Here is a 44,148-nt window from a genome sequence, read left to right on the forward strand (position 1 = left end):
CAGAACGGCCGCAGCCCGCTCGCCGCCATCCCGGCGGCAAAGGTCACCCCGTGCTGCTCGGCAATACCGACGTCAAAGAAACGCGGTGCTATTCAAAAAACGTTCAGAACTCAATGTCAGAACTTCGTGATTAGATTGTGGTGAAAGGATCATAGACTTTCTAAAGGCCAGATTACCGCCGCTTGGCTTCTTTCAAGAATGTCTTTCTACTTCGGTACAATAGGCCTTCTGCAAAAACCTACGCTCTCAGGCGTCTCTCTTCTCCAGCTTGGAGGGACGACGAGTTAGTTTTGAATTTGCGCACCTCGTCTGCAAGAGACGACGCTTCTTGGCGCAAGGCCATGCTAGACGCGGTAGTTTCTTCCAGGCGCGCCACGTTTTGTTGGGTGGCCTGGTCGAGATGACTGACCGAAGAAGATATCTCCGATATCACCGTGAACTGATCCCTAGTCGCATCTGCAATGGAGTTGACACTCTTGGTAACAATCTGCACTGCCTCAAGAATCTGCTCGAGGGCAGTGTTGCTTTTGTTGACGTGTTCGACCCCGGATTTGACCTGAGATCCGCTATTCGAGATTAATGTACTTATCTCTCGCGCAGCCTCAGATGACCGCTGGGCCAATGCTCGCACTTCTGAAGCGACAACTGCAAAGCCTCGCCCCGCATCGCCAGCTCGCGCGGCCTCTACGCCAGCATTCAGCGCCAAGAGATTGGTCTGGAACGCGATGCCGTCTATGACCTCAGTGATTTTGCCGATCTCATCAGATGATTTTTCGATTCGCTGCATGGCGCCGACCGTGGTCTGAGTTATCTCTGCGCAGGATTGTACCTGCTGTTCGGTGGTGTGGATCTGAGCACTGACATCTTTGGCATTGGCCGAAGTCGATTGGACCGAGGTTGTCAGTTGTTCGATGGCTGCGGCAGTTTCTTCGAGTGACGTTGCGGATTGTTCGGCCTTACGGGAAATATCATCGGCGGCGGCTGCAACTTCGTTTGACGATCCGTCAATCGTGCGACCACTTTCAGCAATCTGCTCGATTGTGCGCGTCAGTTCGGTCGATGTCCGGTTCAGCGTCATGCCAATCCGTTTGAAAATGCCTTCGTGATGCTCGGGCATGCGCTGGGTCAGGTCGCCTTCGGCCAGTGCCTCGAGGACGGTACTGACGTCGGCAAGGCTGGCTTCAGTTGCGATGCCGATACGGTTCATCCCCTCGCACAGGTTGGCCAGCATGCCGTCTTGCTGACTGGTCTTTAGGCGCCGGGTGAAATCGCCCCGCGCGAACGCAGCCACCACGTCCGCGACCTCGGCCGTGATCCGCTGTTCGTTCGCGCGCTCTTCTTCCAGTCGCTTGTGATCGGCTTCCGCCTGCTGCTTTTCAGCCTCGGCGCGCTTTGCTTCGGCCTTCATTGCATTTTCGCGGGTTTCTTCCTCCGCGCGCTCAGCCTCTTCGGCCTTTCGAGCGAGTTCTTCTCGTTGGATCGCGTTCTGTTTGAAAATCTCAAGCGCCGCAGAGATCGATGATACCTCGCTGATCCGCGACGTCGGCGAGGTAATATCGAGATGGCCGTCAGCTAGACGGTCAACGGCTCCTGTCAGAACCTGCAGCGGTCTCGAGATCGCTATCGCCAGACGCAGGCCCACTACAACAAACAGCGTGATAAGAAAGGCCAGCGCCACTCCGGCACCGATTAGGACGTATTTTGCATTCCGAGCGGCATCGGCTTGGAGCTCTAAGATGCGATCCGCAATCCGAGTGTCGATGTCTTCGAACAGCGGTTCTGCCTCGGCGAAACGGTCAGAGAGGGCGCCACGCAGCGCGGCGGCCTCGACGTGAACTTCGACGAATTTGGCGAAGGCAGATTGATAGCGGTTCAACAATGCCGTGATTTCGCCGCGCTGCCGAAAGTCTAGAAAGACGGCGGGTGCCATTTCCAGAAACTCGCTGACGCGTGCGTTCAGCCGATCAAGGTAGGACGGATCGCCGCGCAGGATGAAATCTTTTTCATGGCGTCGCATCATAAGCATTTTGACCTGTAGAGGCGCGCTGTCGACTGTTTCCAGCGATTCTTCAACGTCGTGGACAGCGGCCCGCAGTTCACCTTGAAGTCCCGATTTCGGGTCGAGGCCAAGCGTGATCATCGCCGCCTGCAATCGTTCAAAGGTTGTTTCGTATTCGGCGATGCCCCGCATCATTTCGGTAAACCGCGCGTCTGCTTGGTCCACGCCCAAATCAGCCGCAGCGGCGGCCGCCGCCTGAATCTCTGTCCCGATACGTGCCATGATCTCGGCATGTTGTTCGACGTACCTAGCTTCGGAACGTAGCAAAAAGTCCTTTTCGGCTCGGCGTGCCTGGAGCAGGTCCCTCCTTACATGGGACATCACGAGGGCCAGGTCGTTGGCCTCTGCGCGTTCCTTGGCAGCGCGGGCATTCATGACGTACATGACTGCGCCTACCGCGAGCATCAGGGCCATCGTGGCCACGGCAATGCCTACGATAGCGCTGATCGCAGTACTGACCTTAAATTTCTTCATGCCGAATCCGTTCTAAGAGCCTTTGGCGGACCCTGCCCGCAAAGGCCTTCGAATTCGTGAATGGACATGGCAGTCGACTGACCGCACTAAAGCGCTTATATATCGCTGACCGATACACCGGGATGCCCTTGACCGCCTCAGTTTGGCTAAGTCACAGACCTTCAAATGTTTTTTCAGGCTGAACCGACTTGCCCAATTCGAAACATACAGGCCAATCCGATGTGCATCCACAGTATGAACACGCCCGTATCAAGGCTTGGTACATCAATTTGAGAAAAACCTTTATCAGATCTGAACCGACCCGATGCTTGAGCCACCACAGACATAGAGCGTCTGGCCGGTGACAAACCCGTTAGCGGGGTCACAGAAGAAGAGGAAAGCCCGGGTCACGTCGTCGGTTTGACCAAGCCGTCCGACAGGAATGCGCCGTGCGAGATCGTCCTCGCGTTCGCTGCCCTTCGGAATGATCCCCCAGAAATTGTCCGTCTGGATGGGGCCGGGCGCCACAACATTGACCGTGATTCCGTGGGGAGCGAGTTCCAGCGCCCACGTGCGGGCCATCCCGATCATACCGGCCTTGCTGGCGCCGTAAGCGGTGCGGGTTGCGGCACCAAGGGCCGCGCGGGACGAATTGAACATGACCCGACCGAAAGCGCGCTTTTTCATCGCGGGAAGCGCGGATTGGAGCAGGGTCAGCGCCGAACCGAGATGCAGTTGCGCCAACCCGGTGATGTCCGATGGCTTGGCATCTTCGATAAGATTGGGCCAGATGACCCCGGCGTTATGGACGAGGTGGGTCACCTCAAAGCGTGCGCCGATGTCATCGGCCACCGCTCGCACAGCATCGGGATCCAGCAGATCGCAGTCGAGATGTTCGAGCTTCTCGTGCGAAAAATCCGGCGCATGGCGGGCTAGAGTGATAACCCGGTAATCTTGCTCGAGAAGGCGCAGCGCCAGATCGGCGCCGATGCCCTTGTTGCCGCCGGTAATGACGGCCGTGTAATCGGTCATGATGCCCCCTTTGGAACGAGTGCGAGTACTCGCAGCGGACTGCCGGTGCCGTTGCGGATCTTGAGCGGCGGGCAGATCAGCATCGCGCCGGTGGCGGGCAGCTGGTCGAGCCCGGTCAAGCATTGAAGCCCGTACCGCCCATTGCCATGAAGAATGTAGTGCGCCGGGTAGGGCGGCGCGTAATGCATCCCCTGTCCCGCATCGGTGCCGACGGTTTCAGTCCCGAAACCGCGAATGCCGCGCTCTTCGACTAGAAGACGGATCGCCTCGGGCGTGGGGCCGGGCGAATGCGGACCGTCCTCGCGCATATTGAGGTAGTCGGCTCCCCGGCGCTTGGACCAGTCGGTGCGCATCAAAACCCATGTGTTTTCTGGAATGCGTCCGTTGGTGGCTTCCCATTCGGCGATGATCTCCGGGGTCAGTTCAAAATCATCATCCTGCGCCGCCCCTTCTGAGCAATCGATAACGCAGACAGGACCGATGAAGGCCTCTGCCGGGATTTCGTCGACCGCGCCATTGGCCACGTTGCGGCCCGAAACCCAGTGAACCGGCGCGTCGAAATGGGTGCCGGTATGTTCGGACATGGAGATGTTGTGCCACTTCCAAGCCGGTCCGCGATGGTCGTAAGCCGAGACTTCCTCCATCCGAAAGCGGGCGCATTGTCCGAATTCGGGCGGCAGGATGATAACCGGGAAATCCGGGTCAAGCGTGTGGGTCAGGTCTACCACTTCGATCTCGCCGCGGGTCAGGGCAGTGGCCATCTGGGTCAAAGCGTTCATCCCACATCTCCTGCCAGTTCGCGTTCCAGAACCCGTGGGTCCTGCCGCCATCGTTCTGCGTAGTCCTTTGCGACATCCCCGCACAAGACGTCTTCGACCCCGTCGCGCAACCCCTGTACGACGGACCGAGCAATGGCGCCGGGCAAGAGCTTGGGCGGCGGAACGTCCTGATACCAATCGTCATCGGTCGGACCGCAAAAGACGGTCATGACCTTTACGCCGCCGGGACGCAACTCGGCCCGTAGCGACTGCGCCAAGGACAGGGCGGCGGCCTGCGACGCGTTGAAACTTCCATAGGCCGGGTCGTTGGCGATGGCGTTTATCGACAGGATATTGACCCAGGCTGCGGCGTTGTTGATGCCGTCGGCACCTCGCGCTTTCATACCTGGTCCGAAAGCCTGTGCCAGTCGCATCAGGCCCAGATAGTTCACCTCCATCTCGTCACGAGCAAAGGCCGTGTCGCCACGGGCCAGCACGCCGCCAGGACGCATGAAACGGGCGTTGTTGATCAGGATGTCGACCTTGCCACCGATCTCTCCGGCCAGTTCGACTACCGAACTTGTGTCGGTCAGATCGAGCGGCATCAGGTTGACGCCGTCCATCTTTTCAAGCGCGCTCCGTTCCGGATAGGGGCGCCACGTCTCGCCTTCCCCAACGAAAACCGTCATGGCACCGGCGTCCAGCAGAGCCTTGGCTAGTGCCGGGGCTCCGGGCTGTCGGCCATCTGTAATCAGAACGCGTCGGTGTTTGGGGTCGGCCCCCAATTCGCGAAGTTCGGGATCGTCTGCCATGTTGGGCGTCGTCTCCTTGGGGATGGCGATCAGCACGCCTTGACCCGCCCGGTCGAGACGGGAGAGCAGGCGCACCTCGCTGCCTTTTACGCAATCGCCATGGACATGGCAGAAGATCGAAGGACCGGCACTCAGGCGCACGGTACCACAACGCCAAGGTGCCTGACGCCGGAAATATAGGTTGGGCGAGGTATGCACGATGGTGTCAGCGATTAGCTCTCCGACCGGATCGGTATCCTTCCACAACAGCTCGAGGCCGAGACAGGAAACGCAGGCATCGCGCGGCGGATATTGAACCGTGCCGCACTCGGCGCAGTGTTGCAGTTTGAATCGGCCTTCTGCGGCTGCAGCAGTCAACCCCATGGCCGCGCGGCTGCGAAAGGAGGGTGGCAGGACCGGGACGGTCTGAACCTTTTGCGGGTTCTTCTTTGGCGGACGGGCGAGTGGATCGGTCATGCGCTTTCTCCGGTCAGGATGGCGGCACCGGAACACAAGCCTCGGTCATAGTTAATCATACCAAAGCCCGAAACCAGTGCGTTTTTCGCATCGGCGACCTGCGTCGGCCCGGCGGTTCGGGTGACCTGTCGCAGCGCTTCGACCATGCCGAGAAATCCGCCTGCCGCCCCGGCCTGACCGGCCGAAAGCTGTCCGCCCGAGGTATTATGCGGCAGGTCTCCGGTCACCGTGAGGTCACGGTCGCGCAGAAAAGCAGGTGCTTCGCCCTTACTGCAGAAACCCAGATCTTCGAACTGCATCACCGAGATCACGGGATAGTCGTCATAGGTCTGCACGAGGTCCATGTCGGCGGGTTTCATTCCGGCCATGGACCAGAGGTCCTCGACATCAAGCGCCCAGCCGCCGCGCAACTGGATCGGATCATCGGGAAAGGCGTTGTGGCGCTCGATTGTTCCGGCGATCCGCGCAAAGGGCAGGCCGCGTTTCACCGCCTCTTCCTCTGACATGACAAGGAAGGCTTCGGCCCCGGCGCAGGGCATCACGCAATCGAAAAGCGCGATCGGGTCCGAGATCGGTCGTGCCTCAAGGTAATCTTCGAGGCTGAGGGGCCTTTTCATCAGCGCGTTGGGATTGCGCAAGGCGTTTTCGCGCTGCGCGACGGCGATACGGCCAAAGTCTTCTCGGGTCGCACCATATTCCTGCATGTAACGGTCCGTGAGCAAGGCGAACATCGAATTTGGGCCGCCGTAGCCATACGGATAGGCCGCATCCATCGCAAAGCGCGAAAAACTCGACAGCAGCTTGCGGAAGCTGTCGATATGGTTGGTGTCTCCGGCAACACAGGCGACGATCTCGGCATCCCCTGCCTGAACCGCCCGCGCCGCCCGGCGCAGCGCCACGACCCCGCTGGCCCCGCCCATTGGAATGGAATCCAGCCACCTCAGCGTCACGCCAAGATGCTGGGACAGTCCGACAGGGCTGTCAGGGAAAAGCGTAAATGAGGCGACGGACAGGCCATCGATGCCTTCTTTCCGAAGCCCTGCAGCGTCGAGCGTTCCCTTCAGGGCACGCGCCAGCCAGTAATGGGCTGTCTGGGTCGAATACCGCTCATATGGCGTTGAAAATGGCGCAGTGACAACGACGCCGTCATAGGATTGGCGACGGCTCATGCGATCTGCCTTTTCTTTGATTTGCGCAGGTCGATGGTCGTCGCATCCGCAAGAAGGTCAGTGGCCAGCAATTTCAAGGCCGCACGCTGAATCTTGTTGGTCGCGGTCAGCGGCAGGTCGGTGACAAAGGCAATGTAGCCCGGCACCTTGTAATAGGCCATCTGTCCAAGTGCCCAGTCGGTGATCTGCCGAGCAAGCTCCGGTGACGGATCGGCATTGACCTGCAGACAGGCGAAGACTTCATCACCCCGGATGTCATCCGGCACGGCGGCCACGGCGGCGGCGGTGATCGCGGGATGGCGCATCAGCACGGATTCAACCTCTACTGCCGCGATGTTTTCACCGGACCGACGGATCACGTTTTTCTTCCGGTCGACAAAGAACATATCGCCAGTGTCGAGTTGCCGGACAATGTCGCCCGTGTGAAACCAGCCGCCTTCCCAGACCTTCTCCGTCTCCTTTGGATTCTTCCAGTATTCCTTGAAAAACCCATGCCGGGGGTCCGGCCCGCTATGTCTTACCAGCAGTTCACCGGGCATGTCGTCCGTACAGTCGCTTCCGTCGTCGGCGACGATCCTGACCTCCAGTTCCGGTCCCGGACGGCCAATGCATGCTTCTCCGACACGCCGAGGTTCGTGGTTGGCGGCAATCACCGCGCCAGCGCCGGTTTCTGTCATCGCCCAAGCTTCCATAATCGGAAAACCGAACCTTTCCTCGAATGCAGCATGCAGGCGAGGATCGACGCCGGCGCCAAAACCAAAGCGGACGGAATGGGCACGATCCTTAGGATCTTCGGGAAGCCCCATCAGCATCGAGGGCATCACGCCCAGATAGTGCAGACAGGTCGCACCGCTGTCGCGAACCGAGGCCCACCAACTGCGCGGATGGAACCGGTCGAGCGCGGTAAGGCACCCGCCGACTGTCAGCATCGCCATGAAGGAATAGGCCATGGCGTTCATGTGAAAGATCGGCAGCGGCGTCAGCATACGCTCGCCATCTTCGGTCAGGGTGCAGACGCCCCCAGCCTTGGCATACCAGTCCCCGGCCTCGGTGAAATACGTGTTGGCCAGAACGCAGCCCTTGGGCCGCCCGGTGGTGCCCGACGTGTAAAGCATGGCGGTTTCGCGATGCTGCGGATCACAGGACGTGTCGAACACTGGGGCGCCGAAGGGCGAAGGGATCGGCTGATCCGGTGCCACCACGGGGATGGGTCGGCCAACCGCCTCACCAGCTTCGCGAAGTTCCGCAATACGCGAGGGAATGGCGACTGCGAGAGCGGGTTCGGCATTCTCGATCATGTATTCCAGTTCGGCCGCGCGCAAGTCCGGATTGACCGGAACGACAGACAGGCCAAGGGCATTAAGCGCCAGCCAGTACAGGAAAAAGTCCGGACGGTTCTCAAGCAGCAACATGACCCGCTGCCCGGTCTCAAAACCCGCTTTCGCGAATTCCGACGACAGATGTTCTATCCGTTCTTGCGCGGCGGCATAGGTGACTTCGCCCTCCGGGATCGCGTAAATTGCAGCCGTTTCAGGCAGCACGTTTAGCAGAGAGCGTTCCGGCCAACGCGTGGCGGAGGCAGAGAACAGGTCATGGACCGTGGCGGGCATTTCACTCATGGCAGCAACTGGATATTGCCGAATGCGGCGTCGCAGTTAAGGATATCGACTCTTTTCCGTGCGATCTTCAACGCGTCGTCCTTTAGAACCAGCTCGTGCTGCGCGGTCAGCGCCAGCAGGAATTGATCGTCCAGGCGTGTCTCGACGTAGTGCATCTGTGTCGTCACCAGAAACGCGCCCGCGTCGTTGTCGATCTTGTCGACATAAGGACGCTGGATCACATGATGACAGCGGCTCTTGGGCTTTTGCGAAAAGGTCCGCGCCCCGGTCAGCCTTTCGACCCGCAGACGCAGCATGAACTGGTCTTCATACATCAGCGAGGTTTCGTTGATCTCATCCTTCTGTTTCCAGTCAAGCGGCATCCAGTAAATGCCGTCCTCGGTCCAGAGGTTGAGCCAGTCGTCGTACCTGCCCTCGTCCAGCATCCTGACCTCGTCATAGACGAAGTCGATCAGGTCGTCCTTGGTGATGGTCATTCTGCAGCCTCCAGCGCGTCTTCGCTTGGCAGCGACATGGTCATGAACTTGGTCCAGGCGTGGAACTGGTTGCGCATCTGGCGTTCGGTAGTCCCGTTTTCCTCGGCCTGAGTGTCGAGATCCTCATCTTCCTTGTAGAGGCGCTGGATATTCACCCATTGCAGCCCATCAGACATCAGACCTTCCTGCGCACGCTCGTACATTTCAAGATCGTCATGTCCGACGATCGAGGTAGGCGCGTTGATCATCCGGTTGTACATCGCCGTACGCGCTACCAATTCGTCCGGTGCATCGACAAGTCGATAGATCCAGCTTTCCACCAGTGTCTTATCGGGGCCAAGAGGGATGAAATTGCGCAGCTGCTGGATTGGGCCCTTGATCATGATATTCGGGAAATAGACCGTATTGTGCCGGTTCTCTCCAAGGATCTGCTTGGCCTTTTCTTCGCCGTAGGCTTCGGACATCTTTTCGAAATATCCGGGAATTTCCGAATAATCCGAATGGATCGAATGGCTCACGCCGGTGTGGCCATGGCCGTTGGGCCATGTGCGGATGCCCATGTCTTCGAAGAATTCGTAAGGCGACATGAAGGGCGCGATGATCTGCATCGCGGGCGGTTTGGGTGCCCCCTCCGGCTGTTCCATTTCTTCCCAGATCTTCACAGCGGTCCCGGCCGAACTTTCGTGCGCCACCATCGGATGGCAGGTGTCGGTCTGGTTCTCGACCAGCATCTTCCAGTTGCAGCGGTGCATGTAACGCAGTGGCTGTCCGGCAACGACCAGCTTCCCGGCGGGGGAACGGTCGATCATGTTGTCGAACGAGGATAGCGACTCGCCAAAGTACTCTTCGAACCCGATTCCTTCTTCTGCCAGCCGGGCAAAGATGAAACCACGGTAGTTCATCACCGCCCCGACCGACTTCATGCCCTTGCCATTTTCCGTCTGGTCCAGACCGGTCCCCTCGTACCCTTTCTTGAGCGGGATCGCGAGAAGACAGCCATCGGTCTTGAAGGACCACGCGTGGTAGGGGCAGCGAAAGAATTTGCCCGTGTTACCGGTGCGATCAATAGCGATCTTGGTGCCCTTGTGCGGGCAGCGGTTGTGCAGAACCTTGACCTCGCCACCGCTGTGACGCACCTGGATCACGGGCTGATCGCCAATCTGGGTGGTATAGTAGTCTCCTTTGTTCGGGGTCTGGCTGTCATGGCCGACGAACACCCAACTGTTGGCAAAGAGATGTTTCATCTCAAGCCGATAGACTTCATCCGAGGTGTAGACGTCGCGATGCACCTGAAACGGTGTCACCAGCGCCTCGATATCCTGTTTTGTGCGATAGGTCGTCATGACTTCCTCCGTCAGATGTCGAGTTTCAGGCGGGCAGACTTGGCGCGGCTGACGCAAATCTGCATGACCTTGCCACTGTCGCGTTCGGCTTGCGACAGGACCACGTCGCGGTGATCGGGCGTGCCCTCAAGCACATCTGTCTGGCAGATACCGCAATCGCCGCGCTGACAATCATAGATCAGATCTTCGCCCGCTTCTTCGAGCACGTCGATGATCGTCTTGCCCGGCGGGATCGTGTAGACCGCGCCGGTCGACGCGACTTCTACCTCAAACGCAGAATCGTCGTCCTGATCGGCGGCCGCGTCGAACAGTTCGAAATGAACGCGTTCGCTTGGATATCCTGCTGACTCTGCTTGTGATTTGACCGCTTCAATCATCGGTTTTGGGCCGCAGACATAGATATGAGACTGTGGGTCAGCGTCGCTCAGAGCCTTCGCGATATCGAGTGGCCCACCCGCATGATCGTCTCGGTGCACGGATAGGCGGTCGCCGTGGTCCTGCGTCAGCCGGTCGATGAATGCGGCGGCGCTGTCGTCGCGAATCGCATAATGCAGACGGTAGTCGCGGCCCTCTGCCTTTAGCGCGGTGGCCATTGAGATCATCGGCGTGATGCCGATTCCACCGGCGATCAGAACCGAAGGTACGCCGTCTGTGGCAAGCGGGAAATCGTTCTTGGCGGGCTCGACAGTGACAGTGTCACCTTCTGCCAGCCCGTGCATGAACCGGGATCCGCCGCGGCTTTCATCTTCAAGCCTGATTCCAAAGACATAGGCCTTGGGTTCATTGGCTGCGCCGTCAAAGTCGATCAGACTATAGGGCCGTGTTGCACCATCGGGCAGGTGAACCTCGGCATGTGCTCCTGCCTCGTAAGGCGGAAGTGTACCGCCATCGGGCGCTACAAGAGTGACAACGCGGATTAGCTCTGCCGCCTTCCGCACTTCCTTGACTGTCAACGTGATGGCCGACATGGCCTCCCCTTTTTATGCAAATGCAGGCATCTCTGGCTTGCCTAAGCATGAGCGAGCGATGTTTTAAGTGTCAAGGTTTAAGTATGAAAAGATGAAAACTCATATTTTTATTGCCAGACTCGTGAACGCTTGATTACGCTCTGACCATAACAACCAACCGGGAGACGACCATGAATAAGATCATGAAGACCATTTCGGCCGCCGCGATCGCGGTTGCTTCGACTGGTCTTCCTGCCGCCGCGCAGGAAACCACGCTTCGCTTGTCCAACTGGCTGCCGCCGTCGCATCCGATCGTGAAAGATATCGTGATGCCCTGGGCCGCGAATGTCGAAGAAGCCACCGAAGGCCGCGTAACCGTGCAGATCCTCGATGCGCCACTCGGGCCGCCGCCCGCGCATTTCGATCTTGCTGCCACTGGCGCTGCCGATGTTACTTTTGGCGTCCACGGTTACACGCCGGGCCGCTTTTCGCTGACACAGATCGCGGAGCTGCCCCTGAACACGCCTAATTCCGAGGCACTTTCCGTCGCCTACTGGCGCGTGCACGAAGCGATGATGGCAGAAAAAGCCGAGCATCAGGGTGTTAAGGTTCTGGCCGTCTGGGGCCACGGCCCGGGTCACATGTTCACGACCGGCGCGGATGTAAGCCCGATGTCGGCAGTCGAAGGTCTCAAGATCCGGGTTGCCGGAGCCCTGACCAGCCAGCTGGCCGAGGAAATGTCGATGGTTCCGCTTCAGGCGCCGTCGCCAAAGACCTACGAGCTTCTGTCGGGTGGTGTCGCGGATGCGATCTATTTCCCTTATGAATCGGTGCCGTTCTTCAAGCTCGACTCGCTGCTGACCAAGGCGCTACGCGTTGATGGCGGCCTCTATAACGTGTCATTTTTCATGGTCATGAACCAGGCCAAATTCGACAGCATGTCCGATGCCGACAAGGCTGCCATCGACGAAGTCTCGGGCGAGGCTCTCGTCCGGATGGCAGGCAAGGCTTGGGATGCTGCTGACGAGGCTGGTCTTTCCGCGCTCGAGGGGACCGTCGACTTCCACGATGCAACCGAAGAAGAGATGGTGGCAGTCGAGGAAATGTCGCAGCCGCTCTACGACACGGTTCGCAAGGCCTTCGACGAAAAGGGCGTCGATTTCGACGCGGCGCTAGAAATGCTGCGCAATGAAACCCAGGCGGTTCTGTCCGAATGACGGACACCCGCCAAACCGGGGCAGGGCGTCGCGCAAGCGCCCTGCGCCAGACGTTCCGGCGCATCACGGCGGTTCTGACCGGGCTGCTGCTTCTGGCGCTGACCGGCGTGACTCTGGTCGATGTGCTGGGGCGCTACTTTTTCAACAGTCCGCTTCCCGGCGCCTCGGAAATGACCGAATTGCTGGTGATGGCAATCGTCTTTGCCGGCCTGCCGGCGATCTGTCTTGATGACGGCCACATAACGGTCGATCTGTTCACGTCGCGCCTCAAGGGGCCACTGGCCGAGGTGCAGACTTTCATGGCGCGGATCATTGTCGCGGTGGTGCTCGCGGTTGTCGCCTGGCAGCTGTGGGAGCACGGGATACGGCTGAGCGCTTATGGCGAAACGACTGTTTACCTGCGGGTGCCTCTGATGCCGGTCGCCCTCGCGGCCAGCATTTTGTGTGCCGCATCTTCCATCATCGTGCTGGGGCTCGCGGTCATGCGGCTACCCAAGGGAAAATCCGAGGAGATCTGAAAGTTGGACTGGCCCATTGGCATTGCCATTCTCATGGCGTCAATCTTCACGGGCGTACCGATCGCCTTTGCCCTGACAGCCGTCGGCGTGATCGGCGTCATTTCGATCATCGGTTTCGATCCGGCTATGGCGATGCTGGGCCAGATCTATTTCGACAGCGGCCGCAGCTATACCCTTTCGGTGGTGCCGCTGTTCTTGCTGATGGGCAATTTCATCGTCCAGTCCGGCATCGCGAGCGAGATGTATGATGCCGCCAACGCATGGCTGCGCCACCGCAAGGGCGGGCTGGCAATGGCGACTGTCGTGGCCTGCGGCGGGTTTTCCTCGGTCTGTGGTTCTTCGCTGGCGACAACGGCGACGATGGGCCGGATCAGCCTGCCTGCGATGCGCCGATATGGTTACTCCGACCGTCTTTCCGCTGCTTCTGTCGCGGCGGGGGGCACGCTCGGCATCCTGATTCCGCCCTCGGTGATCCTCGTGATCTACGGCATTCTCACGCAGCAGGATATCGGCAAGCTGTTCCTCGCCGGTCTGATCCCCGGTCTCATCGGTGTGCTGTTCTATATGTTGGCCGTACGCCTTTCCCTCTGGCTCCATCCCGAAGACCTCGTCACGCTGGACAAGCTGCCGCTGCGCGACCGTCTGCGCGCGACCAAGGGTGTCTCCGGCGCGCTCATCCTGTTCGTTTTCGTGCTCGGCGGCATCTACATTGGGTTCTTCACCGCCACCGAGGCCGCAGGCATGGGCGCAGGTGGAGCGATCCTGATCACCGCTCTGCGCGGCAAGCTGACTCTTCGGGAAACACTGGAAACCCTGTTCGACACCGCCAAAACCACTGCGGTGATGTTCTTCATCCTCTTCGGCGCGCTTTACTTCCTGAACTATGTGAACCTCTCCGGACTGACCACAGACCTTCGTAGCTGGATCACCGCCTTGGGGGCCGGTCGGTTGCAGGTGATCCTGATGATTATCGTGCTTTTTTTGGTCCTCGGCTGCCTGCTGGAAAGCCTGTCGATGATCCTGCTAACGGTGCCGGTTCTATTTCCGATCGTTTCGGGGCTTGGCTTTGACCCGATCTGGTTTGGTGTCTTTGTCGTGGTCGCGACCGAACTCAGCTACATCACCCCGCCCATCGGGATGAACGTCTTCGTCATGCGGATCGTGGCGCCCGACATCCCTCTCGAGCGGGTCTTTGCGGGTGTCCTGCCTTTCGTCTTCGTCGACATCCTGCGCCTGTTCCTGTTGATCGCCGTGCCGTGGCTGGTGCTGGTCGTTCCCAATTCGATGTGAGGGCGGATGACAGCTAAAGCCGTAGAGGAACTTGAGGCACCGGCGACATCTGACGCGCAGCCTTTTCTGCCCGATTATCTTCTGTTTCTGACCGCCTCCGTCTCGGCGGCGATGAGCGAAGAGTTTCATGAACACGTACGCACCCGCGGGCTGCGGGTGCCGGAATGGCGGGTGCTGGCCTGCTTACATGATGATGATGGTCAGATGATCACCCGGCTGGCCCGTTTCGCAATGATCGAGCAGTCCCGCCTGACGCGGATCATCGACAATATGGACGAGCGCGGCCTGCTCGAACGCCGAAGCGACAAGGCCGACCGGCGCCGCGTCCGGATCTTTCTGACCCGTGCGGGGGCAGGATTGGCCGCCGAACTGGTGTCAGAGGCGCGCGCGCACGAAAAACGCCTGATCCAACGGCTTCCTGACGGTCTGGGTCAGGATTTGAAAGCCACTGTAAAACGGCTTCACGGAGTTCTCTGGGACGGAGAGCAGGACTGACACCACTCTTCAGAGATCGTGTTTTCGGATATTGCCGAGGATGCGATGCAATGTTCCCACAAAGGCGGCAAGCTCCTGCGCATCGATGCCGGTGAACATCTTCTCGTAATGGTCGTGCATGACCGGCCAGGCGCGATCAAATTCCTCCCGACCAAGGTCAGTCAGATAAACCTTGCGCACGCGCCCGTCGCCATCCGTTTCCTGGCGGCGGACAAACCCCGATTTCTCAAGCGCTTCAAGCGTGCGCGACATGGTGGATTGTTCTGTCACCGTGTAGACCGACAATTCGTTGATGGTCAGGCCCGGCACCACAGCCACGACCGCAAGGGTGCGCGCCTTGACGGTCGTCAGGTTTTGCGGCTTCAGGTCGGTCAGTACCTCGGCGTTATAGCGCCCCATGATGCGGTTCATCAGGTAGGGGGCGAAATTCCAAAGCCCGATTTCTCCCAGTGTCTGGGGTGGCCGTTCGGCGGTTTCGGGCGTCTGTTGTGTCTCCATAGGGAGCTCCGATTCTGTAAGCCTGAATGTTCACTGACGCAATTATGCGCCGGTTTCCACTCTCCTCTGTGGCTCCGGGTGGCCCGGAAGGTCGCGAACGACGCCCGGAGATGCCCGGACCCGCTACATTCTCCCGCATTATGCACATTTTCATTGAAGCTTAAAATAAATTACTTGCATTCGCAGATAGAGGCTGCTCGGATGGCTTCAAATATAATGCTTTTGGGTCCTTAAAGTATGCATCTGCATTTTATGGGGCGAAGGGGGACGGTTTGAAGATCACGGTAATGGGCGGCGGTAACGGCAGTTACGCAGCGGTAGCAGATGCAGTAGAGGCCGGGCACGACGTCCGGTGGTGGCGGCGTGACAAGGAAAAGTTCGCACCACTGGGTACGCCCCCAAAGCTGACCGTGACCGATCATGCAGGCTGCCGCGAAATCGCCGTCGAAACCAGCGACGATCTGGGTTGGGCGATGGAAGGGGCCGAGGTCATCCTCGCGCCGACCCCCGCCTTCGCACAGGAAGACATGTCAAAGGCGCTGGCCCCGCATCTGGTGGACGGGCAGGTGATCTTTCTTGCGCCCGGATCCTTCGGGTCGTGGATCATGTTGGAAAGCGTACGCAAGGCCGGTTGCACCGCCGACGTCGCTTTCTGTGAAACCGGCACCCTGCCGTGGCTCTGCCGTAAAAAGGGTGAGGCAGAGGTCCGCATCACGACCCGCGCCTCGCGCCTGCCGACGGGTGTTCTTCCCGCGCGCCTAACGGACATGGCGCTTGGCAAGTTGTCAGAGGTCTTTCCGGATGCGATCGAGCGCTGCGAAGACGCGCTTTCGGGGGCATTGATGAACGCAGGCCCGATCATCCACCCGCCGCTGATCCTTATGAATGCTGGGCCGATCCAGCATTTCGATGGCTGGGATATCCATAACGAAGGCACGCAACCCGCGATCCGCGCGGTGCATGACAAGCTTGATGCCGAGCGCATGGCGATCCGGGAGAAACTGGGATACGACGCGCCGCACTTTCCGCTTGCCGATCACTACAACACGTCCAACTGGATGTACGGCAACCTTGCCCATGATAAGCTGGTGGATAGCGGTGACTGGCACGAAGCGCTCGATCTCTATGACCACCGCTACATGACCGAGGATATCGCCGTCGGTCTGGCGTTGCTGGTTTCCGTCGGTCAATGGGCCGGCGTACCGACGCCGGTGGCAAGCGGCCTTCTGGCCATTGCCGGGGCAGTGACGGGCCGCGATCTACGCGGCGAAGGGCGTACCTTCGAAAACCTCGGTTTGGCCGAGCGTTCGGTCGTGGACGTTCAGCAGGATCTGAAGGAAGGTTTGGCATGAGCGATGCGGCCACAGCCTGCATCGGCGCCGGTCGCATGGGCCGTGGCATCGCGCAATGCATGGCCTATGCCGGGCATGACATCGCCCTGATCGACGCAAAACCTCGCACTGACGAAGGCTTTGATCGCTTTCGCAAGGAAACCCTCGCCGAGGTCGAGGCCGGGTTGACCATGGTCGCCGATATCGGCGGCTTTGATGTCGCGGTTCTGCCGGACCTGATGAAACGGGTGTCGGTCTATCCGGTGGCCGAAGCGGAACAGGGACTAACCGGGGCGCATATCGTTTTCGAAGCGGTGCCCGAGGTGCTTGACGCCAAGAAGCACGCGTTTGGTCTGTTTAACGACCATGCCGATAGTGACGCGATCCTCGCTTCCACCACCTCGACCATGCTGTCGACCGAACTGGCGCAGTATTGCTCAGACCCCGCGAGGTTTTCGAACGCTCACTGGCTGAACCCCGCGCTTCTGGTGCCGCTGGTGGAACTCAGCCCGACAGATCAGACCAGCGACGCGGTTCTCGCCGACCTGACCGGTTTTCTCGAAGGCATCGGCAAGGTGCCGGTGGCCTGCAAGGCCTCGCCCGGATACATCGTCCCGCGCATTCAGGCGCTCGCGATGAACGAAGCGGCGCGTCTTGTAGAAGAAGGTGTCGCGTCAGCCGAGGATGTGGACCGGGCCGTGAAATACGGCTTTGGACTGCGGTTTGCCGTGCTGGGCCTTCTCGAATTCATCGACTGGGGCGGCGGCGATATCCTCTATCACGCGAGCAACTACATGGCCGAGGCGACCGGCGAAGACAGGTTCGCCCCGCCACAGATCGTCAACGACAAGATGAAAAGCGGTGAAACCGGGCTACGCGCCGGGCGTGGCTTTTTCGATTACGCTGGCCGGGATGTTCCGGCCTACCAGAAAGACCGAATGGGCGCATTTCTGAACGCCTTGAAACAAGCCGGGCTACACCGGCCACCCAGCGCCTGAACGGCGCAGTCAACCAACAATCCGATAATAGGGAGACTACAATGAGCAAATTCAGCCGACACTTCAAAACAGGCGCGCTAAGCCTCGCCTGCGTCATGGGCCTGACCGGCCCCGTTCTGGCCGAGGATGTCATTCGCGCCGTCACCGCCTTTCCAAAGCAGCTTGCCTTCAGCCAATCCTTCCTCGGATTCGTCGATCTGGTAAACGAGCGCGGCGAAGGCGTGGTGCGGATCGACTATATCGGTGGACCCGAAGCGGTGCCCCAGAACCAGCAGATGGAAGCGGCTCGTCGCGGCGTCGTGGACATGCACTATGGTCCCGCCTCCTTCCATCTTGGCACCATGCCCGAGGCGGACGCATGGGTCGGCTCGACCGTATCGGCGATGACCGCGCGCGAAAACGGCGGGTTCGACCTGATGGCCGATGCCTTTGCCGAGAAACTGGGCGTGACCCTTCTGGCGCAGATCGACAGCGGCATTCAGTTCCACATCTACACGGTAGATGAACCTACCATCGGTGAAGACGGCCTGCCCGATCTCGACGGTGCCAAGCTGCGCAGCCAGCCCATCTACAAGTCTTTCTTTGAAAGCCTTGGGGCGGTTCCTGTGTCGGTTCCCGTACCGGATGTCTACACCGGGCTCGAGCGGAGCACATTCGACGGGGCCGGCTGGCCGATCGTCGCCATTCAGGACCTGTCTTGGGACAAGTTCTTAAAATACCGGATCGATCCCGGCTTTTTCAACACCGACCTTGCCATCGTCATGAACCCGGATAAGTGGGAAGGGCTGAGCCAGGAGTCCAAGGACCTCATCACCCAGGTCGCGATCGAGTACGAACAGATCTCCTACGACAAGTTCCAGGAAGTCATCACGTCGACAGACGAAAAGGTTCAGGCCGAAGGCATGACTGTTATCTCCCTTGAGGATGAAGCACGCGACCAGTTCCTCGATGCGGCATATGACAGCGCATGGGCGCGCATGGAAGCGGCTGGCGCCGAGGACTATCAGGCCCTTCGCGACGCCTATTACGACCGCTAAGACATTGACGACGGCGGCGGCAGTGTGCCGCCGCCGCACATCGGCCCGGTCTGCCGGGCCCGGATGCGGGGCAGAACCATGCGTATGATTTCAAAGGTCTATGACGGCCTGATACACGGTCTGGCGGCGATTGCGGCAGCCTCTTTCGCCTTGATGGTGGCGGGCATCGTCATCGACGTCGGGTTGCGGAATCTGGGCTTCCGGCCCTTCCAGCCGACAAGTGCCCTGATCGAATATGGCCTGATGCTGGCAACCATGGCCGGGGCACCCTGGCTTGTCCGCTCGCAGGGACACGTCGCGGTGCGGGCCCTGATCTCGCGTCTTCCGAATTCCGCCGAAAGGGGCGTCGACCGAACCGCGTTGATCTTCTGCGCCGCTGTTCTTGGGCTTCTGGCCTGGCGCGCTGGCGTGGTGGCCGGTGAGATGATCGAAACCAACGCCGTCGATATCCGCTCCGTCGCCCTGCCCAAATGGATTCTGCCGTCGATGCTGATGGCCGGATTTGCGCTGATGGCGATCGAATTTATTAGAATTTTTGTGAAGGGTGGCACATACCATGCCCAGAACGCGAGCCACTGACATGACAAAGACAAGGCTCGCCATATGATCCCCTGGTATTTCGCAACCGCCATCATGATCGGCGGCGTCCTTTTCCTGATGGCGCTCGGCCTGCCGGTCGCCCTTGCCTTTCTGTCGATCAATATCGTCGGAGCCTGGCTGTTCCTTGGCGGCATGGCAGGCATTGACCAGATGATCTTGAACGCCACGGATTCCGTGACTAGTTTCTCGCTCGTCCCTGTTCCACTTTTCGTCCTGATGGGCGAGCTTCTGTTCCAGAGCGGCATGGCGATCCGGGTATTCGACGCGCTAGACAATTGTCTCGGTCGCGCGCGTGGACGCCTCAGCTATATGACCGTGGCGGGCGGTACGCTCTTTGCCACATTGTCCGGGTCCTCGATGGCCAATACGGCGATGCTGGGCACCACGTTGATGCCCGAAATGCGCAAACGCGGATACAAGAACGCACTGGTCATGGGGCCGATCCTCGCCACGGGCTCTCTGGCGATGATCATTCCGCCCTCCTCCCTCGCCGTTCTGTTAGGGTCACTGGCAAGGATCGACGTGGGCGCGTTACTGATCGCGGGTGTTCTGCCGGGGCTCGTCCTTGCGGTGATGTTCGTCCTGACGATCCGGATACTCATAGCGCTCGATCCCGACGCCGCGCCCAGCTACGACGCGGAACGCGCACCGTTCGCGGTCATCCTGAAATCGCTGCTGCGCGACGTGATGCCGATGGGTCTGGTGGTCTTTGCCGTGATCGGCTTGATCCTCCTGGGCTGGGCAACACCCACGGAATCCGCCGCGTTCGGCGTGCTTTCGGTGCTGATCCTTGCCATTTTCTACCGAAAACTGTCCTGGTCGGTTGTCGTGAAATCCCTTCGCGGCACGCTTTCCGTTTCGGTCATGATGCTGACCATCATCGTCGCCTCGACCACTTTCTCGCAGCTTCTCGCCTTTTCCGGCGCTTCGCGCGGTGTCGTGGAATGGGCCACGGGGTTCGATGTTGACGGCTTGGTCATGCTGGGCTGCATCTTCCTCGTGCTGCTGGTGATGGGCATGTTCATGGATCAACTCTCGATCATGATGCTGACCCTGCCGATCTTCATGCCGCTCGTGCTGCATTTCCAGTTCGACCCGGTCTGGTTCGGGGTCTTCATGCTGATCGCGCTTGAGATGAGCCTCGTCACGCCCCCCTTCGGTCTATTGCTTTTCGTCATGCTCGGGGTCGCCCCAAAAGGCACGACATTGGGCGAGGTGACAAAATCCGCCATGCCATATCTGGCCTGCACGATGCTGCTTTTGATCCTTCTGGTGATGTTCCCTCCGCTGGCAACCTGGCTGCCGTCCCTCAAATAAAGGAGTTCCCATGCGCATTTGGTACCAAAGCTATGTCGATCGTGAGAATGGCGGCATTTACTGGGAAGAGCTGCAAAAGCATCTGAACGCAATCGCTCGTGAGGGCACCGAGATCGTCGTGCACGGCATCACACCCCACGACAGCTATGCCCATTCGCTTATCGAGTTCCGCTGCGCGCGAGAGATGATATGCAACGCCATTCAGGCCGAACGCGAAGGCTATGATGCTTTTGTCATCGGCCATTTCCAGGACGCCGGTCTTTACGAGGCACGCAGCGCCGTCGATATCCCTGTACTCGCACTTGGCGAATCCTCCATGCTGCACGCCTGCCAGCTGGGCCAGCGCAGCGGCATCGTGACCATCAATCGTCGCTACATCCCGTGGTTCCACCAGCAGATTGGGAAATATGGTCTCAAGGAACGTGTCACCGGCGTCCATGCGATGAACTTTGAGCCCGGCCAGATCCTCGCCGCTTTCGGCTCGGATGAGCGGCGCGAGGTCGTGGCGCAACTGTTCCACGATCAGGCCCTGCCGCTGATCGAGGCCGGTACCGATGTGCTGATTCCGGGCGGCGGTATCCCGATGCTTCTGTTTTCCCAGATCCACGGTCACCGGATCGAGGGGCTGCCCGTGGTCAACGGTATCCCGCTCGCGGTGAAATATGCCGAGATGGCGGTCGAGTTGAAACGAGATTTCGGCCTGACGGTCAGCCGCGTGTCCGATTTCTTCCAGCCTCCGGTCGAGGTTCTGGACGAATTCCTTGAATACCCCGCGCCACATCCCGGGCTGAACGTCCCGCATTGATCGCGAGGCGACCGCGTAATCGGTCAAATTCGCCGCACTTGCGGTTTGATCCCTCGGAATTTCTCGCGCAAATCGCTTGGGAGCCCTTGGAAGAGATCCCGCAATAATATATGCAAATGAATATAGTTTATCCTGAAGACCGAGGGTGCCCATGGCCGAACGATCCTTCAAGAAAGAAGTTGAACAGCTCCGCATCGGTGCCGGAGAGACTTTCCGTGGCGAGGGCATCCTTGCGATTACAAAGGCGCTTCTTGAAAATGGCGTCGGATATGTCGGTGGTTATCAGGGGGCACCGATAAGCCATCTGATGGACGTTCTGGCAGATGCCGAAGAGCTGATGGCAGAGCTTGGCATCAGGTTTGAAGCCAACGCCTCCGAAGCCGCCGCCGCCGCCATGCTGGCGGCCTCGGTTCACTACCCGATCCGCGGCGCGGTGACATTCAAATCGACCGTTGGGACCAATGTCGCGTCCGACGCTCTGGCCAACCTCGCCTCGGGCGGGGTAACCGGTGGCGCACTTGTCATCGTTGGCGAGGATTATGGCGAAGGCTCCTCCATCATGCAGGAACGCAGCCATGCCTTCGCGATGAAATCGCAGATCTGGCTGCTCGATCCCCGCCCCAACCTGCCGTCGATTACCGAGGCTGTGCGGCATGGGTTCGAACTGAGCGAGGCGACCAATACGCCGGTCATGCTGCAACTGCGCATCCGCTGCTGCCACGTGCATGGTGCATTCGAGGCCAAGGATAATGTGCCGCCGTCGCTGACCGTGCGCGATGCGCTTGCAAACCCGCGCCGCGACACGAACCGGATCGTCCTGCCCCCGGCCTCCTTCAATCATGAAAAGGAAAAGATCGAAAAACGCTGGCCCGCCGCGCTCGATTATATTCGTACGCATAAATTGAATGAATTCTTTGGTCCCGAAACCGGCAAGGTCGGCATCGCGCTTCAGGGCGGCATGTATAACGGCGTGATCCGTGCGCTCCAGCGTCTTGGGTTGGCCGACGTACATGGCGACACCGACGTGCCGCTTTATGTCATGAACGTCGCGTATCCGATCGTCGAGGATGAGTTCCTCGAGTTCTGCACCGGCAAGGACGCGGTGCTCGTGGTCGAGGAAGGTCAGCCGAATTACATCGAGCAGAATCTGCGGGCGATCCTCCATCAGGCCGGCCGCAGTCAGACCGTCGTCGGCAAGGACCTTTTGCCCAAGGCGGGTGAATACACCGGACGCATTATGTTCGAAGGCATCGGCGACTTCCTGCGTCAGCACGCGCAGGATCTGCTGCCCGCAGCAATGCGCGCGCCGAACAAACCCAAACAGACAGACCCCGTGCCTCAGCTACGCGATGTCGTCCCGGCCCGTCCGCCGGGGTTCTGCACCGGATGCCCGGAACGCCCGATTTTTGCCGCGATGAAGCTGGTTGAAAACGAAATGGGTCCGCACCAGACCTCGGCCGATATTGGCTGCCACCTCTTTTCGATCATGCCGCCTTTCGAAATCGGCGGGACCACGATGGGATACGGGCTTGGCCCGGCCTCGAACGCGGCTTTCGACGGTGGTGGGGATAAACGTTCGATCTCCATCATCGGCGACGGCGGATTCTGGCACAACGGCCTGTCCAGCTCTATCGGCAACGCTGTTTTCAACAAGGCGGATAGTGTCACCATCGTGGTCGACAACTACTATTCCGCTGCGACCGGTGGGCAGGACATCCTGTCCAGCCGCGCCAATAACCCGACAAAGTCGACCCAGCACCCAATCGCCAAGGCGGTTGAGGCTGTCGGGGTGGAATGGGTGCGCCAGATCGACCGTACCTATGACGTCGGAAAGGTTCAGGAAACGCTGAAAGAGGCGCTGACCACTGATTACGATGGCCCTAAAGTCATCGTCGCCTCGTCCGAGTGCATGCTGAACCGGCAGCGACGCGAAAAGCCTCTGCGCGCCGCTGCGATCAAAGAGGGCCGTCGCGTGGAACGCCCCAAGTTCGGCGTGGACGAAGATGTCTGCACCGGCGATCACGCCTGCATGCGCTTGTCCGGTTGTCCCTCGTTGACTTTGAAAATGCCCGACGATCCGCTGCGCGATGACCCTGTCGCCCATATCGACCAAAGCTGCGTTGGTTGCGGCAATTGCGGTGAAGTGGCGGATGCCGCCGTGCTCTGCCCTTCTTTCTATCAGGCTGACCTTGTCCACAATCCGGGCAAGGGGGAACGTCGCCGTGCAGAATGGCGCCGCCGCGCGATCAGCTGGTTACAGGACCGCCGCGCCAGCCGTCGCCTCGCATGGGAGGCAGAAGCATGACAGTACAAGACACCGGACTGGTCGCGCGCGAGCCGGATGCCCGGCTGAACGACATCATCAAGATCGCCGTGCTCGCCGTTGGCGGGCAGGGCGGCGGTGTGCTGAATGGCTGGATCGTAGCCTTGGCCGAGGCCAACGGTTATGCGGCGCAGGCCACCTCGGTCGCGGGCGTAGCCCAGCGTACCGGTGCTACGATCTACTACGTCGAAATGATGCCCGAGGGGGCGCGCAACCCGGTATTCGCGCTGGCCCCGGCCGAAGGCGACGTCGATATCCTCATGGCCGCCGAGCTGATGGAGGCCGGACGAGCGATGCAGCGCGGTTTCGTTACACCGGACCGGACCACGCTGATCGCCTCTTCGCACCGCGCGCTTGCAACGGCGGAGAAAATCGTGCCGGGCAGTGGTATTTCCGATCCGACGGCAGTGTTGGCCGCCGCCCGTGAACAGGCACAGGATGCGATTATCTTCGATCTCGAGACCATGGCGCTCAATGCAGGATCGGTCATTTCCGCCAGCCTCTTCGGTGCCCTTGCCGGTTCCGGACGCCTGCCCTTCCCGGTGGAAAGCTTCCGGGACACGATCCGCGCCTCGGGCCGAGGCGTGGAGGCAAGCCTGCGCGCCTTCGATGCCGCTTGTGCTGCGGCCAAGGAAGGGTACCGCGATCCGCAGGACGTGGCCCCGGCCAAGCCAAAAGCCGAAGTTCACGGGCCGGAGAAACTGGTGCGCCGCTGGTCCGCCCTAATCGCCCGGGCCGAAACACTGCCCGTTCCGGTTCAGGATATGGCGAAAGCCGGACTACGCAAGCTGACCGAATATCAGGATATCGCATATGCGGAATCCTATATGGACCAGCTCGAAGCCATCTCCGCGCAGGACAAAGATGCTGGCGGCGCCGAGCATCAATTCGCCTTCACCGAAACGGCGGCAAAATACCTTGCCAATGCAATGGCCTACGATGACATCATCCGGGTCGCCGATCTCAAGACCCGCAAGGCGCGGGTCGCCCGGATCGACAGAGAAATGGGCGCGACGGAGGATCACCTCGTTCAGGTCACGGAATACTTGCACCCGGGCGCGGCCGAATTCGTCAGTATGATGCCCGCGCCGCTCGGTCGCTTCACCAACAATCGACCGGGCCTCTATCGCTTAATCGATCATCTGGTGAATCGGGGTCGACGTATTCGCACCGACCGCTTTGGCGGTTTCTTTATGTTCTACCTGATGGCCGGAGTGCGCCGCTGGCGTCGCAGCCTGCTGCGCCATCAGGAAGAGCTTGCGCATATCGACGACTGGCTCACGACAGCAAAGCGCCGCCTGCCGCAGGACTATGCGCTGGCAGTCGAGACGCTGAAAATCCGTCGGTTGATCAAGGGTTACAGCGACACCCATGCCCGCGGGCTGGCCAAGTTCGACAAGGTCATGTCCGGCACCTTGCTGGTCGAAGGGCGGGACGACGCCGCCGACTGGACCGCCCGTCTGATCGCCGCTGCTCTCGCCGACCCCGAAGGCAAGGCGCTGGACGGTGCGCTCGAAACCATCCGGTCCTTTACAACGGTCGGCAGAGCCTAAGGCCTCTGCCCTGCCATCAACCGGTCACGAAATAACGACCTCAGTCGCCCACTGCCCGCAGCGTTCCGACAGCGGACCGGGCAGGGGCGCGTCGCTAAAGAACGTGTCGATCTCTGAAAGCGAGGCGATGCGGGCCGGGGCGCTTCGCTGGAATTTCGATTGGTCCGCAACAAGATACGTGCGGCGCGATTGCCTGAGGATCGCCTGGCTGGCGCCGACCTCCTCGATGTCAAAGTCGAGAATATCCCCGTCCTCATCCATCGCTGAACAACCGATCACCGCAAGGTCGAACTTGAACTGCCGTATCGTGTTGATGGCCAGCGAACCCACAAGCCCGCCGTCTGAGCGCCGCAGATTGCCGCCTGTCACAACCACATCGCAGTCGGAATTCGCCGCAAGAATATTGGCCACGTTCATGTTGTTGGTCACCACCAGCAGGTTCCTGTGCGACAGCAACTCCATCGCCACCGCCTCGGTGCTCGTTCCGATATTCAGGAAGATCGAGATGTCATTGGGAATACGTCGGGCGCAGGCCTTGGCGATGTTCGCCTTTGCGTTGGAATGCAGGGTCCGGCGTTCCTCATAACCGATATTCATCGTGCTCGACGGCAGAACCGCGCCGCCATGCACACGCTCAAGCCTTCCGGAATCGGCCAGATCGGTGAGGTCACGGCGGATGGTCTGAAGCGTCACACCGAAATGGCGGGCAAGGCCTTCAACCGTAACCTTGCCGTCGCGCCGCGCGATATCAAGGATCTCGGGGTGCCGGAATGTCTGGTTCATGCCGCTCTTTCGCAGGTATGTCGCTCATTTCTCAATTCTGGTGTCTAAGCCGGGGCGGCGCAAGCATTTGAGCAAAACCGAATGCACATTGGCCGCAGACGGTTTCGGTCCTTTGCGCTTCAATTTAAGATCTAAGCTGAATTTTTCGAAATAGGGCGTTATTGCCGTCAATACGAAAGAAAACGAACATTCACCATTGCGCGATGACGTTCTTGTTGGCATAGATTGAGCCGTTCTTTATCGCGGGGAGGAGCGTTTTGAGCAGTGGGGACGGGTCGGTCACTGACCTTTTCATCATTGGCGGCGGTATCAACGGATGCGGCATCGCACGTGATGCGGCGGGGCGCGGCCTTTCCGTTGTCGTCGCAGAGATGAACGACCTTGCCAGCGCGACCTCCTCGGCCTCGACCAAGCTGTTCCACGGCGGGCTGCGCTATCTCGAATATTTCGAATGCCGACTGGTCCGCGAAGCATTGATCGAGCGTGAGATTCTGCTCAAGGCGATGCCCCATATCAGCTGGCCCATGCGATTCATCCTTCCTTACCATAAGGATATGAGGTTCGAATCCGACACGCCTACGTCCAATCTCCTCGGGATCTTCATGCCGTGGATGCGCGGAAGAAGACCGGCATGGCTCATCCGTTTGGGACTGTTCATTTACGATAACATGGGCGGGCGAAAGATCCTGCCAGCCACGAAAACGCTGTCGCTCCACGGTACGCCCGAAGGGGAACCGCTTCAGGACAGGTTCGAGCAGGCCTTTGAATATTCCGATTGCTGGGTCGAGGACTCCCGGCTGGTCGTGCTGAACGCGCGCGATGCCAAGGCCCGTGGCGCGTTGATCCTGACGCGGACCAAAGTGCTTTCGGCTGCGCGCGAATCGGCTGGCTGGCGAATTGAAACGCAAAACATCGAAAACGGCGAAAAGGAAACTTTTCGCGCGCGGATGCTCGTGAACGCGGGCGGTCCTTGGGTCGGCGACATCATTCAGTCCAAGATACGCTTGAACTCGCGCGAAGGCGTGCGCCTCGTGCGCGGCAGCCATATCGTGACCCGTAAGCTCTTCGATCACGGCAAATGCTACTTCCTGCAAGGCACGGACGGGCGGATCATCTTTGCCATTCCCTACCAGACCGATTTCACCCTGATCGGGACAACCGATGCCGAACATGCTGATCCGGCACAGCCGCCGGTCTGTACGCCCGAGGAACAGGCCTATCTGATCGATTTCGCCAACCGCTACTTCAAGCAGAACATCACCAAAGAGGATATCGTCTGGACATATTCCGGGGTGCGCCCGCTTTATGATGACGGGGCCAGCAGCGCGACGGCTGCGACACGGGACTATACGCTCAAAGTCGATGCCGACGGCGGCGCGCCGGTGCTCAATGTCTTTGGAGGCAAGATCACGACCTATCGCCGTCTGGCGGAAACCGCCCTGGAAAAGATTTCCGAACATCTTTCGGTTTCCTCCGGCCCCTGGACCGCAGGCGTGCCGCTCCCCGGCGGTGATTTCCCGGTGGAGCAGGTCGACAGACAGATCGAAGACCTCAAGAAATCCTACCCGTTTCTCACCGATTTCTGGGCGCACCGCCTGATCCGTGCCTACGGCACGGAAGCGCATGAGATTCTAGGCGAGGCGACATCCGCAGCCGACCTCGGTCGCGATTTCGGGGCAACGTTGACCGAGGCCGAGGTCAACTGGCTGATCTCCCACGAGTTCGCTCACACTGCAGAGGATATCCTCTGGCGGCGAAGCAAGCTTGGGTTGCGCTTGACGCAGGCGGAGTCAGATGTGCTCAATGAGTGGATAAGCGCGCGGCATCAGTCCGGATCCGGCCGCGAAAAAGCAAGAAGGACAATCTAGATGACCCTGGAACTCAAGGGCGTATCGAAGATGGTGGAGGGACAGACCCACATCTATCCCACCGACCTGACTCTCACAAAGGGAACGATGAATGTCCTGCTTGGCCCGACCTCGTCGGGTAAAACCTCTCTGATGCGGTTGATGGCGGGGCTGGACGCGCCCGCAAGCGGCCGGATTTTCTGGGAAGGCAAGGATGTGACCGGCCAGCGCGTGCAGGACCGGAAAGTCGCGATGGTCTACCAGCAGTTCATCAACTACCCGTCGATGAGCGTGTACGACAACATCGCGTCCCCGATGAAACTCATGGGCGTGGACAAGTCCGAGGTTGACCGCCGCGTACGTGAAACCGCCGAGTTGATGCAGTTGACGCCAATGCTGTCGCGCAAACCGCTGGAACTTTCGGGCGGTCAGCAGCAGCGCTGCGCCTTGGCTCGGGCGCTGGTCAAGAACGCAGGGCTGGTTCTGCTGGATGAACCGCTGGCCAATCTCGACTACAAGCTGCGCGAGGAATTGCGGATCGAAATCCCCAAGATATTCGAGGCCTCCGGGTCGATCTTTGTCTATGCGACGACCGAGCCCGAAGAGGCGCTCCTTCTTGGCGGTAACACCGCGACGCTATGGGAGGGCCGCGTCACCCAGTTCGGCCCCACGCCCGAGGTCTATCGTCAGCCGGTCGATGCGACCACTGCGAGGGTCTTTAGCGATCCGCCGATGAATTTCCTGCCTGTATCCAAGACCGGATCAAAGCTCATGTTCGGCAAGGGACAAAGCGCTCCGGCAATCGGCAAGCTCGCCGAACTGCCGGACGGCCGCTACATGGCGGGCTTCCGTCCCAACCATCTGGAAATTGCGCAGCACGCGCCCGACGCCATGAAATTCTCGGCCAACCTGCATGTGACCGAACTCACCGGATCAGAAACCTTTGTGCATCTCGACCACCACGGTGAGCGCTGGGTCGGATTGATACACGGCGTGCATGAATTGCCCCTTGGCGAGGAGCTGAACGTCTGGCTCGATCCGCGCCATGTCTACATTTTCGGCGAAGACGGCGGGCTGATTGCACCCGCCGCCTATGCGCTGGCGGCCTGAGGGGGGAACGATGGCCAAGATCACACTCGATAACCTCGCACATTCCTACCTGCCGAACCCGACGTCCGAGGACGACTATGCGCTGAAGGAATTGAACCACGACTGGGAAGACGGCGCGGCCTATGCCCTGCTTGGCGCCTCCGGTTGTGGCAAGTCTACGCTGCTCAACATTATCTCGGGCCTCTTGCACCCAAGCCAGGGCCGTATCCTGTTTGATGGCAAGGATGTCACCAACGCCCCCACAGCCGAGCGCAACATCGCGCAGGTTTTCCAGTTCCCCGTGGTCTATGACACCATGTCGGTGCGCGACAACCTTGCATTTCCGCTGCGCAACCGCGGCCGGGACGAATCCTATGTGGCTGAACGTGTTCAGGAAATCGCCCGTATGATCGGGATGGAGGATATGCTGAACCGCAAGGCGCGCGGATTGACGGCAGATGCCAAGCAAAAGATCTCGCTGGGCCGTGGTATGGTGCGCAAGGACGTGAATGCGCTGTTGTTCGACGAGCCGCTGACCGTGATCGACCCGCATATGAAATGGGAGCTTCGGACCCAGCTCAAGAAGCTGCACCATGATTTCGGGCATACGATGATTTACGTGACCCATGATCAGACCGAGGCACTGACCTTCGCCGACAAGGTCGTCGTCATGTACGATGGCCGCGTCGTTCAGATCGGTACGCCGGATGAGCTGTTTGAAAGGCCCGAACATACATTTGTGGGCTACTTCATAGGCTCCCCGGGTATGAACGTCATCCCAGCCAAGGTCGAAGGCAACAAGGCCTATATCAACGGATCGCATGTCGATCTGGGCCATGGCTACGGCCCCGTCGAAGGCAAGGTCGAAATCGGTGTCCGTCCGGAATTTGCCCGCCTGAGCCATGACGATGGCCTGCCGGTCAACATCCGCCGGATCGAGGACGTGGGCCGTCACAAGATCATCCGCGCAGACTTTTTCGGGCATGATATCAACATCATCGCCGGCGAAGACGACGAGATCAGCGCCGATATGAACCGCGTCAGCTTCGACGCCGCGCATGTGAATGTCTACGCGAATGACTGGCGCATCGCGCCTAAAGGAACTCTGGGGGAGGCGGCCTGATGGAGAAGACAGTCAACCAAAAGGCATGGTTCCTCGTCCTGCCGGTTCTGGTGCTGGTCGCCTTTTCGGCGGTGATCCCGCTGATGACGGTGGTGAACTATTCGGTGCAGGACACTTTTGGTAACAACCAGTTCTTCTGGGCGGGCCTTGAGTGGTTCAAGGAAATGCTCGACTCCGAACGCATGTGGAACGCGCTCGGGCGGCAGCTTATGTTCTCGGGCATCATCCTGCTGATCGAAGTGCCATTGGGCGTTTTCGTGGCGCTCAACATGCCCAAGAGCGGGTTCTGGTCCTCCTTCTGCCTCGTGCTGATGTCCCTGCCGCTGCTGATCCCGTGGAACGTGGTTGGCACGATCTGGCAGATCTTCGGTCGCGTCGACATCGGTCTGCTCGGCTATACGCTCGACGCGCTGGGCATCGACTACAACTACACGCAGGATACGGTCGCGGCATGGATCACCATCGTCGTGATGGATGTCTGGCACTGGACCTCGCTGGTTGCGCTACTGGCTTATGCCGGACTGAAATCGATCCCCGACGCCTATTACCAAGCGGCCAAGATCGATCAGGCGAGCCGCTGGAAAGTGTTCCGCTACATCGAACTCCCCAAGATGATGGGCGTGCTGATGATCGCGATCCTGCTCCGCTTCATGGACAGTTTCATGATCTATACCGAACCGTTTGTCGTCACAGGCGGCGGTCCGGGCAACGCGACCACGCTGCTTTCTATCGACCTCGTGAAGATGGCGCTCGGCCAGTTCGACCTTGGGCCTGCGGCCGCGTTCTCGCTGATGTATTTTCTCGTCATCCTTCTGATCTCATGGGTCTTTTACACCGTTATGATCAACCTTGAGAAGCGGGAGGGCTGAGCCATGGCCGCCGATACCACGATGACCGCAGCATCGACCCGTTCGCGCAGCAAGATCCGGATCAACTCCAGCGCGGTTGTAATGACGCTCTACCTGTTGTTCCTGCTGCTGCCGATCTACTGGCTGCTGAATATGAGCCTGAAGACGAACAGCGAGATCCTGAACACCTTCACGCTCTGGCCCAACAACCTGACCTTTGCCAATTATGCGACGATCCTGACCGATCCGGCGTGGTACATGGGCTATGTCAATTCGCTGATCTACGTTCTGATGAACACGGTGATCTCGCTTGCCGTGGCGCTGCCCGCCGCCTATGCATTTTCCCGCTATCAGTTCATGGGGGACAAGCACCTGTTCTTCTGGCTGCTGTCGAACCGCATGGCCCCGCCCGCCGTTTTTGCACTGCCCTTCTTTCAGCTCTATTCGAGCGTCGGCCTCTTCGACACGCATATCGCCGTGGCGCTTGCGCACTGCCTCTTCAACGTGCCGCTGGCGGTCTGGATTCTCGAAGGTTTCATGCGCGGGGTGCCAAAGGAAATCGACGAAACCGCCTATATCGATGGCTACTCCTTTCCAAAGTTCTTCGTGAAGATCTTTATGCCGCTGATCGCGAGCGGGATCGGTGTCGCAGCCTTCTTCTGCTTCATGTTCTCATGGGTCGAACTGCTGCTGTCGCGTACCCTGACCACCGTCGACGCCAAGCCGATCGCCGCGATCATGACCCGGACGCAAGGCGCAAGCGGTATCGACTGGGGCGTTCTTGCCGCCGCCGGTATCCTGACCATCGTGCCCGGCGCGCTCGTCATCTACTTTGTCCGAAACTACATCGCCAAGGGCTTTGCCCTGGGGAGGGTGTGATGCGGGGTGTCGCTGCTCTTGCTGTGATTCTCTTCGCCGCTCCTGCCTTTGGGCAAGACTACGATCAGGCCTGCAACGGGAATGGCTATGTGATCTCGGCGGACAAAGGAGTCTTTGCTGGGGCCCCGCTCTATCTTGGCAAATCCTGCGATGCCTACTCGGCCCGAACGGGCGAGGGCCGCTGGTGCTGGCAGAACTCCGGTGTTTCCGTGGAGATGGGCGACACACTCTGGCTGCTGGCACATGTCGAGCTCTACTGCCAGGCGCCCGGACTCGACGATCTGGCGTGCAGCTGCATCGACTATTTCAACGAGAAGGAAAACTGATGGACTGGATGGCATGGACATGGCCGACGGCGATCTTCTTCATGGTCATCGCCTCGCTGCTGATCATCTTTACGGTGCTGGCGATCAAGTTTCCCGAAACGCCGCGCATGGGGATCTTGCGGATTGATACCACGCGCGGCGACCGGCTGTTCATCACGCTGCTGGGGTCGGCCTTTATCAATATCGCTTGGCTCGGACTGGTCGGCACCAACCAGCCCTATGCCATGATCGTCTGCCTGATCTATGCCGCAGCGGTGTTCCGCTGGGTTTAACAAGATACGCGCCGGGGACGAGGCGGAAGCCCGAAGCGCGTCTGACAGCCTCACAACTACTGGTTCGATAACGGGAGGAAATACCAATGAACCTGAGTTTGAAATCATCAACCGCGCTGGCGCTGGGCCTAGGGCTCATGTCCGGTCCGGCGTTTGCCGATATGGAAGCGGCGCAACAGTTCCTCGATTCCGAGATCGGCGATATGTCGGCCCTCACCCGCGAGGAACAGGAAGCCGAAATGCAATGGTTCATCGACGCTGCGGCGCCGATGGCAGGTATGGACATCAAGGTGGTGTCGGAAACGATCACGACCCATGAATACGAAAGCCAGGTTCTTGCACCTGCCTTTACGGCGATCACCGGCATCCAGGTGACCCATGACCTGATCGGCGAAGGCGACGTTGTCGAAAAGCTGCAGACACAGATGCAGTCGGGCGAGAACATCTACGACGCCTATATCAACGACTCTGACCTGATCGGCACCCACTGGCGTTACCAGCAGGCGCGCTCTCTGACCGACTGGATGGCGGGCGAAGGTGCGGACGTGACCAACCCCGGTCTCGACCTCGACGATTTCATTGGTCTTTCCTTTACCACTGCGCCGGACGGAGAGCTTTATCAGCTTCCCGATCAGCAGTTCGCGAACCTTTACTGGTTCCGGTACGACTGGTTCAACGACGAAAAGAACCAGGCGGATTTCAAGGAAGCTTACGGCTATGATCTTGGCGTTCCGGTTAACTGGTCGGCCTATGAAGATATTGCCGAATTCTTTACCGGTCGCGACTTGAGCCACATGGGCGTCGAAGGCGAAGTCTTTGGCAACATGGACTACGGCAAGAAAGACCCCTCGCTTGGCTGGCGTTATACCGATGCGTGGCTGTCGATGGCCGGTGCCGGTTCCAAGGGCGAGCCCAACGGTCTGCCGGTTGACGAATGGGGTATCCGCGTCAACGAAAACTCGCAGCCGGTCGGCTCTTGCGTGGCCCGTGGCGGCGCGACCAATGGTCCCGCAGCCGTTTACGCGGTCACCAAAGCCATTGAATGGCTTGAGAAATATACGCCGCCCGCCGCAGCAGGCATGACCTTCTCCGAGGCTGGCCCGATCCCGGCGCAGGGCAACGTGGCACAGCAGATGTTCTGGTACACCGCCTTTACCGCGGACACCGTGAAAGAAGGTCTGCCGGTCATGAACGAGGACGGCACGCCCAAGTGGCGCATGGCCCCCAGCCCGCATGGCGTCTACTGGGAAGAAGGCACCAAGATCGGATATCAGGACGTTGGGTCCTGGACGCTGATGAAATCGACCCCGGTGGATCGCGCCAAGGCCGCATGGCTTTATGCGCAGTTCGTGACCTCCAAGACTGTGGACGTCAAAAAATCCCATGTGGGCCTGACCTTTATCCGCGAGTCGACGATCCAGCACGAAAGCTTTACCGAGCGTGCGGACAAGCTGGGCGGTCTGGTCGAATTCTACCGTTCGCCCGCACGTGTTGCATGGTCGCCGACCGGGACCAACGTGCCTGACTACCCGAAACTGGCGCAGCTTTGGTGGCAGAACATCGGTGACGCCATGTCGGGTGCCAAAACCCCGCAAGAAGCACTCGACGCGCTTTGCGCCGATCAGGAACGGGTGATGGAGCGTCTGGAGCGCGCAGGCATCCAAGGCGATATCGGGCCGAAGCTGAACGAGGAAAAGGACCCTCAAGAATGGCTCTCGATGGAAGGCTCGCCCAAGGCGAAGCTCGACAACGAGGACGAGGAACCGAAGACCGTTTCCTATGACGAACTGATCAAATCCTGGCAGTAAGGATCTGATCCGGCCGGGGCCGTCAGGCCCCGGTCATTTCAGCGAAAACGCTGTGCACATGCTGTACACCCCCTGTACACCGTCCGTGCATCAACAAGGCGCCTTCGGGCTGCCGACATGCTAAATTCTCTCAACAAATCCTTAATACCCGCAGGCCTTACCGAGCGCGCGTTAACCAATGTCGATGTCGGCAATCAGTCGCTGCCGCGAGTCCGCCAGCTTGCTTTTTACTGTTTCGCGGACGTCCGCATAGATCGTCGGGCTTAGCGACATGCGCGAGGCCGACAGCCAGTAGTCGAGTTCATTTTTGCCCCAGGAGACAAAGAGGATGTTCTGCTTTTTGTCCTTGAAGGTGAAGTTGAACGCCCCCAGCGCCAATGAGATCACGTCGCCCGCCGCCTCGGCGCTGCCGATCTGAAAATTGCCGCCGGTCGTGCTCGAGGTTTCGAAATCGAAGAGCTGGATCTTGCCATCACCCGAGGCCAGCCCGCGCAGTGCCTCTATTGCTGTCTCGACGATCTTGAACTGGTTGCCGGTCGCGACCTGCGCCAGCGTGGCAAGAATGACCTGATCGAAACTGCCGTTTCCTTTCATCTTTTGGCTGGCCTCGAAAGGCTGGGATTCGCGGGTCCAGCCCATCACCCCAAGCATCTCCATATAGGCCGCATACCATTCGGCGCGCTGGGTGATCGGGTCGGCCTTTGCATCTGCGGCGCGCTGGGCAAACAGGGTCGAGAGCAGCACGTCCTCCTTCTGGCCGGGGGTGAGGTTTTCGACAAAGGACATCACGCTGGACGCATTTACAGCCGCCTGAAGCGATTGCTGATGGATTTCAACTTGCGAGCTTGGATCGAAACTTTCGGCCGAACGGCTGGTTGCCTGGGCAAAAGCGGATTTCGCGCCTTTCTTGCTGCGGGTGGCGCGGGGTTCCGCCAGCACCGTGGCGATCAGTTTCTCGATCCTTTCCTTGAGGCTGGTGGGTGCGCGCTCCATCAGCGGTGAGGACCCGGGCAGGGCGGCATCGCGGAAAGCGGGCGGCCATGTGGTGCTGACGGCGCGTGTGTCGATATGGGTGAAACCGTTGTACCGACCGATCCCGCCGGTGAAGAACTCTTCCTTGTCGCGCAGCCAGCGTAGGGCCATGGCGACATCGGGCTGGGACATGCCCGAGACTTTGAAATCGAGCGCGTTGAATTCCATGTGCTTGCTGCCCTTGGCCCCGCCGATGCAGGCGTTATAGGCAGGCGCGCGATAGGCGTTGGTGATCGCGATGGGCTTGTCGAGCCGGTCGCGCAGATGGTCGAGCACCTGCGCGGTGCGCGCGATATTGGGCCAGAGCGCGCGGGGCGGATAGGTGTTCTTGCCTGCGCAGATGCCACCCGGCGTGCTATGGGCACCGCCAAGGATCAGGAATTCATCCGTCGAGAAATTGCGCAAATTCAGTGATTTGATAAAGCGGTCGAAGTCGCCGTAATCGCCCCAGTTGAGCGCGGCCGAGGTGCTGCGGACACCCGCGCCCCGCGATTTGGCGGCAAAGATTGCGTCGACCTCTTCATCCGAAATCTGGTCGCTCTCATCGCCTTCACCCATCTCCACAGGCATGGATGTAGACGCTGCGAGCGAGGGCGTCGCGGTTGCAAACGTCCCTTTGGGCTGGAGTGTGAAAGGCCGATCGTTGATGAAATTCGGCTCTTTATGCAGCCTGTCGAAAAGCTGGGGGATCTGGCTCGCGCTGGCAATCCGTATTTCGATTTCCTGCCGGAAAGACTGATAGCCACCCGAGAAACGGCCATTGTCCCAGACGGACAGCAGCGCGCCGGTGAAGGCACCATGCTGCGGGCCGTCCATCGCGAATTGTTCATCCTTGCAGGCCCCAAGGTTGAGCACCGACGCCTTGATCGGCGTGATCAGCGGGTTGGTCATCACGCTTTCCTTGAACGCACCGTAGGATTTCGACGCCTCGCGATAGGCACCTTCATTTGCCCGGAAGACCGCGTCGGCCACATCAAGCGGCATGGCACGGGGTGTACCGGCCAGATCCAGTGATCGTCCGAACAGGGTGGCGGGAGAAATCGGGCCAAAGCGGACCATCGACCCGGAATGGCAGGTGTCGGGTACCATCAATATCCGCACGCCCGCGCGGAATTTCGTCCAGAGCATGTAGAGTTCATCATCGGCCAGCTGGAAGTCGAAGAGGCAAAGCGTCTCGTCGATCTTCTGGTCGCCGTCCTGGTCTTCGTCCTGGTTGAAATCGGGGATGCGGCCGCCATGTCCCGAGACGGTGAACAGGAACATGTCGCCGGGCTTGAGATCTCTGGCAGCCTTTTCGACCTGCTCGATGACATTCTGGCGGGTGGCGTCTGCGGTCAGAAGAAGCTCGGGTTTGAAGCCTTCGGCCGTGGCAAGGTTTTCCATCGCCAGCGCGTCGGCCTCGCAGGCGGCAAGCCTGCCGTCCCAGCCTGCGTAATGGCCGGGATCGACGGTGTTGAGCCCCACATGCAGCGACATGCCGGTGGGTTGCCCGCCCGCGATCACAGGGGGCGATTGCAGCGCGCGCGACAGGCTGCGCGCCGAGCCAAAGGGGCCGTCGATGACCATGGGCGGCGCTTTGCGGGTATTGGCCAGCTTGCTGATTTCGCGCCGGAACTTGGCGGCCACATCGCCATAGCCCTCATCCGTGGGATGCAGCCCGTCATGCCAGCGATGATCGCCGACCACGTTCCGGCAATTGATATAGGTGACATGGGGGTGGGTATCGGCAAGGCGACGCAGGCGGCGATTGAACTTGTCCATCATCACCGCGGCGATCTTCTTTTGCAGGCTCCGGTCCAAAATGCCACGCGATTCCATCGGTTTGCCCAGCCAGCGGTCGTTGTTCGGCACCGGGTAGTCATAGCCGTGGCACAGGATCGAGACATGCGGAAACTGCTGGTGGACCTGCGTGAACATGCGTCCGTAATGCCCAAGCGCTTCGTCGAGCAGGGCGTTAAACGACGGCAGCAGGTAATCCTCGGGCATCAGGTCGGGGTCGAATTCTTCGAGATGCAGGGCAAGCGCCCCTTCGGCGACTAGGTCATTGCCGCCGCCCGACAGCAGCAGGATGCTGGCCCCGGTGTCGCGCAGGGCTTTGATGTATTCCTGCTTGTCCGCCATGTTCTTGAGCAGATCGCCCGCCGCGCCAAGCGACAGGATAGCGTAGTTTTCATAAAGGTGGTCGATCACGTCCTTTAGGAAGACCGGGTACTGGAACCAGCTGTCGCCTTCGGAGATGACAATCGGGCCGTCATAACCGCTTGCGATGATCTTCTGGAACTTGTTGCGCCGGCTCAGACGGGCGAACCAATTGGCCGAATTCATCACGAGCGCAGAGCGTTCAAGCGCATTTGGCCCGGTGGGAATTTCCACCGTATCCGGGTTGAGTTTGAGAGCCGGATTGAACGGGCCGGAATTTTCCGGGTCGGGAATGAAATATGGCGACAGTTCGGATTCGTCCATATTGGGGTCGGCCATTTTGGACATCAATTGATCGACGCTGATCTTGGTCATTTCCAACTCCTCACTTAAAATTTTTTTGGTCGCTGAATTTTCCGATGGTTTCGAGAATGTGGTTTTCGATCACCGTGTCGTTGTTCAGGGCGATCTGGGAAACGCGGTCAAACGCATGTTTTTGTGCCCTTATTCCCGTCAGCAGGTGCAAGGCGGTCCGGGCCGGGAAATCGGCTTTATCGACAAGTTCTGCCATGCCAAGGAACAATTCGGATTTGGCGAGGCCCGGTTGGCGCTGGGCGAAAGAACGGGAAACGAGGTGCTGAATGGATTTGCCGTAATAGGCAAAATGGACGCGCTGTTCGAGTTCCTTGGTGGGAATGTAGATGCGGGCGCGAGGTGGATTTTTGGTTTTGACCAGCGGGAAAACAGTTACCGGTTCGTCTGGCAGTTCGGCTTTTTCTTGCCCGGAAACGCCTTTGTTCATGGCGGCAATCAGCGGCAATAAACGCTTTTCAGCCTTTTGAATGGCGATGGAGGGGTGGATCAGGTGTAGAGTATCGAAGATTTCCTGCGGTGGGATGCTTTTTGCCGGCTTTGATGCCGAACCTTTCAATTGCTCATGCGTATCGAGAAGGGCGAGCATTTCATTCACGACCTGAGCGCCAGCTGCCTCGGCCACGAGATGGATTTGACACCCCGTCTCTTTTCGCAATTGGATGAGGTCGGCGAGAAACTGGCCGATATAGCCCTGCGGCGGGGAACCCGTCTTGTGATGGCAGGAATGTTCGCGCTCTCCCCAAACCGCGCGATAGGCGCTGAGTTTGAAATCGCGCCAAAATGCGCGTCCGATTCCGCGTATCCGGTTTTCAATCAGCGCATCGAGCTGTTCGCTATCGTCTCCGACCTGATCCTTATAAATGTCGAACAGTCCGGTGAGCGTCTCAAGCGAGTTCTCGGCGAAACTGTTGCACCAGAAAACCGAATAGGGATAAAGCCGGGCAGCCTTTATCATGTTCTTGCGACGTGCCGCGGCGGCGAATGACGGTTTTATCCCTTCGAGACTTCCCGAGATCCAGATCAGGATGCCGTCGTATTTCTTTTCTTTAGGCTTTTTTTCGGCAAGGCATTTGGAAAGATATTGGCGCGTCTTTGGCCACCCTTTTTCATCCGAAGGATATGACCCGGTGCGGACATGCATCCCATCGTCGAGATGAATGTAATGGCCCATCAATTCGAAACAGGGCGTCGATCCGGTCTGGACCTTGCCGATCATGCCTCGGATGCCTTTTTCCCCGATGGAAAAGTCGAAAGCACTCGGCGCGCGCACCCCAAGGCGTAATACCCAGGAATCGACGATATGCCGTGCCCAGTCTTCGTATTTCCAGAGAGCGACGCCGCCAATGCCTTTGTAGCCGCCCCAGTTCTTTCCCCACGAATTCAAAACGTGAAACCCAAGCTCGTCATATCCGACAAGGGTGAAGGCATGGGTTCCAATTACGCCCTTGCTGGGCGGCCATTCGATAACGCCGCCGTTTTCCGGGCCAACGTTCAGCCATCCGTGATGCACGTTTGCCGATACAAGAATTGCTTCGGCATCGTTCAAAGCCGCATGGAAATGATTGAGAACCGGCGCTACGCGGAAATAGGCCCCCAATCCGATTTCCCGGGCTTTCTTAGCCTGATCGACCGAGGGAAACCGGAAAGGCTTCTCAACGAAAGGGACGCAATAAGAGCTGCTTTGCCAGAAATGTTCATGAGAGGGTTGCGAGTTTTCCGGCCAGTCGGGGCAGACACCGTGATGATAAAACCCCTTTATAACGGAGCGAAGCGTATGTACGCCTTCGCCTAGCGGTAATTGACGATCGTCGAGTTCGGGATAGGTGTCATGAAAGAAGGCCATGCAATAAAGCATATCGGCGCTGACAATATTCCGGATCTGTTCGGTTGTCTTATTGCTCTTTTCAGCGCCGCGAAGGAATTGGAGACCAAGCTGTATGTCGATCAGATTTGCCAGCGCGTAGCCAACGCAGCGCCCGGTTTCGCCCTGATTCCTAGTGCCGAAAACGGGAATTTTCATGTCCGACTCCCCGTCTTTGACGAGCAGACGCGGGTCCAGCGATACGGCTTGGCGCAGAATGGACAGGTTGGGGATGTATTCCTGATCACGCAGATCGACCCAATCCCGGCGTACCAGATTCTTTTCCACGTATGCGGGCGCAATAAGAGTCATGACGGTAAAAAATCACTTGTTTAAAAGGGCTTGATCAAAAATAGTTCTAAAAACTATGCGCTTGTAATATGCAACCTTAGCACGAATTTCTGATAAAATACAGCATCTAAGATTGTGGGTGTGCGCGCCAGACCCGGGTGAGGGGAATAGCGTCACGCCACTACGGTGGCTTTTGAAGCCTGTTTTCAGATGATTAATTCGGCCTTGCACCGGCAGCATTCTCCCGATGCAAGATTGTTATTACAGCGGATCAGATGAAATCGAAATCATCCGCTGTCAGTTTCAAACCCCCGTCACCCGCCAGAATAATGCTGCCGCCGTCATGCTCGATCACAAGGTCTTTGCCGTCCTTTGAGATGTCGAGAGAATGGAAATTGCCGCTATGGTCCTCGATGCGCAGCGTATCGCTGCCCTGCTGAAAGCCTTTGACCAGATCGGTTCCACTATTTGCGCCGAATACGAACGTGTCATTTCCTGCCGAACCGATAATCTTGTCGTCACCGCCCATCCCGGCAAGGGTATCATTGCCTTTGCCACCCTTGATGACATTGTCCTCGCCATTTCCGGTTAGATTGTCAGCTTTTTTCGACCCTACGACGTTTTCAAATCGATGGGTTCGGACCCAGCCTGCGATGTTTTCCGTTTCGCCGTTTGAGGCGCCGACATTCTGCCAGCCGGACGCCCACAACGAATAAGTCACGCCCATCGAGAATTTCGCGAAATTGATCATATCGGTGCCGTCGCCGCCCCATGCCGTGACGCCGTAATCGCTGTTCAGTGCGTCGACAATGAACAGTTTGTCATTCCCACCGCTCAGGTTGACGGTGCTGGCAAACCCTTCGCCCAGCTTGACCTTGTCATTGTCGTTGCCTGTGGAAATAAGCTCGACCCAGCCATCCTTGGTGATGACGGTATCCTTGCCGTCCTTTGTACGAATGGCCCCGGCACCTTCGCTGCCGATATTGACCTTGTCATTGCCAGATCCGGTTGAGGCGAATTCGACCCAGCCTTTTGTTGATACAAAATCATTTCCGTTTCCTGTGAACAGCGAACCTGCGCCGCCGTCGCCAATTGTGATTTTATCTTTGGCACCGTCGCCCTCACCGCCCGTATTTATTGTTTGAACGTAGGCATTTCCGGTGACCACCGTATTCTGCGTGGCGTAGAGGTTTATTGAAGCGGTGCTGCCATCCTGCTGGTTGCCCAATTTCACGATGTGTTTTTCGCCATCCCAGCCAAAGATATATCTGGCGCGGGTCGAGATCAGATCGACATCGCTGTTATAACCGAGCTCGAGAAAATCGATGCGGCGGTCTTCGCCGTTATCAAGGTCAGTAAACACCGTTTGGCTGTTGTCGCCGGTAAGGCGGAGGGCCTTCAACCGCCATCCGCTGCCGGTAAAGCTGACCGTACCTTCTATTTCATCCGGGTCCGACGCGAAAACATTGTAATAGCCCATGAAAGGGCCGCCTTCGAATACGGACTGGCCGGGCAGTCTTTCAACGTCGTTTATACCATCAAATGTCACATCCAAATTGAACTTGGTCATTGTCCTCTCCCGGAAATATTTTCTGTATCAATTCTCTTTTAGGCGAGTGCCCCTGTGGGCCGGGCGGCAGGGCAAAATAGCCCTGTAAATTCAATCAGCCTGAGCCGAGGGAATGGCACTCCGAAACAATATTGCACGCAAAAGAAGAGATTGACGCGGATTTTTTACAAGCGATCGCAAGGGCAGGCTGCCCTTGAACGTCAGATGGGCGAGCATCCGGATTTCCAGTTTACAAGTAAGAACTTACAGGCAGGGGTTCGGTCGCGGCATCGATTTGGTGCTGCGATGCTAAAGCGCTCGCCGTGGTGTCAGGATGGGGGAAGGGTGCGAATCGTTGCTTTTCGTCCGGGCAATTTGGAAACCGGAACCAGCGTTCTGCAAATCTCGGCACGGGGTGACGACCCGCGATGGTCTTACGGGCCGCCTGCGGTTGCAGGCAGCCCGGAAGCCGTTGTAGGCGCGCGCGTAATGTTTCGCCCCGACCATTGTGATTTGAAAGGGTTAGACCATCCTTTGCGCACAAAGGATTGCGCGGACTACGCACAAAGGTTTTCGCCGTCAGGTTTCAACACGCATCGGCTCCCGTAGTGCCTCTCCACTTCTGTATTTTAGTCCTTTCAAAGCGAGCATGGAAGCACATTGCTCCTCGCGACAGCTTCCCGGTCTTCATGTGAAATAGCATGTGACACTTTGGGCCGGCATGCATTGGCTGAGCGGGATCCTCCCGACGTTCGGCGCGCGCTTATATCTGCAACCACCACGGCAATCTGGATTAGGGCGGGCGGTGAGCGGACATTTACCGCATCTGCATGCCCCGCGTCTGCTTCCCAGCTGACTTGGCGGGCATAGAGCCGTAAGGCATGTGCAGAAGCTACAAGTGACTTCGCTGAACTGCGCATGCAGCATCTCAGCGTCAGCTCGCACCGTAGATGTCCATAAGAAGATCCGGGTTTGTCCCTTCGCCGAGCAATTCCTCCTTGAGATCCCGTAGAATCGGCAAGATCTTGTCGCGTCGCCGCTGGAGGTTGGCACTCGGTCTACGGCGGCCAATCAGATCAACTTCGACTTCCACGATGATCGCCAGGAAATCGTCGGCTAAGGGATCAATGCCAGACACCAAGGCCATGGGGTCTTTGAGGCGCCACCTGAGAAGACCCGCGAGCAGAAAGGGCGCGTAGTTGAACTTGGTGTATTCTTCCCCGATGTTGCGCCTAAAATCCGTCAGCGTGCGGCTTGCCAATCTGTCAACGTCCTCCCGAGACAGCAGCATCGGGGTCATATCCGACCGCGACAGCAGAAAGGCCATGCACGCGCTTTGCCGATTCCACACCCAGTTCTCGACGTCCGAGGACAGAAGCATCTCGACGACGCGCTCAACGGCCTCCTCATCGCGAAGGATCCGTCCCAGCCCCTGGTAGACGAGGACCCAGCTCATCTGGTGGCGCACGAACGGGTGGGCCCGCCCACGCGTCTCGATGCACTCCGTCAACCATTTGACCACGTCGGTCGGACACCGCCGAAACTGCCATGTCAAGAACTTCAAGGCCGCGTTGTCTTCGGTCCCTGCGCCCGTTTCGCCGGCCAGGCGTCTGCGTGTAACGTCCAGCGCCTTGTCCGTCAGGATATCGAGTCGCTCAATTTCCTCCCGGCCGATCTCGGCGGGAAGATCTCCATCGCTGGAGATGCAGTATTGCCCGAACGGCCGTTGCGACAGCTTCGCCGCGAGCGTTTCCCAATCGGGGTTGATGCGGAAGGGTTCCGACTGGAGAAGACTGAGCAGACCATCGGCGCGAGCGGTGTCTTCCCATGCGGGCATCCCGCAGGGAAGAATCAAGCGCTGCGGGATTGAGACATGGTGCTGTTGGCTTTCGATGATCTCATCCCAAGATCGGGCATCTTCTTGTGCATCGTCCCAGTCGACCGTGAAGCTCCGACCCAATATTGGCGCTTCCATCAGGATTCTTGCCCGACCGGCCGCCGGTTTCTGCTCGACCCAGAGCGACACGGCCGCCTGTTCCCTCAGCGGCGTGCCGATCGCGATGGTCGCCTTTCGCGGTGGTGGTGAAGCTTCCTTTCGAAGATACACGGAGACATTCTCCTGCCCCGCCGGTATCGCGAGCATTGCCGGGTTAGGGCTCCGATAAGTGCGGCCGGCTTCAAGTGTCTCTTCCGGTCTAATGAGGTCGAAATTCGCCGCGCCATCAGCCCCGTAGACAATGGTGGACAGCCTGGGCAAGAAGTCGAAAAAGATCGGCGCCCCGTTCCCGGCCCTATGCGCCGCAAGCAAGGCGCCGTGTGCCACGGCCGGTGCCGGCAGCACGCTAACGGAAACGGGCGACGAGCTTCCGATACTTGCCGCGATGCGGTCCTTGAGAGCCCCTTCGGTCAGCGTCTCCAGGATCACCACGTCGCAGCCTTGCAGGTCGAGAACCTCGTTGAATTCAGTCACCTTGTCGGCAGCTTGGTATCCGCTCAAATCGAGGAGTTCCCAGTCCCCGTTCTGGACCCGAACCATCTCGGGCGGACAAGTCAGTCCCAAGGCCATCTTTCCGACTGAACGTGCGATGGCGCGATGGGCTGTTCTCGATGTGAGGCCGGCCTGACCGATTGCGGCCTTACGCGCGGCATGCACGAGATTTTCGTATCCGATACTCCCTTGCGTATGCGTTGCAGCCTCGCGCCGTTCCGGTGCCAGGACGCCGCGTGCCCCTCTGATGAGAAGTGGACCTGTCGCGGTTTGATGCCGCTCCTTTGATAGCATTTACTGCAACAAAGGAGACTGACTATGGGACTGAAACG

35 protein-coding genes and 1 pseudogene are annotated in these 44,148 nt (G+C 59.0%); 20 read left to right on the top strand and 16 right to left on the bottom strand.

Features of this window, described 5'->3' with window-relative positions:
• The 10 genes and pseudogenes from MF268_RS25520 to MF268_RS23945 form a co-directional block, all read right to left on the bottom strand.
• Positions 1–83 (bottom strand): annotated as a pseudogene (locus tag MF268_RS25520) (hypothetical protein); the annotation flags it as partial.
• Positions 84–238: 155 nt separating this feature from the next.
• Complete coding sequence (locus tag MF268_RS23905) at positions 239–2,533, bottom strand: methyl-accepting chemotaxis protein (protein ID WP_238373235.1); 2,295 nt, start codon at positions 2,531–2,533, stop codon at positions 239–241.
• 285 nt (positions 2,534–2,818) lie between these two features.
• A complete protein-coding gene (locus tag MF268_RS23910) occupies positions 2,819–3,544 on the bottom strand; it encodes an SDR family NAD(P)-dependent oxidoreductase (RefSeq protein ID WP_238373236.1) in 726 nt (241 codons plus the stop codon).
• Entirely contained in the window at positions 3,541–4,323 is a 783-nt protein-coding gene (locus MF268_RS23915; RefSeq protein ID WP_238373237.1) for a cyclase family protein, read from the bottom strand. The genes MF268_RS23910 and MF268_RS23915 overlap by 4 nt, the downstream gene beginning before the upstream one ends.
• Complete coding sequence (locus tag MF268_RS23920) at positions 4,320–5,570, bottom strand: SDR family NAD(P)-dependent oxidoreductase (protein WP_238373238.1); 1,251 nt, start codon at positions 5,568–5,570, stop codon at positions 4,320–4,322. Before MF268_RS23920 ends, MF268_RS23915 begins: the two co-directional genes overlap by 4 nt.
• Complete coding sequence (locus MF268_RS23925; protein WP_238373239.1) at positions 5,567–6,739, bottom strand: thiolase family protein; 1,173 nt, start codon at positions 6,737–6,739, stop codon at positions 5,567–5,569. The genes MF268_RS23920 and MF268_RS23925 overlap by 4 nt, the downstream gene beginning before the upstream one ends.
• Positions 6,736–8,358, bottom strand: coding sequence for an AMP-binding protein (locus MF268_RS23930; protein WP_238373240.1), 1,623 nt, complete (start codon positions 8,356–8,358; stop codon positions 6,736–6,738). The genes MF268_RS23925 and MF268_RS23930 overlap by 4 nt, the downstream gene beginning before the upstream one ends.
• Complete coding sequence (locus tag MF268_RS23935) at positions 8,355–8,834, bottom strand: aromatic-ring-hydroxylating dioxygenase subunit beta (protein ID WP_238373241.1); 480 nt, start codon at positions 8,832–8,834, stop codon at positions 8,355–8,357. The genes MF268_RS23930 and MF268_RS23935 overlap by 4 nt, the downstream gene beginning before the upstream one ends.
• Complete coding sequence (locus tag MF268_RS23940; protein WP_238373242.1) at positions 8,831–10,177, bottom strand: aromatic ring-hydroxylating dioxygenase subunit alpha; 1,347 nt, start codon at positions 10,175–10,177, stop codon at positions 8,831–8,833. The genes MF268_RS23935 and MF268_RS23940 overlap by 4 nt, the downstream gene beginning before the upstream one ends.
• Positions 10,178–10,188: 11 nt before the next feature.
• A complete protein-coding gene (locus MF268_RS23945; RefSeq protein WP_238373243.1) occupies positions 10,189–11,145 on the bottom strand; it encodes a PDR/VanB family oxidoreductase in 957 nt (318 codons plus the stop codon).
• A gap of 170 nt (positions 11,146–11,315) precedes the next feature.
• On the opposite strand from MF268_RS23945, the gene MF268_RS23950 reads away from it, so the two are divergent.
• Genes MF268_RS23950 through MF268_RS23965 form a run of 4 tightly spaced genes read left to right on the top strand, consistent with a single transcriptional unit; the run spans position 11,316 to position 14,644 of the window.
• Positions 11,316–12,341, top strand: coding sequence for a TRAP transporter substrate-binding protein (locus MF268_RS23950; RefSeq protein ID WP_238373244.1), 1,026 nt, complete (start codon positions 11,316–11,318; stop codon positions 12,339–12,341).
• On the top strand, positions 12,338–12,859 hold the full coding sequence (locus MF268_RS23955) for a TRAP transporter small permease (protein WP_238373245.1): 522 nt from the start codon (positions 12,338–12,340) through the stop codon (positions 12,857–12,859). The genes MF268_RS23950 and MF268_RS23955 overlap by 4 nt, the downstream gene beginning before the upstream one ends.
• A 33-nt stretch (positions 12,860–12,892) precedes the next feature.
• A complete protein-coding gene (locus MF268_RS23960) occupies positions 12,893–14,149 on the top strand; it encodes a TRAP transporter large permease (RefSeq protein ID WP_238373267.1) in 1,257 nt (418 codons plus the stop codon).
• A gap of 6 nt (positions 14,150–14,155) precedes the next feature.
• Complete coding sequence (locus MF268_RS23965; RefSeq protein WP_238373246.1) at positions 14,156–14,644, top strand: MarR family winged helix-turn-helix transcriptional regulator; 489 nt, start codon at positions 14,156–14,158, stop codon at positions 14,642–14,644.
• A gap of 9 nt (positions 14,645–14,653) precedes the next feature.
• On the opposite strand, the gene MF268_RS23970 is transcribed toward MF268_RS23965, so the two are convergent.
• Positions 14,654–15,142 carry a MarR family winged helix-turn-helix transcriptional regulator gene (locus MF268_RS23970; protein ID WP_238373247.1) on the bottom strand — a complete coding sequence of 163 codons (489 nt, stop codon included), beginning with the start codon at positions 15,140–15,142 and terminating at the stop codon, positions 14,654–14,656.
• A 272-nt stretch (positions 15,143–15,414) separates the two neighbouring features.
• On the opposite strand from MF268_RS23970, the gene MF268_RS23975 reads away from it, so the two are divergent.
• From MF268_RS23975 to MF268_RS24010, 8 genes are all read left to right on the top strand, one after another.
• Complete coding sequence (locus MF268_RS23975) at positions 15,415–16,494, top strand: NAD/NADP-dependent octopine/nopaline dehydrogenase family protein (RefSeq protein ID WP_238373248.1); 1,080 nt, start codon at positions 15,415–15,417, stop codon at positions 16,492–16,494.
• Positions 16,491–17,471: a 3-hydroxybutyryl-CoA dehydrogenase gene (locus MF268_RS23980; RefSeq protein ID WP_238373249.1), complete on the top strand. Its 981-nt coding sequence runs from the start codon at positions 16,491–16,493 to the stop codon at positions 17,469–17,471. The genes MF268_RS23975 and MF268_RS23980 overlap by 4 nt, the downstream gene beginning before the upstream one ends.
• A gap of 41 nt (positions 17,472–17,512) precedes the next feature.
• The gene (gene dctP, locus MF268_RS23985) at positions 17,513–18,508 is read left to right on the top strand and encodes a TRAP transporter substrate-binding protein DctP (protein ID WP_238373250.1); all 996 of its coding nucleotides are present in this window, start codon (positions 17,513–17,515) and stop codon (positions 18,506–18,508) included.
• 78 nt (positions 18,509–18,586) lie between these two features.
• The gene (locus MF268_RS23990) at positions 18,587–19,087 is read left to right on the top strand and encodes a TRAP transporter small permease (protein WP_238373251.1); all 501 of its coding nucleotides are present in this window, start codon (positions 18,587–18,589) and stop codon (positions 19,085–19,087) included.
• 24 nt (positions 19,088–19,111) lie between these two features.
• The gene (locus MF268_RS23995; protein ID WP_273545161.1) at positions 19,112–20,425 is read left to right on the top strand and encodes a TRAP transporter large permease; all 1,314 of its coding nucleotides are present in this window, start codon (positions 19,112–19,114) and stop codon (positions 20,423–20,425) included.
• A gap of 10 nt (positions 20,426–20,435) precedes the next feature.
• Positions 20,436–21,230, top strand: a complete 795-nt coding sequence (locus MF268_RS24000) for an aspartate/glutamate racemase family protein (protein WP_238373252.1) — start codon at positions 20,436–20,438, stop codon at positions 21,228–21,230.
• Between the two features lie 151 nt (positions 21,231–21,381).
• Positions 21,382–23,535, top strand: a complete 2,154-nt coding sequence (locus tag MF268_RS24005) for a thiamine pyrophosphate-dependent enzyme (protein WP_238373253.1) — start codon at positions 21,382–21,384, stop codon at positions 23,533–23,535.
• Positions 23,532–25,106, top strand: a complete 1,575-nt coding sequence (locus tag MF268_RS24010; protein WP_238373254.1) for an indolepyruvate oxidoreductase subunit beta family protein — start codon at positions 23,532–23,534, stop codon at positions 25,104–25,106. The genes MF268_RS24005 and MF268_RS24010 overlap by 4 nt, the downstream gene beginning before the upstream one ends.
• A 24-nt stretch (positions 25,107–25,130) precedes the next feature.
• Here the strand turns inward: MF268_RS24010 and MF268_RS24015 are convergent, their stop codons facing one another.
• A complete protein-coding gene (locus MF268_RS24015) occupies positions 25,131–25,889 on the bottom strand; it encodes a DeoR/GlpR family DNA-binding transcription regulator (RefSeq protein WP_238373255.1) in 759 nt (252 codons plus the stop codon).
• A gap of 257 nt (positions 25,890–26,146) precedes the next feature.
• Between MF268_RS24015 and glpD the strand changes: the two genes are divergently transcribed.
• The 8 genes from glpD to MF268_RS24055 all read left to right on the top strand — a co-directional run bounded on the left by glpD (position 26,147) and on the right by MF268_RS24055 (position 34,081).
• Positions 26,147–27,757, top strand: coding sequence for a glycerol-3-phosphate dehydrogenase (glpD, locus tag MF268_RS24020; protein ID WP_238373256.1), 1,611 nt, complete (start codon positions 26,147–26,149; stop codon positions 27,755–27,757).
• On the top strand, positions 27,758–28,846 hold the full coding sequence (locus MF268_RS24025) for an ABC transporter ATP-binding protein (protein ID WP_238373257.1): 1,089 nt from the start codon (positions 27,758–27,760) through the stop codon (positions 28,844–28,846).
• A 10-nt stretch (positions 28,847–28,856) separates the two neighbouring features.
• On the top strand, positions 28,857–29,948 hold the full coding sequence (locus MF268_RS24030; RefSeq protein ID WP_238373258.1) for an ABC transporter ATP-binding protein: 1,092 nt from the start codon (positions 28,857–28,859) through the stop codon (positions 29,946–29,948).
• Complete coding sequence (locus tag MF268_RS24035) at positions 29,948–30,817, top strand: carbohydrate ABC transporter permease (protein ID WP_238373259.1); 870 nt, start codon at positions 29,948–29,950, stop codon at positions 30,815–30,817. Before MF268_RS24030 ends, MF268_RS24035 begins: the two co-directional genes overlap by 1 nt.
• A 21-nt stretch (positions 30,818–30,838) precedes the next feature.
• Complete coding sequence (locus MF268_RS24040) at positions 30,839–31,675, top strand: carbohydrate ABC transporter permease (protein WP_238373269.1); 837 nt, start codon at positions 30,839–30,841, stop codon at positions 31,673–31,675.
• Positions 31,675–32,001, top strand: a complete 327-nt coding sequence (locus tag MF268_RS24045) for a hypothetical protein (protein WP_238373260.1) — start codon at positions 31,675–31,677, stop codon at positions 31,999–32,001. Before MF268_RS24040 ends, MF268_RS24045 begins: the two co-directional genes overlap by 1 nt.
• Complete coding sequence (locus tag MF268_RS24050) at positions 32,001–32,273, top strand: DUF2160 domain-containing protein (RefSeq protein ID WP_238373261.1); 273 nt, start codon at positions 32,001–32,003, stop codon at positions 32,271–32,273. Before MF268_RS24045 ends, MF268_RS24050 begins: the two co-directional genes overlap by 1 nt.
• 86 nt (positions 32,274–32,359) lie before the next feature.
• On the top strand, positions 32,360–34,081 hold the full coding sequence (locus MF268_RS24055; protein WP_238373262.1) for an ABC transporter substrate-binding protein: 1,722 nt from the start codon (positions 32,360–32,362) through the stop codon (positions 34,079–34,081).
• 171 nt (positions 34,082–34,252) lie between these two features.
• Here MF268_RS24055 and MF268_RS24060 read toward each other — a convergent pair whose 3' ends face one another.
• From MF268_RS24060 to MF268_RS24075, 4 genes are all read right to left on the bottom strand, one after another.
• Positions 34,253–37,627 carry a D-Ala-D-Ala carboxypeptidase family metallohydrolase gene (locus MF268_RS24060; RefSeq protein WP_238373263.1) on the bottom strand — a complete coding sequence of 1,125 codons (3,375 nt, stop codon included), beginning with the start codon at positions 37,625–37,627 and terminating at the stop codon, positions 34,253–34,255.
• Between the two features lie 10 nt (positions 37,628–37,637).
• Positions 37,638–39,800, bottom strand: coding sequence for a C1 family peptidase (locus tag MF268_RS24065; protein ID WP_238373264.1), 2,163 nt, complete (start codon positions 39,798–39,800; stop codon positions 37,638–37,640).
• A gap of 250 nt (positions 39,801–40,050) precedes the next feature.
• Positions 40,051–41,349: a calcium-binding protein gene (locus tag MF268_RS24070; RefSeq protein WP_238373265.1), complete on the bottom strand. Its 1,299-nt coding sequence runs from the start codon at positions 41,347–41,349 to the stop codon at positions 40,051–40,053.
• Positions 41,350–42,262: 913 nt separating this feature from the next.
• A complete protein-coding gene (locus tag MF268_RS24075) occupies positions 42,263–43,825 on the bottom strand; it encodes a hypothetical protein (RefSeq protein ID WP_238373266.1) in 1,563 nt (520 codons plus the stop codon).
• Positions 43,826–44,148 lie beyond the last annotated feature (323 nt).

Source organism: Heliomarina baculiformis (assembly GCF_019966545.1).
Classification (GTDB): Bacteria; Pseudomonadota; Alphaproteobacteria; order Rhodobacterales; family Rhodobacteraceae; genus Heliomarina; species Heliomarina baculiformis.

What these genes read in the sequence shown, in the direction of transcription:
- MF268_RS23935 (WP_238373241.1), bottom strand. Translation starts at nt 8,834, where the DNA reads ATGACCATCACCAAGGACGACCTGATCGACTTCGTCTATGACGAGGTC.
- dctP (WP_238373250.1), top strand. Translation starts at nt 17,513, where the DNA reads ATGAGCAAATTCAGCCGACACTTCAAAACAGGCGCGCTAAGCCTCGCC.
- MF268_RS23910 (WP_238373236.1), bottom strand. Translation starts at nt 3,544, where the DNA reads ATGACCGATTACACGGCCGTCATTACCGGCGGCAACAAGGGCATCGGC.
- MF268_RS24040 (WP_238373269.1), top strand. Translation starts at nt 30,839, where the DNA reads ATGACCGCAGCATCGACCCGTTCGCGCAGCAAGATCCGGATCAACTCC.
- MF268_RS23990 (WP_238373251.1), top strand. Translation starts at nt 18,587, where the DNA reads ATGCGTATGATTTCAAAGGTCTATGACGGCCTGATACACGGTCTGGCG.
- MF268_RS24065 (WP_238373264.1), bottom strand. Translation starts at nt 39,800, where the DNA reads ATGACTCTTATTGCGCCCGCATACGTGGAAAAGAATCTGGTACGCCGG.
- MF268_RS24060 (WP_238373263.1), bottom strand. Translation starts at nt 37,627, where the DNA reads ATGACCAAGATCAGCGTCGATCAATTGATGTCCAAAATGGCCGACCCC.
- MF268_RS23920 (WP_238373238.1), bottom strand. Translation starts at nt 5,570, where the DNA reads ATGACCGATCCACTCGCCCGTCCGCCAAAGAAGAACCCGCAAAAGGTT.
- MF268_RS24035 (WP_238373259.1), top strand. Translation starts at nt 29,948, where the DNA reads ATGGAGAAGACAGTCAACCAAAAGGCATGGTTCCTCGTCCTGCCGGTT.
- MF268_RS23930 (WP_238373240.1), bottom strand. Translation starts at nt 8,358, where the DNA reads ATGAGTGAAATGCCCGCCACGGTCCATGACCTGTTCTCTGCCTCCGCC.
- MF268_RS24015 (WP_238373255.1), bottom strand. Translation starts at nt 25,889, where the DNA reads ATGAACCAGACATTCCGGCACCCCGAGATCCTTGATATCGCGCGGCGC.
- MF268_RS24030 (WP_238373258.1), top strand. Translation starts at nt 28,857, where the DNA reads ATGGCCAAGATCACACTCGATAACCTCGCACATTCCTACCTGCCGAAC.
- MF268_RS24005 (WP_238373253.1), top strand. Translation starts at nt 21,382, where the DNA reads ATGGCCGAACGATCCTTCAAGAAAGAAGTTGAACAGCTCCGCATCGGT.
- MF268_RS24045 (WP_238373260.1), top strand. Translation starts at nt 31,675, where the DNA reads ATGCGGGGTGTCGCTGCTCTTGCTGTGATTCTCTTCGCCGCTCCTGCC.
- MF268_RS23940 (WP_238373242.1), bottom strand. Translation starts at nt 10,177, where the DNA reads ATGACGACCTATCGCACAAAACAGGATATCGAGGCGCTGGTGACACCG.
- MF268_RS23980 (WP_238373249.1), top strand. Translation starts at nt 16,491, where the DNA reads ATGAGCGATGCGGCCACAGCCTGCATCGGCGCCGGTCGCATGGGCCGT.
- MF268_RS23955 (WP_238373245.1), top strand. Translation starts at nt 12,338, where the DNA reads ATGACGGACACCCGCCAAACCGGGGCAGGGCGTCGCGCAAGCGCCCTG.
- MF268_RS24070 (WP_238373265.1), bottom strand. Translation starts at nt 41,349, where the DNA reads ATGACCAAGTTCAATTTGGATGTGACATTTGATGGTATAAACGACGTT.
- MF268_RS23915 (WP_238373237.1), bottom strand. Translation starts at nt 4,323, where the DNA reads ATGAACGCTTTGACCCAGATGGCCACTGCCCTGACCCGCGGCGAGATC.
- MF268_RS23925 (WP_238373239.1), bottom strand. Translation starts at nt 6,739, where the DNA reads ATGAGCCGTCGCCAATCCTATGACGGCGTCGTTGTCACTGCGCCATTT.
- MF268_RS24050 (WP_238373261.1), top strand. Translation starts at nt 32,001, where the DNA reads ATGGACTGGATGGCATGGACATGGCCGACGGCGATCTTCTTCATGGTC.
- MF268_RS23995 (WP_273545161.1), top strand. Translation starts at nt 19,112, where the DNA reads ATGATCCCCTGGTATTTCGCAACCGCCATCATGATCGGCGGCGTCCTT.
- MF268_RS24055 (WP_238373262.1), top strand. Translation starts at nt 32,360, where the DNA reads ATGAACCTGAGTTTGAAATCATCAACCGCGCTGGCGCTGGGCCTAGGG.
- MF268_RS23905 (WP_238373235.1), bottom strand. Translation starts at nt 2,533, where the DNA reads ATGAAGAAATTTAAGGTCAGTACTGCGATCAGCGCTATCGTAGGCATT.
- MF268_RS24000 (WP_238373252.1), top strand. Translation starts at nt 20,436, where the DNA reads ATGCGCATTTGGTACCAAAGCTATGTCGATCGTGAGAATGGCGGCATT.
- MF268_RS23965 (WP_238373246.1), top strand. Translation starts at nt 14,156, where the DNA reads ATGACAGCTAAAGCCGTAGAGGAACTTGAGGCACCGGCGACATCTGAC.
- MF268_RS23950 (WP_238373244.1), top strand. Translation starts at nt 11,316, where the DNA reads ATGAATAAGATCATGAAGACCATTTCGGCCGCCGCGATCGCGGTTGCT.
- MF268_RS23970 (WP_238373247.1), bottom strand. Translation starts at nt 15,142, where the DNA reads ATGGAGACACAACAGACGCCCGAAACCGCCGAACGGCCACCCCAGACA.
- MF268_RS23960 (WP_238373267.1), top strand. Translation starts at nt 12,893, where the DNA reads ATGGCGTCAATCTTCACGGGCGTACCGATCGCCTTTGCCCTGACAGCC.
- MF268_RS24010 (WP_238373254.1), top strand. Translation starts at nt 23,532, where the DNA reads ATGACAGTACAAGACACCGGACTGGTCGCGCGCGAGCCGGATGCCCGG.
- MF268_RS24025 (WP_238373257.1), top strand. Translation starts at nt 27,758, where the DNA reads ATGACCCTGGAACTCAAGGGCGTATCGAAGATGGTGGAGGGACAGACC.
- MF268_RS23945 (WP_238373243.1), bottom strand. Translation starts at nt 11,145, where the DNA reads ATGTCGGCCATCACGTTGACAGTCAAGGAAGTGCGGAAGGCGGCAGAG.